Here is a 56,112-nt window from a genome sequence, read left to right as displayed (position 1 = left end):
AATTGCAGCGCGGCGAAGGATGGGAGGCGCACAAGCGCAGCCTGTTCCGCCGTCCCGACGCGGTGACGGTGCTGCCCTACGATGGCGAACGCAACAAGGTGTTGCTGATCCGGCAATTCCGGCTGGGCGCGCATATGAACGACCACTCGCTGAGCCTGCTGGAGGCCTGCGCCGGCACGCTCGATCCCGGCGAGGATCCCGAGGCCTGCATGCGCCGCGAGGCGATGGAGGAGATGGGGCTGGAAATCGGCGACGCCCGGCTGTTGTTCGAGGCCTTCGTCAGCCCGGCGGCCACCACGGAAAAGCTGCATTTCTTCGTCGCGCCCTACGCCCCGGCGCAGCGGGTCGCAGCCGGCGGCGGGCTGGAGGAGGAAGGCGAGGACATCGAGGTGATCGAAGCGGATTTTTCCGAAACGCTGGCGCAAGCCGGCAAGGGCGAGATCCGCGACGCCAAGACGCTCACGCTGCTTTACTGGCTGCATGCGTCCGGGCTGATGGCGCGCTGAAGCGCGCCGCAGGCGCCTCGCCTCAGGCGGCGATCAGCTCGCGCTCCAGCGCCTCCAGATCGACCATCACGCCGCCTTCGTCGTCCTGGCTGTCCGGGCGCAGCGTCAGCGTGGCCGGCAGGCCGAAGGTCACGGTCGACGAATCCGCCTCGGGCTTGGCCTGGATGCGGGCGACGTCGCGCCGGCCCTTGTCGCGGGCGGCGTCAAGCTCGAAGCGGCGCAACAGCGAGATCACATTGTTCAGCCCGGCCGCCTCGCCGCGCGCCATGGCTTTGGCGCAATCGGCCAGCACGGCCTGGATCAGCGGCAGGCGCAGCGCGCCCTCCTCGGCGTCGTCGTCGGCGCGGATTCGCGCCCCCGCCGCCAGCGCGGAGCGGAAGGCGACCAGCAGGCCGGCGGGGAAGCCGGCCTTCAGATAGACGGCGGCGAAGGCGTCCGACCAGGGTTCGCGCGCCAGACCGGCGACGCGGCGGGCGCTCAGCCCGGACAATTCCGCCAGCGTCGCCTCGAACAGCCCGCTCTGGCCGCACATCAGGCCGCGCAGCGTCACGGCGGGGGTGAGCTGCCCGGCGGCGCGCAGATAGGCGGCGAGCGCGGCGGTTTCCTCGGAATAGCCGGCGCAGCCGGCGGCGATGATCATGGTGGCGCGGTCGCGGCCCTCCTGCGCCATCCGTTCGCCGCGCGCGGAGCTGACCCATTGCCGCGACACCACGAAGGCGGTCAGCGCCCGCGCGGCGGCGTCGGCCAGCGCGGCGCGGGCGGCGGCGGGCAGCCAGGCCCGCCCGATCAGCGCTTCGCGCACCTCGCCGTCGTCGCCGAACCGTTCGACCATGCGGCGCAGGGCGAAATCGGGAACATGCGCGGTTTCATTCACCGCCAGCGCGATCGCCGCCTCGCGCCCGGCGATTTCCGCCAGCGAGCCGCAGACGGCCGGCGCCAGCTCCGGGCGCAGCGCGATGGCCGCCTGGGCGGCGCTGTCGCCGACCGCGGCGCAATCGATCAGATCGGCGTCGGACAGCAGGGGCGAGCGCGCCAGCACCCGGGTCGAAATATCGGAATTGTCGCGGGCGAGTCCCTGGATCACCGCCGCCGGCGCGTCGGGCGATCCGGCGAAGGCCTCGGCCAGCGCGCGGCGCGGCAGCGGCGACGCGTCGTCGAGCAGGGCGTAAAACGCGCTTTCGGCCTCCCGACGGTCGGTCGGGGTCATTTCGCTGTAAAGATAGGCGCGGGCCAGCGCCGCGGCGCCGTCGGCGCGCGCGGCCGCCGAGGCCCCTAGCGACCACTGGATGAATTTGCGGACGATCATGCGCGAACCTGACTAACTCGACCGGCGGGGCGCCGTTTGGTTAAGTAATCATCTGAAATCAAGGTAAACACTGGCTTAACGAAGCAAACCCGCTTAAAAAAAAGGCTTTGCCGGATTTGGGCGAAAGGCCCCCAAGCATAAACACAGCCGGGACCTCGTCGGAGCCGGCGCCCGCAGGGAGGTGAGGATGCGATCGATTTTTCTCGTTCCAGCCGGAGACGGCGCCCGGTTCGAGGCGGCGCTCGCCAGCGTGGCCGAGGCCGTCGCCATCGACGTCAGCGAGGGCGGGGCCTCCGAGGCGGCTTCGATGCTGAAAACGCTGCGCGATGGCGGCCGGCGCGCGCTGGCGCGCATCCACGCGCTGACGTCGGGCCTCGCCGATTCCGATCTCGACACGGTGATGGCGCAGGCGCCTTACGGCATCATTCTGCCCCAGGCCTGCGGCGGGCGCGACGTGCAGCATCTCGGCGCCAAGCTGGCGGTGCGCGAGGCGGAGAATGGCCTGGAGGACGGCTCGACCCGCATTCTCGCCGCGGCCGCCGATCTGCCGGAGGCGATTTTCGCCTTGGGCGCGATGGCGCGCCCTTCGCGGCGGCTGGTCGGCCTGATCTGGGACCCCGCCGCGCTGGCGGGCGCGCTGGGCGTGGACGAAGACTCCGACGTTCTCTCTTACGCCCGGGCGCAACTGATATTCGCCGCCGCCGCCGGGGGAACCCCGGCGCTGCTCGACGCCAGCGCCGTGCTGGAGACGCTTTCGGAGGCGCGGCGCGGCGGCTTCGCCGGCGCCCTGGTCGCGAATGCGGCGGCGGCGGAAGCGGCCCAACGCGCCTTTCGCTGACCGCCGCCAGCGGGCGGGGCGGCGGCCCAATCTTTCGGAGGCGCGGGTTCAGTCCAGCGCTGCGCGGATTTTCGCGGCGTGGCTTTCCAGCAGGGCCGGTTCGGCCATGGCGCCGCCGTGGGGGCGCAGCGCGACGCCTTCCCAGCGCGGAATCACATGAAAGTGCATGTGGAACACGCTCTGGCCGCCGGCCGGTTCGTTGAACTGGTGCAGCGTGACGCCGTCCGCCCCCATGCCCTTGACCACCGCCCGCGCCGCTTTCTGTACGCGCAGGATCAGGTCCGACAGCGCCTCCGCCGGCAGGTCGAAAATGTTTCGTCCGGGGGTTTTTGAAATCACCAGCACGTGTCCGTCGGCGCGGGGCATCACGTCCATGAAGGCGAGGGCCTTCTCGTCCTCGAACACTTTGACGCAAGGAATGTCGCCACGCAGGATCTTGGCGAAAATATTGTCGGGATCGTAAGCGACGGCCATGGAAAAGTCCTTTCACCTCCGTTGCGATGCGGAGACAGCGTCAGGAGACTGACCAAAAAGCTCCGGCGGGGTCAATCGCAAAAGCGCCGCAGACCTCGGCTCACTCTTTTCGGAACGGGGTATGGCCGGCATATTCGGCGATGACCTCGTCCACCGCCTCGGCCTCGCGCGCGAAAAAATCCACCGCCGCGGCGGCGAGGCGGGGGTCGCTGAATTCGTGGGCGGAAAAGGTCGCCACCGGCTCATAGCCGCGCGCCAGCTTGTGCTCGCCCTGCGCGCCGGCCTCCACCCGCTTCAGCCCCCGCGCCAGGGCGAAATCCACCGCCTGATAGTAGCACAGCTCAAAATGCAGGCAGGGGTGGTCCTCAAGGCAGCCCCAGTTGCGGCCGTAGAGCGCATCGTCGCCGATCAGGTTGAGCGCCCCGGCGATCAGCCGCCCCTCGCGCCGGGCCATCACCAGCAGGACGCGGTCGGCGAGCTTTTCGCTCAGCGCCGAGAAAAAGGCGCGGGTGAGATAGGGCCGGCCCCATTTGCGGTCGCCGGTGTCCATGTAGAAGGCGAAAAACGCGTCCCAATGCGCCTCGGTCAGATCGGCGCCGGTGACCCATTCCACCGAAATTCCCGCCGACAAAGCCTGCTCGCGCTCTTTGCGGATCGCCTTGCGCTTGCGCGAGGCCAGCGCGTTCAAAAAATCGTCGAACGAGGCGTAGCCGCGATTGAAGAAATGGAACTGCTGGCCTTTTCGCGCGATCAACCCGGACTCGCGCAGAAAATCCATGTCGGGGGCGTCGGCGAAATTGACATGCAGCGAGGAGGCGCCGAGCTTGTCGGCGAGTTGGCGCAGGCCGCCGAGCAGGACCGCGCGCGCGCCCTCCGGCGCGTCGGCGGCGACCAGCAGCCGGCGCCCGTTCACCGGCGTGAACGGCGCGGCGCACAGAAGTTTGGGGTAATAGCGCCCGCCCGCCCGGGCATAGGCGTCGGCGAGGCCGTGGTCGAACACATATTCGCCCTGCGAATGGCTTTTCAGATAGGCCGGCGCGCAGGCGGCCAGACGGCCTTCGCTCTCGACCAGCACATGGACGGGGCTCCAGCCGGTGCGCCCGCCGACGCTGCCGCTCGTCTCCAGAGCGTGGAGAAATGCGTGGCTGATGAAGGGGTTGAACCGCTCATCGCCTTGAAGGCCGGGGGGATTGGCGCAGGCGTCCCAGGCGTCCGGGGCGACTTCGGCGAGGTTTTGCGCGATGCGCAGGCGAAATTCGGTCATGGCGCCAAGATGGGAGCAAGAGCCGCGCCATTCCAGTGCGGCGCGCGGCCGAGTCACACATCCTTTAGCCAGCCTTCGGCGACGGCGTAGCCCACCAGCTGGACGCGGCTGTGAAAACCCAGCTTGTCCATGCCGCGCGCCTTGTAGGTTTCGACGCTTTTCACGCTGAGAGTCAGCCGGGTCGCCAGTTCCTTGTTGCTGTAGCCCAGGGCGGCCAGCCGCAGCACTTCGATCTCGCGTTCGCTCAAGTCGACGCCGGGATCGGCGGCCTCCCCGGGCCGGTTCACGAGTCCGTCGATGGCTTTGCCGGCGATCGCCGGATCGAGATAGATGCCGCCTTCGGCGACCGAATGAATGGCGCGGCGCAGATCGTCCGACACCGAACGCTTGAGCACATAGCCGACCGCCCCCACCTCAATCAGCTTGCGGAAATAGGACCGGTCCTCATGCACGGTCAGGATGATGACCTTGCAGGCCGGGCATTCGCACCGCAGCCGCCGGGTGACGTCCACCCCGTTCATGCCGGGCATTGAAAGGTCCAGCACGATCACGTCGGGCTTGAGTTCGATCGTCATGCGCAGCGCGGCGCGTCCGTCGCGCGCCTCGCCGACGATTTCCAGGCCGGGGTCGTCCTTCAGCAGCGACCTGATGCCGTCGAGCACCAGGGGATGGTCGTCGGCCAGAAAAACGCGCAGTTTTGGTTCGGGAACTTCGGTCATAGCGGCGCCTTCACGAACAGCGTGCAGCCGCGCCCCGGCGCGGATTCGATCTCCAGCGACCCCGAGATCAGCGACAGGCGCTCGCGCATGCCGAGCAGGCCGAGCCGCGCCGCCGGCGTGCCCGCCCGCACGGGATCGTCAGGGGCGAAGCCCCGGCCGTTGTCCTCGATGATCATGCGGACCTCGTCGTCGCGCGCCTCCAGCAGCACGCCGACCCGCGTCGCGCCGGCGTGCCGCGCGATATTGGTGATCGCCTCCTGCAGCACGCGGTAAAGCGCGGTCTCCACCGCCGGGGCGAGCCGCCGGTCATTGAGCGCAAGACGCAGATCGAACTGCAGGTTCAGCCGCTCGCTCCAGGTTTCGACGAAATGCTGGATCGCGGTCTGCAAGCCGAGATCGTCGAGCGCCGTGGGCCGGATCTCCCAGGCCAGCCGGTTGACCTCGGAGCCGACGCCCTGGGCCAACTGCCGCAGCGCCGTCAGGCGGTTCTTTTCGCCCGCGGGCAGGGCGGGGCCGAGTTCGTCGAGGCCGAGTTGCAGCAGCGTCAGGGTCTGGCCGAGGCTGTCGTGCAGCTCCCGCGCGATCCGCAGCCGCTCGGCTTCCTGATCCTCCACCGTCGAGCGCAGAACCAGCGACAGCTCGGTCTCGGCCACGGCGCGGCGCTGGCTTTCCTGTTTCAATTCCTCCAGCCGGCGGTCCAGCTCGATCGCCAGCGCCTCCTGCCGCGCCCGCGCCTCCTCCCGCTCGCGCGCGACCTGATCGATGCGCTTGAGTATCACTTCCAGCAGGGACACGCGCAGCGTCTGGGCCGCCTCGACGTCCACATTGCGCCAAGGCGGCGAGTGATGCCGCACCGACTCGCGCCATTCGTCGAAACTTTTCCTGGGCGTGAGGCGGGCGCCGTTCGGCCCGTGCTCCACCGGCTTGGCCGGGTTGCCGGCCCAGGTGACCGTCCGGACCGCCTCCGGGCGGAACCACAGCACGTAATCGCGCGGAAATTTCGACACCGAAAGGGCGACGATGCCGCTGGCGACGTCGGAGAATTGCGCGGCGGGCGGATAAACCTGCGGCAGCCGGTCGGTGAAATAGACGCCCTCCGCCACATTCTTGTTGAGCCATGCGACCAGTTCTGCGACTTGCCGGGCGTTCGGCGTCTGGCCGAGCTGGGTGTAGCGGCCGTCGAACCACAGGCCCACGCCCTCGGCCGGGATGTAGTCGAGCAGGTTGGGGCGGCAGCGGATCAGCCCCTCGGCCAGATCGCCCTCCTGGCTCATCCGCGTCACCAGTTCCTCATGCACGCGCTTGCTGCGCAGCTGCGCTTCGAAATCCTCGGCGGCGACCCTTGTCTCCAGTTGCGAGGAGGCCATTTGCGCGAACAGCTCGCAGGCCATGCGCAGCCGGTGCGTCAGGAAGCGCGGCGTGCGATGATGGCAGGCGATCAATCCCCAGAGACGCCCGCCCAGGATGATCGACAGCGACATTGAGGCGGTCACGCCCATATTGTGCAGATATTCGAGGTGAATGGGCGAGACGCTGCGGATCAGGCTGTAGCTGAGGTCCAGCGGCTGGCCGTCGCGCGGATTGACGGTCGGCAAAATGGGCGCGGCGGTGTAGCGGGCGTTGGGGATCAGCCGGATCCAGCTCTTGAGGTAAAGCGCGCGCGCCTGCCGGGGAATGTCCGACGCGGGATAATGCAGGCCAAGGAACGAGTCCACGGCGGGATCGCGCGCCTCGGCCTCGACCACGCCGCTGCCATCGGGCAGGAAGCGATAAACCATCGCGCGGTCGAAGCCGGAGACGCGGCGCACCTCCTCCGCCATGCTCTGGCAAAAGGCCTGCGGCGTCGTCGTCTGCTGGACGCGTTGCAGCATGGTCTGCATCAGGCCGAGCGCGTCTTCGGGGCTTTTCTCCTGAACCGGCTCCAGCTCCAGCACCACCAGTCCGCTGCTTTCGTGCGCCAGCGCGTCGATCATCCGCCCGTCGCGCGACTCCAGCGTCAGCGCGTGCAGCGGCCGCACGATCGGGCCTTCGGTCGCAAGCAGCAGGCGCACGCGCTGCGTCAGATTCTGTGGCAAAACGTCGGACAGTTTCTGGCCGAGCAAGCTCCCGGGCGGGCCTCCCAAAATGCCCTGCGTGTCGCCGCCGGCCTGAACGATTTGAAAAGTCTCGGGGTCGAGCGCCAGCAGCGCGCCGTGCGGCTGCACGGAAGCGGGAATGTGGATCGGCTCCCGATCGCAGCTGGTGAGGTCCAGGGCGTTTGGCGTGGCGCCTCCGTTCGCGGGCGGGGGACGCTCCGTCTCATGGGGCTGTTCGCCGCTCATGGCGCGCACGCTTGAGGTTTCGAAAGCATCGACCCGCCTCCTCCCTCAAGGACCGACGACGTCAGCCGTTCGTCGTCGGATCGAATTGTCCGCAAGCTCGGGGCGGGTCTCCGCAATTGAGACGCGCGACGCCGGCAAAGCCTTGACCTCCACATTAGGATGAAAGTTCCCGGAGGGAAAGCGTGGAACCGCCCGACGCGCCTCAGGTAAAACCCTGACATCCGCCCTCGGGCGATTCCGTGTCGTTTTGTCGGTGAAACATAGAAGTTTGAATTGCCGCAGCGTGAATGTCGCTTCAGGTCGAAAAATCGGCCACGCGATCCCTGGGGAACTTCCCCCAGCGAAAAGCCAAAACGCCCCAGGCCGCAGTGGCGAATTCTCTGACAGCGCCGGAGTGTCACCCTAAATTGACATATTGAGGCGTAAATATATCATGACACTTGCGTTAACGATTTCAGGTATCACACTGATACTTAAGGCGTTTCGCCGCTCGGTCGCTGGAGCGTCGACCTGCGTGCAGGTTTAGCACGATAAGAAACAGCGGCGCATGTTGAGAGGTGGTACAATGGCTGAAGTTCTGACTTCGGAGCAGGCGGAAGAGCTCCACAAGCACGTCATCGATGGCACGCGGGTTTTCCTCGTGATCGCCGCGATCGCGCATTTCCTCGCCTTCACGCTCACCCCCTGGCTGCACTAAGGAGTCTCCGTTATGAACCAAGGCAAGATCTGGACCGTCGTCCCCCCGGCTTTCGGCCTCCCCCTGATGCTCGGCGCCGTCGCCATCACCGCTCTGCTGGTGCATGCGGCCGTCCTGACCCACACCACCTGGTATGCCGCGTTCCTGCAGGGCGGCGTCAAGAAGGCCGCCGCGATCGAGCACATGCAGGCTCCGGTCGCCTCGCTGCCGAGCAACGTCTCCATCAACTGAGATGGTCGATGTGATCCGGCGTCGCCCGATCATGTGAAGCCACGACGTCATTGGCAGGCGTCTGACGACGCCTGCCGCGCCCTGGTATGACGAGGCGATTCGACGGGCAGGCTCCCAGGACATGCGGCGCGTCCACCGCCGCTCCGGGAGGCCGGTCGAACGCATGGGCGCCGTGGTCTTGCGACGTCTTTTCAATGGATGCGGCCGTTGTCGGCAGGCTCGGCCGAATTCTTGAAATTGGGATGCGCCGGTCGGCGTCCGCGCGACGCCGGCCGTTGTCGCGTTTTTGGGCGCCGGGTTCAGCCATGCGCGAGGGTCAGCGTCTGGCCGAATGGCGGCTGGGCCAGGGCGTGCGATTCCGGCACCGCCCAGATCAACGGCCATGCCGGCTCGAACCGCGCCGGTCCCTCCAGATCGGTCAGCACCACGCCGATGTCGGGCCGATAGAGGTCGGCCTGTTCGAGCAACGGGGTGAAATCGGTGCCGCCGCCCCCGGCGAACGCCGGATTGGCCAGATCGAAATCGCTCAGGCCGAACCGTCCCGGCCGGAAAACCTCGACATGGCGGACGCGATCGTCGCCGATCACCAGAACCAGCCCGGCCTCCTGCCGTCGGCTGATCGCCGCGATCTCCGTGGCGAAGCGTTGCAACAGCGCGTCATCGACCGAGCCGGACACATCGACGATCACGGCCAGGCGCGGCTCGGTCCGGTTGGCGCAGGTTCCCGGCTCGAACGGCATGCGCCGGGCGCCGGAGCGGCCCTGGTTGGCGATATAGGAGCGCGTCGGCCGCGACCACGACAGCGCCTGTTTGCGCGACAGCCCCTTGGCCAGCCGCGTGCGCAGCACCTCCCGCCACGGCGTGCGGGTTTTCGGCAGATCGGCGATCAGCTCGCGCATCATGGAAAATTCGCCGTCGCCGGCATGGCCGCGCATCAGGCGTTCGCTCCATTCGCGCGCCTGTTCGGCTTCCAGCTCCGGCGCGGTCTCGTCCGGGCCGGGCGCGAGATCCGGCTCGGTTTGCGCGCCGAGCGCCCGCACCCGCGCCGCGCGCGGCCCGTCTTCTCGCGGGATCGGCCGATCCGGGTCGTCGCCCGCCCGCGGCGAGGAACCGCCCGCCTTCGAGCGGGACTGGCTGGTCCGAGAGCCCGATTCGGACTTGCGTCGCCCGCTCTCGTCCGCGCGGTCGTCAATGCTGCGGTAGAGCCGTTCGACGTCCCATTCCAGCAGGGCCGTCTCCGCGTCGCGCTTCAAGCCCAGCGCCTGCGCCAGAATCTGTTCGAGATAGACCGAGCCGCGCGGCAGTTTCAGCCAGCCAAGATGCGACAGCGTGCTGTTGACGATGGCGTCGGCGCAGATGTTGAACAGCCGCATGTCCATATCGCCGAGCAGCCGCCGCAATTCCAGCGCGCGCTGCGGGTGGCGCAACGCGATATGCAGAACCTCATGCGCGACGAGGCCGGTCTGTTCCGGCAGGCCCAGCCGTGCGAAGGCGGGGCCGTAGTACAGCGTCTCGCCGTCGGTCAGCACCGTCGGCGCGTCGGCGTCGTTGCGGTCGCGGTGGCGGACCCACAGCGCGAGGCCGCCGCTGGAGGGGGCGAACTCCACCATGCGCTGCACCGCGCGCACGCCCCGATGCGCCGAATCGTCCATGAGATCGTCAGGCATCGACGCCATCGCGGCGCCGCGCCTCGGCGTAACGGCGGTAGGACGGGCTGTCGAGAATCGCCGCTTCGAGGCCGCTGGCGAGCGCGCGCTGCATCAGCAGCTCCATCGCCAGTGTCTGGGCCTCGCGCGCCGGCAGCGCGACGCCGCCCCTTATGTCTGGCAATTGCTCCAAAATCTCGGCGGCGCGCGCGACGGCGCGGTCGTCGGTGCTCGCGGCCAGCAGCCCGTAGACCATGCCATAGAGGCCGTCGAGCGTCCGGGGCAGCAGGGCGGCGGTCTCCGCGCCGGGACGCGCCGCCATCAGGCGCAGCACATCGGCGCCGGCCTGGATCTCGCGCAGCACGCCGAAAAACTCGGCGGCGTTGGCGGCGCCGATGCGGCCCTGCACGAACACCCGCTTGGCCGCCTCCGACAGGCCGGACTTCAGCACATTGGAAATATCCTCCCAGCCGCGCGGGCTGGCGCCGATCAAATGGTCCGCGGCGATCTGCGCCTGGGTGTCGTCGAGCTTGTCTGGCCGCACCTTGAGATAGGCCATCACCTCCGGCGCGAAATTGTTGGCGCCGGCGTGATCGAGAAAGGCGTCGATCGCCGTCTGCACGTTGAAATGGAACATGCGGTCGGCCAGCGCCGTGCCCATGTCGTGGCTGATCGCGCCGTGGAAACTGGCGTTGCCGGCGGCGATCACCTGCCAGCCGTCCGGCAGGATGTAATTGCCGACGCGGCGGTCGAGGATCAGCGAATAGGCGGAAATTTGCAGCCGCTGGTCGGCGGCGGTGAGTTCGTCGAGAAACAGCAGGCCTTCCGGGCTGTCCGGCGTGGGCAGGAATTCCGGGGGAAACCACACGGTCTTGGCCAGCGCGTCGTCGGCGTAGATGGCGCCGCGAATGTCGACCGGCTCGATGGTGGTCAGGCGCAGGTCGATGAGGGGAACGCCGAAATGCGCGCCGACCTGCCGGACGATGGAGGATTTGCCGACGCCGCGCGTTCCCCACAGCATGGTGGCGCGGCGCCGCAGCGTCGGATCGCGATATTGCTCGATCAGCGCGGCCTTGGCCGTGGCGATGGAGACAGGCGGGATGTTCATGGGATTGCCGCGCATCAGGCCTCACCTAACGCGGCGTCGTCGGGGGCCTCGCCGCCGGCCCGGGAAGGGAACCATGAAGGCTTGCGCGAGGCGCGCGGCGGCGGCGGAAACTCCAGCCGCGGGATCTCGCGCATCGTGAACAGCAGGCCCAGCAACACCGTGGGCAGGTTGAAAATCAGCATCGCCAGCATCGAATCCTGGGGAATGTCGACGAAGGCGGTGGCGATCGCGCCGGCCATCAGGACCACGACCACCAGAATCGGGATCATGCGCCGGAACACCACCATCCAGCGCGCCCGGACGAGCCTTTCATGAAAGCGATGCGGCGGCTCGGCCAGCGTCCGGTTCAGATGCGCCACCGCCGTCTCCAGCGCGGCCTCGACCCGGCGGCTGCGTTCGGGCTCGCGGCCCGGCGCGCGAACGGAGCCGACCCAGCCGTTTCCGCGCCGCCGCAGCGGTTTCCAATCCCAGCCCAGAGTGGCCAAAATGTCGTCCGGCAGGTCGGGCGGCGGCTCCGCCCCGGCTTGATCGGTCAGCGGCGTCAGCTCGATCTCGGCCGGATAGCCTTGCACGGTGGACGGCGTCACCCGCAGAACCAGCCCGCGCAGACGCGCCACGGCCAATGTCAGCGTCAACGGCGGCGGCCCCGGGCTGGAGGGGGCGGGCGGCAGCCGATAGCTTCGGGCGATGGGGCGGTCGCCGATCCATTGAAAATGATCGCGCGGCGGAACCCTGTCGATGCGGTCGAGCAATTCGGCCGCGTCGGGGCCTTCCGTCGTCAGATCCGCCGCCTCGCCGGTCGCCAGCGTCACAGTTCGGCGCAGCCGATAGAGGTTGGGCCGCGGATTTTCCAGCGACAGGATTTCGCGGGCGCCGTCGAATTCGGGCGCGCCGCCTTCATGCACGATCGGCTGGAACGTCAGGCGACGCGCCATGCGGTCGCTGGCGGCAAGATCGACATGGCGGCCGCGCCGGGCGAACGGCTCGATCAGCCGCAGGATTTCGTGGTGGGTGAAGGGGCGTTCCGTCACGCCGTCCAACCCATGCGGAATTGCAAGTTCGAAGTTCTCAACGAGCAGACCTCCCGTCTTGCGGGCGTCACACACTTCCCGAAGTTTGCAAACCCATGCGTCGCCGTCTGGTTCCACGGCGCGCGGCGGGGGGCGCTTCTACACGATCCGCGTCGTCACCTCTCCCACGCCCTCGATTTCGCCATGGAGGACGTCGCCCGTCAAGGCGGGACCGACGCCGGCGGGCGTGCCGGTGAAGATCAGGTCGCCCGGCGCCAGTTTCACATAGGTCGAGAGGATGGCGATGATTTCGGGAACCGACCAGATCATGTCGGCGAGATCGCCGCTCTGGCGCGGCGCCCCGTTCACGGTCAGGCTGATGCGGCCTTGGCCGACGCGCCCGGTCTGGCCGATCGGGCGGATGAGGCCGAGCGGCGCGGAAACGTCGAACCCCTTGGCCATGTCCCAGGGACGGCCGGCCTTTTTCGCCTCGGCCTGCAGGTCGCGGCGGGTGAGGTCGATTCCGGCGGCATAGCCGAAAATGAGCGCCTCGGCGGCCTCGGCCGCGATGTCTCGCCCGCCGCCCGCCAGCGCGACCACCAGTTCGATCTCGTGATGCAGATTGTGGGTGAGGCTGGGGTAGGGCGCGTCCGCGCCGTTCACCGCCAGGGCGTCGGCGGGCTTGGTGAAGAAAAACGGCGGATTGCGCTGGGGATCGCCGCCCATTTCGCGGGCGTGGTCGGCGTAATTCTGGCCGACGCAGAAAATGCGCCGCACCGGAAACAGGCCCCCGCCGGCGACGGGCGCGCAGGCCTGGGGCGGCGGGTCGATCACATAGTTGGTCATGTTCGCCTCATCGCGCCGGCTGGGGCGCCGGCTCCTCCACTTCGCGCTCGACCACGGGCAGGTTGAGCAGCGCCGAAATCACCCCCAGCGCGATCGACAGCAGCCAGACCGACAGGTAGGAGCCGGTGGCGGCCCGCGCCCAGCCGCCGAGCAGCACGCCGAGGAAACCGCCCAACTGGTGCAGGAAAAAGGCGAAGCCGTAAAGCATGGACAGGTTGCCGGCGCCGAACATGCGCCCGATGGCGCCGGAGGTCGGCGGAACCGTGGACAACCACAACAGGCCGGTGACGGCGGCGAAGATCAGCGTCGATTCCCAGGTCGCCGGCAGGGCGATGAAGACGGCGGTGGCCAGCGCGCGGGCGAAATAGATGAAGGCGAGGATATAGGGGCGGTGCAGGAAGCCGCCGAGCCAGCCGGCGAGCAGCGAGCCGAAAATGTTAAAAACGCCGACCAGCGCGAAGGCCCAGGCGCCGAGTTCCGGCGACAGGCCGGCTTCGACGACATAACGCTGGAAATGCACGGTGATGAAGGCGAGCTGGAAGCCGCAGGTGAAGAAGCCGGCTGACAGCAAGACATAGGATTTATGCCTCAGCGCCCGGCGGAACACCGCGCCCTGGCCGCCCTTGGCCGAAAAATCGCCGCGCGGCGTTTTTAACGCGAAGGCCAGCGGCGCGATCAGCACGGTGACGCCGGCGAAAATCAGGCAGGTCGTCTCCCAGCCGTGGGTCGCGACGAGGCCCCCGGCCAGCGGCGAGAACAAAAATTGCCCGAACGAGCCGGCCGCCGTCGCCGCGCCGAAAGCGTAGGAGAGCCGCTTGGGCGGCAGCAGCTTGGCGAAGGCGCCGAGCACGAGATTGAACGAGGCGCCGGACAGGCCGAGGCCGATCAGCAGCCCGGCCGACAGGTCGAAGGCGAGGCCCGACGGCGCGACGCTCATCAGCGCGAGGCCCAGCGCATAGAACAGGCCGCCGAAGATCAGCACGGGGCGGGCGCCATATCGGTCGGCCAGCGCCCCGGCGAACGGCTGGCCCAGCCCCCACAGCAGGTTCTGCAGGGCCAGAGCAATGGCGAAATGGCCGGCGCCCCAGTCGCGGCTGGCGAAAATCGGCAGTTGGAACACGCCCATCACCGAGCGCGGCCCGAACGAGATCAGCGCGATCAGGCAGCCGGCGACGGCGACCAGGGCGGGGGACAGGCGAGGAGAGTCCGATTGGCTCATCCTTGCGAAATAACACAGTTGACGCGGTGTGTCCTTGCGCGCCTGCGAAACGCCTTCGCCGATTTCGCAAAAGCTTCGTCTGGCCTTCTGATAGTCTGATTTCGGTTTATCGGAGGCGATTCATGCGCATGCTTTCCCTGGTCTTCGCCCCGCGCCACTGGCCGCTGCTGTTCAGCGCCGGCGGTTTCGCGTGGTGTCTGGCCTTCATGGCGTTGCATCCGGGCGAACACGACTGGCTGGCGATTCCGCTGGTTCTCTGCGGGCTTCTCACCACGATCGGCCTCGGCGACCTGATCCAGAAGCCGCATGCGGTGCTGCGCAATTATCCGATCCTCGCGCATCTGCGCTTCCTCATCGAGGAAATCCGGCCGGAAATCCGGCAATATCTGTTCGAGAGCGAGACCGACGGCGCGCCGTTTTCGCGCGACCGCCGCGCCCTGGTGTATCAGCGCGCAAAAATGCAGCTCGACAAACGGCCGTTCGGCACGCAGCTCGCGCCCTATGCCGATGGCTATGAATGGCTGCTGCATTCCTTCGCGCCGCGCCCGCCGGCCGATCCGGATTTTCGCGTGACGGTTGGCGGGCCCGGTTGCGCGCAGCCTTATTCGGCCTCGGTGTTCAACATTTCCGCCATGAGTTTCGGCGCGCTCAGCGCCAATGCCATCCGGGCGCTGAACGGCGGCGCCAAGCGCGGCGGCTTCGCGCACGACACCGGCGAGGGGTCCTTGTCGCCCCATCATGAGGCGCAGGGCGGCGACGTGATCTGGGAGATCGGCTCCGGCTATTTCGGCTGCCGCACGCTCGACGGCAAGTTTTCGCCGGAAAAATTCGCGGAGATCGCCCGCAAAGACCAGATCAAGATGATCGAAATCAAGCTGAGCCAGGGGGCGAAGCCCGGCCACGGCGGCGTTCTGCCGGCGGCCAAGGTCACGCCGGAGATCGCCGCCATTCGCGGCGTGCCGCTTGGCGAGGATTGCGTGTCGCCGGCCGCGCATAGCGCGTTCTCAACGCCGCTGGAGCTGCTCGCCTTCGCGAAAAACCTGCGCGATCTTTCCGGAGGCAAGCCGGTCGGCGTCAAATTCTGTCTTGGGCGGCCCGGCGAATTCCTGGCCCTGGTCAAGGCCATGGCGCAGACAGGCGTCACGCTGGACTTCATTGTGGTGGACGGAAAAGAGGGCGGCACCGGCGCGGCGCCCGGGGAATTCATGGACCATTTGGGCACGCCGATGCGCGAGGGGCTGAATTTCGTCCATAACGCGCTGGTCGGCGCCGGCTTGCGCGATAAAATCCGGCTGGGCTGTTCGGGCAAGATCACCACGGCCTTCGACATCGCCCGCGCCATGGCGCTCGGGGCGGACTGGTGCAACGCCGCGCGCGGGTTCATGTTTTCGGTCGGCTGCATCCAGTCGCTGGCCTGCCACACCGACGCCTGCCCGACCGGCGTCGCCACCCAGGACCCGTGGCGCGGCCGCGCCCTGGTGGTGACCGACAAGATCACCCGCGTCGCCAATTATCACCGCGCGACGCTGCATTGCCTGGCCGAACTGTTGGCGGCGTCGGGCCTCGACCATCCCGGCGAGTTTTCGCTCGATCAGTTCCGGCGGAGGGTGTCGGAGACCAATGTGGCGAGTTTCGCCGATCTCTATCCGGCGTTGGAGCCGGGCGAATTGTTGCGCGGCGCGCGCGACCCCAATTTGCGCCTGCTGTGGGAGCGCGCCGACCCGCAAAGTTTTGCGGCGTCGCGGGGCTGACGGGGAGAGGTTCCCAACGTGCGCGCGATCAAGCCGCGCGCAAGTTTCCCCAGTGATGTGCGCGCGATCAAGCCGCGCGCACATTCGCCAAAAATGAATCCACCTCTTTGCGCAGCCGGCCGGACTGTTTCAGCAGGGTCTGCGCCGAGGCCAGCATTTGCGTCGAGGCGGCGGAGGAGCTTTGCGCCGCGTTCAGCACCCCGCCGATGTTCTCGGCCACCGCGCGCGCGCCCTTGGAGGCCTGTTGCACGTTGCGGGCGATTTCCGCGGTCGCCTCGCCCTGTTGCGACACGGCGGCGGCGATGGTCTGGGCGACGCGGTTGGTCTCCTCGGTCGTGCGCACGATGCCCGAAATGTTCTGCGCCGCGCGCTGCGCCGTCGCCTGGATTTCGTCGATCTGCCCGGCGATCTCGGCGGCGCCGCGGCTGGTCTGCTCGGCCAGCGATTTCACCTCCTGCGCGACGACCGCGAACCCGCGTCCCGCCTCGCCGGCGCGCGCGGCTTCGATGGTGGCGTTGAGCGCCAGCATGTTGGTCTGCCCGGCGATGTCCAAGATCAGGCTGACGATGCCGCCGATCTTTTCGGCGGCGGCGGCGAGGTCGCGCATCTGGGCGTCGGTTTTTTCCGCCTGCGCGGCGGATTCGCCGGCGATCTGCCGCGACTGGTCGACCTGGCCGTTGATCTCCTGCACCGAATAGGTGAGCTGTTCGGTGGCCGAGGCCACCGAGCTGATATTGGTGGATGAGCTTTCCGAAGCTTGCGCCACCGTGCGCGCCTGGCTGGCGGTCTCCACGGCGGATTCGCTCATCATGCGCGCCGTGCCCTGGAATTCCGCGGCGGCGTTGGCGACCTCGGCGACGATGGCGTTGACGCTGCGATCGAACGCCTCGGCCATTTCTTGCGCATGGGCGCGGCGTTCGTCGCAGGCGCGGGCCGCGCTGGCGGCGGCCTCGGCTTCGAGCTTGCGGGTCTGGAGCATGTGGGCCTTGAACACGGCGAGCGCGCGGGTCAGGGCGCCGACCTCGTCCTTGCGGCCGTCGTCCTGGATTTCGACGTCCAGATCGCCCTTGGACAGCCGCGTCACCGCCCCGGCCGCGCGGCCGAGCGGGCGCGAGACGCCGCCGATCAGGCTGACCGAAGCGAGAACGCCAAGGACGGCGCCGAGCAAAAGCGCGAGGGTCAGGCTCCATTGCGCCGAACGGAACGAGGCCTCCGCGGCCGAGACGGTTTTCGCCGCCTCGCCATTGGTGAATTCGGACGCCCTGTCGATCGCCTCGCGAATCTTCGAGCGCAACGGCGCCAGATATCCGCGATAGACCTGCGTGGCGGCGGCGACGTCGCCGGCGACGGCCAGATCGCGCAATTCGCTTTCATGCGCGCGCATCTCGCGCCAGGCCTCGAAAAAGCGCTTCATCTGCGCCTCTTCGTCGGTGGCTGGCTTAATGAGCGGCTTGTAGGCGTCATAGGCTTGCTCGACCGCCTGCACGGCGGCTTCCAGCGCGGCCTTGGCCTCCGCTTCGCCGCTGCGCGTCGCCGCCGCCACCAGCAGGTCGGCCTGCGCGTTCATCAGACGGGCGATGCCGACGCGCACCTGCCCGAGTTTGCCCAGCGACGGCATGATATCGTCGCGAAGCGCTCCCGCATCCGCATCCATGGCGCGCATCTGCACGGCGGCGACGCCGCCAATAAGGGCGGCGATCAGAAACATGGCGGCGAGCGCCGAATTGATTTTGTGGCCAATTTTCAGGTCGCGCCAGAAATGCATCAGCGGGCTTCCCTCTGCAAAAGGTTTTCGCATTGTCAATGCTGAAATACAACTTCTACGGGAAATCTTAGCTGATGTTTAATGACGACGGTCAAATAAATTGCGGCGACTACGTAGCCTTGCGTCGCCCTGTCGGCGCCGGCCCGGTCGCGCGCGGCGTCACTTTTTGAGCAGATTGGCGATGCGCGCCGGCAGTTCAGGCTCGATCAGGGCGGCGCGCTGGGCTTCGAGTTTGCGCCGCGACCGGCCATAGACGAAATTGATCGTGGCGCGGCGGCGCAAACTGTGCAGGAGGATGGCGAGGATCAAAGCCGGCACGGCGGCGCCGCCCGCCAGCACCGCCACCAGGAAATCATGGGCGCGCCCCTGCATTTGCGACAACAGGCCGAATTTGGGGCCGAGCGCGTACAGGGCGACGCAACTTCCGGCCAAGCCGCATAATCCGTTGAGCACAAAGCCAAAACCGGCGTCGCGAAAGCCAAGATGCGCGAAATAGCCGAAAACCAGCCCGAATACGATGAGCATCAAGGCCAGCAGGTCGCGCTGGTCGCCATGCAGACCGTCATAGCCGAGCAGGTTGACCAGATGGTCGAAGCCGGGAATCGCGGACCTGCCGTCATAGGCTTGCGCCAGCGCGGGCAGGGCGCCCGCCGCGATCAGGACAGGCGCGACGAGCAGGGGCGGCAGGAAGGTGCGCAGGCGGGCCATGGGCGAAATCCTCGGGATTTTCACCACTCTAGGCCCGCGCGCTTGACAGTTGGTAAAACCCGGCGCCCCAGCGTCATCTTTTACATGTTGGGATAGTTCGGGCCGCCGCCGCCCTCCGGCGTCGTCCAGGTGATGTTTTGGGCGGGGTCTTTGATGTCGCAGGTTTTGCAATGCACGCAATTCTGGGCGTTGATGACGAAGCGCGGGTCGGATTTCGTCGCTTCGTCGCCGTAAACCACTTCATAGACGCCCGCCGGGCAATAAAGCCGGGCCGGTTCGCCATAAAGCGGCAGGTTCTTCTCCACGGGAATCGACGGATCGGCCAGTTTCAGATGCACCGGCTGATCTTCCTCGTGATTGGTGTTGGAGAGGAACACCGACGACAGCTTGTCGAACGACACCACGCCGTCCGGCTTGGGATAGACGATCGGCTCGACCTCGCTCAGCGGCTTCAGCGTGGCGTGGTCCGGCTTGCCATGGCCGAGCGTGCCGAACAGGCTGAATCCCAGCGTATTGGTCCACATGTCCACGCCGCCGAGCGTCACGCCGAGCAGGGTGCCGTATTTCGACCACAGCGGCTTGACGTTGCGCACCTTCTTCAAATCCTGGCCGATCGGGCCGTCGCGCCAGCCGTTCTCGTAGGCCGACAATTCATCATGGCCGCGGCCGGCCGCCAGGGCCTCCGCCGCCGCTTCCGCCGCCTCAATGCCGGACAGCACGGCGTTGTGCGACCCCTTGATGCGGGGGACGTTGATGAAGCCGGCGGCGCAGCCGACCAGGGCGCCGCCGGGGAAGGTCAGCTTGGGCGCGGATTGCCAGCCGCCCTCGTTGATGACGCGGGCGCCATAGGAAATGCGCTTGCCGCCGACGAATGTGTCGCGGAACAGCGGATGCTGCTTCAACCGCTGGAATTCGTCGAACGGCGACAGCGTCGGATTCTTGTAGTTGAGGTGGAGGACGAAGCCGACGACGACCTGATTGTCCTCGAAATGATACAGGAAGGAGCCGCCGCCGGTGTGATTGTCGAGCGGCCAGCCAAACGTGTGCTGCACCAGGCCCGGCTTGTGCTTGGCGGGGTCGATCTGCCACAGCTCCTTCATGCCAATGCCGAATTTCTGCGGTTCGCGGCCCTCGGCCAGCCCGTAGCGGGCGATGATCTGTTTCGACAGCGAGCCGCGCGCGCCCTCGGCGAACAAAGTGTACTTGCCCCGCAACTCCATGCCGCGCGTAAAAGAGTCCTTGGGCTTGCCGTCGCGGCCGACGCCCATGTCGCCGGTGGCGACGCCGAGCACTTCGCCCTGGTCGCCGTACAGCACTTCGGCGGCGGCGAAGCCGGGATAGATTTCGACGCCCAGCTCCTCGGCCTTGGCGGCCATGTAGCGGCAGAGATTGCCGAGCGAGCCGACGAAATTGCCGTGATTGTTCAGCATCGGCGGCATCATCACATTCGGCAGCTTCACGCTCTTGGCTTCGCCGATCACATAGAAATGGTCATCGCTGACCTCAGTCTTGAGCGGACGCGCCGGATCTTCGCGCCAGTCCGGCAGCAGCTTGTCGATGCCGATCGGGTCGATCACGGCGCCGGAGAGGATGTGCGCGCCGATTTCCGAACCCTTTTCCACCACCACCACGGTGAAATCCGGGTTGATCTGCTTCAGCCTGATCGCGGCGGCCAGCCCCGACGGGCCGCCGCCGACGACCACGACGTCATAATCCATGGATTCGCGAGGTTCGAGTTCGCTCATTCTTCTTCTCCCTGCCTTTGGTAATGTCTTAGCGGTTCGCGCGCTTCTGTCCACTGGGCCAAAAGTCGTCGCGCGTTTTTTCTCGCAGCCGCGAAATGGACGCCGGCCCGCCCAGGGTTTAGGAAACGGTCATGATCGACTTGACGGCGCTCGACCGGGACGGCGCGGCGGCCTTGCTGCGTTTCTATCGCGACATTGGCGTGGACACGCTGGTGGCGGAAACCCCGTTCGATCGGTTCGCACAGTCCGAGGCCGAGAGGGTTTCGCCGCGCGAGGCGCTGGCGTTTGACGAAGTTTTTGCGCCGCCCGCGCCTCCGCCCGCCGCCCGTCAGCCGGCGCCGCGCCCGCCCACGGAAAGAAAGCCGGCGTTGAACAAGGCGTCCGCGCCGGTCGCGCCTGCGCCCGCCGCCAGGCCCGCGGCGGCGATGAGCCACGACGCCGCGACGGCCAGCGCCCGCGAGCAGGCCGCCGGCGCGCGGACGCTCGACGAATTGCGCGAGCGCCTCGCCGCCTTCGACGGCTGCGCCTTAAAAGTGTCGGCGACCCAGCTGGTGTTCGCCGATGGCGCGCCGGATGCGCGGATCATGATCATTGGCGAAGGCCCCGGCGCCGACGAGGACCGCATCGGCCGGCCCTTCGTCGGGCGCGCCGGGCAATTGCTCGATAAAATGCTCGCCGCCATCGGCCTCGACCGCACCAAAGTCTATATCGCCAATGTCGCGCCGTGGCGTCCGCCGGGCAATCGCACGCCCACGCCGCAGGAGCTGGCCCTGTGCCTGCCCTTCGTCCAGCGACAGATCGAACTGGTCTCGCCCGACTTTCTCGTGCTGCTCGGCGCCTCCGCCGCGCAGACCTTGCTCGGCGAGAAGGAGGGCATCATGCGGATGCGCGGCCATTGGCGCGACTATCTGTGCGAAAACCGGACGATTCGCGCCTTGCCCATGCTGCACCCCGCCTATCTGCTGCGCGCGCCGCTGGCCAAGGCGCAGGCCTGGCGCGATTTGCGCGCGTTAAAGAAAGCCATCGACCATGCCGGCGTCGTTTGACATCGAGCGCGAGCTGATCGCGCAGGGGCTGTGGCCGATCGCCGGCGTGGACGAGGTGGGACGCGGGCCGTTGGCGGGGCCGGTGTGCGTCGCGGCGGTGATTCTCGACCGCGACAACCTGCCGCAAGGTCTGGACGATTCGAAAAAGCTGACGGCGCGGCGCCGCGCGGCGCTCGCCGAGGAGATCTACGCCTCGGCGCTGGCGATTTCCGTGGTCATGGCGCCGGCGGCGGAGGTGGATGCGCTGAACATCCGGGGCGCGACGCTGGCGGCCATGGCGCGCGCCGCCGCCGCGCTGAATCTGCGTCCCGCCTTCGCGCTGATCGACGGCCGCGATGCGCCGCCGCTGGTCTGTCCGGCGCGGGCCGTGATCAATGGCGACGCTTTGTCGATGTCGATCGCCGCCGCCTCCATCGTCGCCAAAGTGGCGCGCGATCGGCTGATGACGCGATTGGACCGGCTTTACCCCGTTTATGGCTTCGCCGGCCACGCCGGTTACGGAACGCCCGCGCATCTGGCCGCCTTGCGCCAGCATGGGCCGTGTCCCGAGCATCGCCGCTCTTTTGCGCCGGTGCGCGCGCTGGTCGCCGGCTGAAGCCGTTGCGCGCCAATTCCGCGCCGCACGCTCCTTCCCATACGTAACCATAAGACCCTGTTAAGGTTTCCGTGCGGAAACGGGACAGGTCAGCCGCCTGTTTTTAAACTCTGTCTTTACCCTGGCGGCGCTAGGTTGGCTTTGTCAGTCAGTCGCGTTCAGGTTCGAGTTCATGAGTATCCAACGCGCCGGGGCGGCCGGCTTAAGAGTCCAGAAACTGGTTTCGCGTACTGGACTCAAGCCGGTTCGCCGCCCGGGCGCGTTGGGAGCGCCCGCACCGCTCGATCAGATCCTGATCGGCGATTGTATCGATAGCCTCAATAGCTTGCCCGAAGCCAGCGTCGATCTGGTGTTCGCCGATCCGCCGTATAATCTTCAGCTCGAAGGCGGCCTGACCCGGCCCGACCAGAGCGAAGTCGATGCGGTGGACGACGATTGGGACAAGTTCGCCTCCTTCGCCGATTACGACCGCTTCACCCGCGACTGGCTCGCCGCCGCGCGCCGGGCGATGAAGCCGGACGCCACTTTATTCGTGATCGGCTCTTATCACAACATCTTCCGCGTCGGCGCGATCCTGCAGGATCTCGGCTTCTGGATCCTCAACGACATCGTCTGGCGCAAAGCCAATCCGATGCCGAATTTCCGCGGGCGACGCTTCACCAACGCCCACGAGACGCTGATCTGGGCGAGCCGGAGCGCCAAGGCCAAGGGCTACACTTTCAATTACGAGGCGCTGAAGGCCGGCAACGAGGATTGCCAGCCGCGCTCCGACTGGTTCTTCCCGCTCTGCACCGGCGCGGAACGGCTCAAGGATGAAAACGGCCGCAAGGTCCATCCGACGCAGAAGCCGGAAGCCCTGCTGGCGCGCGTGATCATGTCCGCGTCCAAGCCGGGCGATGTGGTGCTCGATCCCTTCTTCGGCACCGGCACGACCGGCGCGGTGGCCAAGAAACTGGGCCGCCATTTCATCGGTTGCGAGCGCGATCCCGCTTATATCGAAGCCGCGCAAAAACGAATCGCCGCCGTCGAACCGCTGCCGGAAGGCGCCTGTCTCACGCCGGTCGCCAAACGCCAGGAAAAACGCGTCGCCTTCGCCAGCCTGATCGAGGCCGGGATGATCGCGGCCGGCGCCGAACTGTTCGACGACAAAAAGCGCTGGCGGGTGGTGGTGCGGGCCGATGGCGCGCTGGCGCTCGGCGACATCGTCGGGTCGATCCACAAGCTCGGCGCGCTGGTCCAGGGTCTGCCCGCTTGCAATGGCTGGACGTTCTGGCGCTGCATGGACAAGGGCGGCGAAATCTCCATCGACGAGCTGCGCGCCCGCTACCGCGCGACGGCGTCTGAGGAAGAGTGACGGCGAAACTCGTCGCACAGCAGGCCCATGCCAAGCAGGTTGACGGCGACGCCATCGACTTTCAGCGCCCCGCGCGACAAGCCTTCAACCTGAAAGCCAAATTTCTCATAAAGCCTGCGCGCGGCGAGATTGTCGTCACGCACCTGAAGGTCGATGCGTTCAAGGCCCTCGGCGAAAGCGAGAGTGAGCGCCTCTGTCATCAGCGCGGCGCCAAGCCCCCGCCTGCGCCACGCCTTGGCGACGGCCATCGCGAGGCCGCCGGAGTGTTTCCGCGATTCCGCTGTGAACCGCTGGATTTCGCAACACCCCACCATCTCCGCGCCGACATGGGCGCCGACGAAAACGCCGCCTGTTCCGATCGATCGGCTTATGGAGTCGCGAAAACGATCGATTGGCGGCGGCGTGAGGGTCGCAAGAAAAACGCGTTCGGCCACAACCTCAGACAGCAAGCTGTGAAACCCGTCGATCTGATCGGCGCGAAGCCGTTCGATGCGCCAATTCATGATGGAAATTCCGCCTTAAGAAAGTCTTAACCATATCGTTCCCAATTAGGATGCAAACGTCAATCTCCTGAGCTCATGACCTATCTGCACCCGCCGCCCGGCGACGTCCCGGTGATCGTCACCAAGGATGTCGGCGGTTACGTCAACGAATATGCTGAAATGACCCGGCTTTACGCCGAGACGGGGCGGGAGGTGCGGCTGCACGAATGCCGCTCCGCCTGCACGCTCGCGCTGAGCCTGCCCAACGTCTGCGTCTATCCGGACAGCCTGCTGAAATTCCACAAGGCGTATAACCCGCTGACCAAGGTCGCCAATGACGAGGTCTCCGACCAGTTGATGGCCTCCTATCCCGCGGCGGTGCGCGAACGCCTGGGCGACCTGACCCGCGACTACAAGGTGCTGACCGGCTCCGAACTGATTCGCCTGGGGATTCGCGATTGCACCCGCCCGTCCGGCCCGGCTTACGCGGTGGCGCGGGCCAAGCCGAAACCCGCGGCGCCCGAACCGGGTTTCTTGGGCCAGCTCGCGGAAACGTTTTCCCCCGCCGAGGCGGCGACGGCCACCCAGGTTCAGCCGCAGCGCGTGCAGGTCGCCGCTGTGCGCCTCAACCCGCCAAAGCCGCCGGAGACCGCGCCTGCCGCGCCATCTTCCGTCGCGCCGCCGCCCGCGCCGCCGCCCGCGCCGTCCGCGCCTGCTGCGCCGACCCCGACTCTTGCGCCCGATGCGCCGCTGCCGCCGCCGCGTCCCGCCGATCTCACGCAAGAGCCGCCGCCGATTCCGACGCCGGTTCCCCGGCCGGACGCTGTCGCGCCGCCGGCCGCGCCGGCGAAGGTCAGCGCCTGGGGCCAGCGCATGGCCGGCTCCGCGCCGATTTTGCCGACAGCGCGATTCTCGCCCCTGCCGTACCGGCTGGTTCGCAAGGGTTAACGGCGCAATCCGGCGCTCTCACCGGCGCCGGAAAAAGCCGGTTAACTGCGGCGGCCCGTCCGTCTCCACCAATTCTCGCATGTGCAAATCTTCGAGATGGGCGAGGGTGGACAAAGCGGCGGCGCCTTTGAGCCGGGAGTCGAGCTTTTCGTAAACTTTTTCGACAATGTCGGGGATCGAGCGCGGCCCCGCTTCGAGCGCGGCCAGAATGGAAACCTCGCGCGCGCGCCGGTGATGCAGCACCGCCCGGACGAATCGCTGCGGCTGGCTCACCGGCCCGCCATGCCCCGGCCAGTAAATCGCATGGTCGGCGTCGCGCAGCCGCGCCAGCGATTCGAGATAGGGCCGCATGGCCCCGTCGGGCGGGGCGACGATGGAGGTGGACCAGCCCATGATGTGGTCGCCGGTGAACAGGGCGTTTTCCTCGACCAGTTCGAAACAGACATGATTCATGGTGTGGCCGGGCGTCGCCCAGGCCTTGATCGTGTAGCCCGGCCCGGCGATGATTTCGCCGTCCGCCAGCGCGCGGTCGGGCGCGTAATCCGTGTCGTTGGAGGCGTCGAGCTTGTTGGCCTCGCCCAGCGCCAGATCCCGCGCGGGAAAATGCGGCGGACAGCCGAGAATTTCCGCGCCGGTGGCCCGTTGCAACACGCGCGCGGCGGGCGAATGGTCGCGATGGGTGTGGGTGACCAGGATTTTGGCGATGCGCTCGCCGGCCAGTCCGTTCAGCAGCGCGTCGAGATGCGCCGGCGCATCCGGGCCGGGGTCGATGACGCAGACCTCGCCCGCGCCGACGACATAGACGCAGGTGCCGGTAAAAGTGAACGGGCCGGGATTGGGCGCCACCAGCCGGCGCACCAGCGGCGAAACGCGCTGCATCTCGCCAGCCGGAGCTTCAAAACTCAGGTCGAAGCGCGGGTCTTCGCCATTTCGCTGATCGGTCATGCCGGTACTTTGCGACGCGGCCCCAGCAAAACCAAGCGTTAATTCACGCGGGTCGCGGTCCAGCGTCCGCCGCAATAATCGGCGCTGGCCGACCAGGCGCCGGAGGCGCTGGCGCCCTTCACCGAACCATTGGCGCGCAAGGCGCGCTCGCCCTGCGAAAAACGCCCCACCACCATATTGCCGGCGTCGATATAGCCCCAGGTCTCGACGCCTCCGGCGCTGACGCCGACGATTTTTGCGTCCTTCACCGTCACGACCACATCGGCCGCAGGCGCGCAATTGCCCACCGTGGTCTGAACGGCGACGCGCCACTGCCCGTCATAGGCTTTGGAGGCGAGGCCGCCATCCTGCGCCATGGCGGCGAGGGGAACAAGGAAAAGCAAGGGAAGTCCGCGGACAGCGCGCATGGAGAACCTCCAATGTCGGTATTGTCCGCATCGCTGCCATGTTTTCGCCCGATTGCAAAGGGCGAAAGCGCAAGCGGCGCCGTTTTTCGCGGCGCCGCAGCAAAATGGTCACGAGGGTCAGGCGACCTCGAGCGCCGCCGTCAGCTGCGCCAGCACATCGCTGCCGACGAACACGAAATCCGCGACGCCCGCTTCGCGCAGAGCCGCCTCCAGTTCGCCCGGACGTCCCGCGAAATAGACGATGGCCCCGGCCGCCTTCAGCGCCTTGACCGCCGCGACGCCGTGCTCGGCGTAGAGCGCGTCCGAGGAGCACAGCACCGCGAGTTTCGCGCCGGACGCCTTGAACCCCGCCGCCAGGGCGGCCGGATCGGCGAAGCCGTCGTTGGACGGGGCCTGGACGCCGCCGGCCTCGAAGAAATTCTTCGCGAAAGTGGCGCGGGCGGTGAAGGCGGCGATCGGCCCGAGATTCGCCAGGAAGACTTTTGGTCGCGCGGCGAAAGTTTCGGCCTTGTCGCGCAGGGCCTCGAACGGCGCGGCCACGCGCTGCGGCGCGAGGCCCTTGGCGGGGGCGGCGGCCGGGGCGGGCGTCAGCACGGTCACGGGCTTTTCGTTGATGTCGGGGAATTCGCTGGCGCCGGTGAGCGGCTCCTTGCGCCGCGCCGCCGCCTTGGCGCGCTCGGCCGCGACTTTGGCGATCTCGCCGCCGATCAGGCCGCTGGCCAGGGCCTTGGCGAGGCCGCCGGCCTTTTCAATGTCCTGGAACAGGGCGTAGCCGCGCTCGACCAGCGAGTCGGTGAGGGCTTCGACGCCGCCGGAGCCGGCCGCCGGATCCGCCACCTTGCCGAGATTGGATTCCTCCAGCAGCACCAGCTGCGTATTGCGGGCGATGCGGCGGGCGAAGGCGTCGGGCAGGCCGAGCGCCTGGGTGAAGGGCAGCACGGAAATGCTGTCGGCGCCGCCAAGCCCGGCGGAAAACACCGCCACGGTGGCGCGCAACAGGTTCACCCAGGGGTCGCGGCGGGTCATCATGCGCCACGCCGTTTCGCCATGCACGCGGATCGGGCGCGGCGTTAGGCCGCAGGCCTGTTCGACATGCGCCCACAACCGGCGCAGGGCGCGGAACTTGGCCAGCGTCAGGAATTCGTCGGCGTCGGCGGCGAGGCGGAAGTCGATCTTCTCGCGCGCCTGCTCCAGCGGGATGCCGCCGGCCTCCAGCGCGCGCAAATAAGCCACGCCCGCCGCGAGGGCGAAGGCCAGCTCCTGCGCCGGCGAGGCGCCGGCCGCATGGGCGATGCGGCCGTCGGCCGCGACGATTCCGGCAAAACCCTTGTCGGACAGGGCCTTGGCCTTGGCGGCCAGCGCCGCGCCCGCCTTCGCCCAGTCCAGCGTCGCGCCGGACAGCGCCGCCGCGCCGAGCGGATCGAGGCCGAGCGAAAGGTCGAGTTTCTTCACATCATAGCTGGCGACGGCGGCTTCGACCGCCGCGACGCAGGCGTCGGCATCGCCGGGAAGGTCGAACACCAGCCGCAGGCCGGCGTCGAGCTGCACGTTCTGCAGGGCCGGGGCCAGCGCGGCGGCGTCCTTGAGGCCGAAGCCATGGGCGCTCGCCGAGCCGGCGAACACGACATGCAGGCCGTTGGCGCCGTTTTCGAGATCGGTCAACGCCAGCTTGTTGGCCTCGGCGCCTTCGGGGTGATCGACGCGGGCGGTCACCGCCCAGTCGCCGGCGCTGCGAAACGCGCGCGGCTTGCCGCTGGCGCGGGCGTAGAGTGGCTGAATGTCGAAGCCGTCATAGGTCTTGGAAATCAATCTTGCGAACGGCGCGCCTTTCAGCGCGGTTTCGACCTTCTGACGCCATTTCTCCTCAGTGGCGGTGGCGAACACATCGGCGAAGGGCGTGGCGGTTTCGGTCGCTGCCATTGGAAGTCTCCTCGAATTTGTTGCCCTTTTGCCACGTCGCGATGAAACGCGCCAGCTTGTCCTTTGGCCAAGATCATCCTGGGTTGACCTTGGGGTTGACCGTTGCCGCAGATCATTTGTCGCCCATGGTCAGAAGCTCAGTACTATTACGCTGGCGCGCAGGTCGCGCTGCCGCCGTTGCGGGTGACGGGAAACCCTGTCCCATGAACGTCGTGGTCAATTTCGAGGCGCTGCATTCGCTGGGGCGGGCCGGGTTCGCCTATTATGTCAATCCCAACGCCGACGAGATGATTTATCGCGCCTCATTCCAGTTCAACTTCGGTTCTTGAGCGCGAACGCGCGTCAAACCCACGGCGCGGTTAACGAATATTAAGCTTTTTCGCGCTGTAACCTGGGGGAACATTTCGGCGGGAGCGTCCCATTCTCGCCGTCTTTGTCCCCCACACCGGACGCGATTGAGCTTCGTTCGAAAAGACCTGCCGATGATTGCGCGCAAAACCCTCGCCAGCCTGTCCGTTCTCGGACTCGCGCTGGCCCCCGTCCTGTCGGGCTGCTCCACCGTGGGCATGGCCGAGGCCGGCTCCAATCTCGGCTCGAACATGCGCTCGGGCGTTTCGGGCGGCGTCTCCAATTTTGGCGGCCTGTTTTCCGGCGGCGCGGATGCGCCGGCCTATTCGACCCGGATTTTCATCGCCTCGACGCGCAAGGGCGGCAATCATTCCACCGAGCTGACGCCCGGCGCGGCCGCGCATTATTCGCAGGACATCATCACCGTGCCGGCCGGCCACGAGGCGGGCGACGTCGAGCGCCCCAACTGGGGCGCGGCCGACCCCAGCCGCCATATCGCGGTCGCCCGCCATTCGGCGTTGGAAGACGGCGAGTTCCGCAGCCAGCTCGCGGCGCAGATTTCCGGCCGCGTCGGCGTCGCCCGCGACGTGCTGGTCTATGTCCACGGTTTCAACACCTCGCTCGACGACGCGCGCTTCCGGCTGGCGCAGCTGGTGGTGGACGGCAATTTCACCGGCGTCCCCGTGCTGTTCACCTGGCCGTCCAAATCGGCGCTGCTCGCCTATGGCGCCGACAAGGAAAGCGCCACCGCCTCGCGCGACGCCTATCTCAAGCTGCTCAACGACATCGCGGCGACGCCGGGCCTCGGCCGCGTGCATATTCTCGCTCACAGCATGGGCACCTGGCTGACCATGGAGACCTTGCGCGAAGCGGCGCTGTCCGGCTCGCCCGATCTCAACGGCAAGCTCGGTCAGGTGTTGCTGGCGGCGCCGGACATCGACCTGTCCGTGTTCCAGCGCCAGATCGCCCGGCTCGACGCCTCGCGCGTCTCGGTGTTCGTCTCCAAGGGCGACCGCGCGCTGCAATTGTCTGCGGGCCTGCAAGGCGACCGCCGGCTCGGCGCGCTCGATCCCGGCTCGGAGAAAGATCGCGACCTGATCGAGCGCCTCGGCGTGCATGTCTATGACATTTCGGAATTTTCAAGCGGCCTGATCGGCCATGACAATTACGCCAACGCCCCGCAGGTGGTCAGTCAGATCGGCGCGACCCTGGCCAAGCCGGGCGCCGCCGACGAAGGACAGGCGGTGATCGACGCGGGCGCTGACCGCACCGTGCGGCCCCCGGCCAACGCCATCACCACGACGGATCTGCCGCCGCTGGCCGCGGCGACGCCTGTGGCGGCGGCTCCTGCGGCGCCGGAACCCGCGAAATAAGCCGGTCCGGCGGAGGCGCCGGGATCAAGCGTCCCGGTTCAACAACGCCTTGAGTTTTTCGCTTTCCTCATCGGACAGCGGCGCAGCCGGCGCGGCCTCCGTCTTCCGATTGCGGCTGTTGCGCCAGATGAAAAAGCCGCCCACGGCGAACAGGGCGAAGGGCGACAGCCACAAAGCCGCCGTGTCCCACTCGAACGGGGGCTTCAGCAGCACGAAATTGCCGTAGCGGTCGACCAGGAAACTCTTGATGTCCTGGTCGCTCTTGCCGGCCTTCAACTGCTCGCGCACCAGCGTGCGCAAGTCGCGGGCGAGCGACGCGTCGGAATCGTCGATCGACTGGTTCTGGCACACCAGGCAGCGCAATTCGGCGGAAATGTTGCGCGCGCGGGATTCCAGCTTGGGGTCCGGCAGGATTTCGTCGGGCTGCAGGGCGTGGGCGGGCAGGGCGAGGGCGGCTAGGGCCGCGACAGCCAACAGGGTCTTGCGCATAAATCACTCCGCCGCTTGCAGGTTGGCCGGAAGCTTGGCCCGCCGCGCCACGCCGACGCGCAGGCGGCGGTCGGCCAGCGACAGCGTTCCGCCCAAGGCCATCGCCAGCGCGCCCAGCCAGATCAGCGAAACCAGCGGCTTCCAGTACATGCGGGCGTCGAACGAGCCGTCCGGATTCTGTTCGGCCACGGCGACATAGATCTGCCCGAGGTTGAGCGTGACAATGCCGGCCTGCGATGTGGCCATCTGCCGCGTCCGGAAGAAGCGTTTGGACGGGTCGAAGGTCGCCACCGTCTTGCCGTCGCGCGCAATCGTCATATGCACGATCGCTTCGCGGTAGTTCGGGCCTTCGGCTGAATCCACCGAGGTCGCCTGCAGCGCGTAGGGGCCGACCTGATAGAGTTCGTTGGGCTGGATCCGGGTGATCTTTTCCACGCCCCAGCCGGTGGCGGCGAGGCCGAGCAGCGTGACGCCGAGGCCGGCGTGGGCCAGCGCCGCGCCCCAGGCCGACAGCGGCAGGCCGGCGAGGCGGGCCAGCGCGTTGGCGCTGCGCCGGACGCCTTGCGGGAACACGCGGCCCCAGATTTCGGCGAAGGCGGCGGTCATCAGATAGATGGCGACGCCTGCGCAGACCACGGAGACGACCGGACCGCCCTGCAGGGCGTAGAAGCCGAGCATGGCGACGAGGCCGAGCGCCGCAACGAGGAACAGCCGCTGCGCCGCGCCCAAAAGGTCGGCGCGTTTCCACGCCAGCAATTGCCCGAGCGGGGCCAGGATCAGGATGGGCGCGAACAGCGGGCCGAAGGTGAGATTGAAGAACGGCGCGCCCACGGTGATTTTCGAGCCGTTCCAAGCCTCCAGCGCCAGCGGATAGAGCGTGCCGATGAAAACGGCGGCGCAGGCGGCGGTCAGCAGCAGGTTGTTGACGACCAGAAAGCCCTCGCGGGAGATCGGCGCGAACAGGCCGCCGCCGGTCAGCGTCGGCGCGCGCAGCATGAACAGGAACAACGCCCCGCCAATGAACAGCACGAGAATGCCGAGGATGAACATGCCGCGCGTCGGGTCGCTGGCGAAGGAGTGCACGGAGGTCAGCACGCCCGAGCGCACCAGGAACGTGCCGAGCAGCGACAGCGAGAACGCGAGGATGGCGAGGAAAATCGTCCAGATTTTCAGCGCCTCGCGCTTTTCCATCACGCTGGCGGAGTGGAGCAGGGCGGTGCCCGCCAGCCAGGGCAGCAGCGAGGCGTTCTCAACCGGGTCCCAGAACCAGAACCCGCCCCAGCCCAGCGTGTAATAGGCCCAGTAGGAGCCCATGGCGATGCCGAGGGTGAGGAAAACCCAGGCGACGAGCGTCCACGGACGGATGAAGCGGGCGAAAGCCGCGTCGATGCGTCCGCCGATCAGCGCGCCGGCCGCCAGCGAGAACACGATGGAGAAGCCGACATAGCCGAGATAGAGCAGCGGTGGATGGATCGCGAGTCCGGGATCCTGCAGGATCGGGTTGAGGTCGTTGCCCTCGATCGGCGGCGTGGCGATGCGCGCGAACGGTTCGGAGGTCAGCAGGATGAACAGCAGGAAGGCGGCGCTGAGGCAGCCCTGCACAGAAATGGAATCGGCCAGCAGGCGCGGCGGGATCGCCCGCGAGAACGCCGCCATGGCCGCGCCGCACAGGGTGAGGATCAGGGCCCACAGCATCATGGAGCCTTCGTGATTGCCCCAGACGCCGGAGATTTTGTAGATCATCGGCTTGGTCGAATGGGAGTTTTCGACCACATTGACCAGCGAGAAATCGGAAACGACATGGGCGTAGGTGAGCGCGGCATAGGCCAGCGCCACCAGGGCGAATTGCGTCAGCGCCAGCGGGCGCGCCGTCGCCATCAGGCGGCCGTCATGGGCGCGGGCGCCCCAGAACGGCAGGATGATCTGCATCAGCGCCAGGGCCAGCGCCAGGGCGAGAGCGAAATGGCCGGTTTCGACAATCATTTGGACGCTCCGGCGGCGGTGGTCGCGGCGGTCGGCGTCGTTCCTTGCGCCGCGGGGCCGCCTTCCTGCCACACGCCCTGTTTCTTCAGCGCGTCGGCGACTTCGCGCGGCATGTAGCGCTCGTCATGCTTGGCGAGAATGGAATCGGCCTTGAACACGCCGGCCGTATCCAGCGCGCCCTCGGCCACCACGCCCTGGCCCTCCTTGAACAGGTCGGGCAGCAGGCCGGTATAGGTCACGGACACGTCGCCCTTGCCGTCGGTGACCTCGAACTTCACGCTCTTGCCTTCGAGATGGACCAGCGTGCCGGTCTTGACCAGACCGCCGATGCGCAGCCGCGTTCCCGGCCCGACATGCTTTTCCGCCAGCTCGCCCGGCCCATAGAAGAACACCACATTGTCGCGCAAGGCGAACAGGATGACGCCGACCGCGAGCGCCAGCACGCCGAGGGCCGAACCGATCAAAGTGAGTCGCTTCTGCTTGCGCGTCATTTGCCGTCCACTCCCAACTCGCGCGCCTGCGCGTCGATTTTCGCCAGCCCCCCCGCGTCCTGCGCCAGGGCTTTGCGGGCGTCGTCGAGCGCGGCTTTGGCTTTATCGTTTTCGTTTAATACTTTATAGGCGCGAATGAGGCGCGCCCATTCCTCGGCGGATCCGCCTTTTTCCGACAGGCGCTTGGCGAGGCCCTCGACCATGGCGTTGATCGTCTTCTGCTGCGCGTCCGACGGTTGCGCGACCTTCTGGGCGACCGGGCCTTTGGCGTCGAGTTCGGCGATCTGTTGGTCGACCGCGACGCGCGGCGGCGATCCCTCCGGCAGGTCGGCGGCCAGCGCCGACCAGATTTCGCGGGCGCGCTCGAATTCGCCCTTCTGCGCAGCGGCGGCGCCGACGAAATAGCGCACTTCCGGCGATTTCGGGGCCATCTGCAGGGCGCGGGCGATATGCGCCTCCGCCTGCGGCGTAAAGTCGCCATTGTTAGCGTTGGCCATGGCCTCGGCCAGCCGGATGTGACGCTCGGGCGTTTCCCCGAGCAGGCGCAGCGCCTCCTCGCGGGCGTGAACGGCCTTTGCGGCGTCGCCGAGCCGCTGCCATACCGGGGCCATCAGCTCCAGCGCCTTGCCGTCCTCGGGATGGGCGGCGATATGCGCCTCCATCTTGGCGACCGCGACCATGAAGTCGCCCTGGGCCGGCGCCGACTTGAGCCGCGCTTCCAGCGGCATGTCCGGCAGGTCGGGGTGGCCGACCTGCGTATAGAGGCCGACAGCGACCAGCGGCACGAAAACCAGCGCCAGCGCCGCCGCGATCTTGCGGTTGACCGGCGCGCCGGCGGCCGGCGTCTCCTGCGGGGCGGCGGCGATCAGGCGGCGCGCGGCCAGCGCTTTGGCGGCCTCCGCCTGATCGGGGTCGATGGCGCCGCGTTCGCGCTCGGCGTCGATCTCGTCGATCTGGGCGCGGTAGAAGGCGACGTCGGCGGCGTCCTCCGCGACTTTCGGGGCGGGTCGGGACAAGGGCCACAGGGCGCTGAACACGGCGACGCCCGTCAGCAGGGCGAAAACAATCCAGATCATGGCTTGGTTCTTATCCGTTTGCTCGGCCCAAAGGAAGGGGCAGCCGCCGCCCTCGCGCGCTTCAGCGTGCGCGGACGCAAAATGCGCGGCGATCTTTTCGGGCGAATCCGACCCGGCCGCCCCTTCGTCGCCCAGGCGCCTTGCCTTCCGGCCGCCGGCGGATCATCTTCGGAAAAACGCCGCAAGAGTCGCCTCATGTCCGTCGATCCGCAGAATGTCCCCGGCAAGGTCCTTGTCGGCAAGGCCGAGGATTTCATCTACCTGCTGCTGAAATATGGCAACCGCCACGGGCTGATCGCGGGCGCGACCGGCGGCGGCAAGACGGTGACGCTGCAGACCCTCGCCGAGGGCTTCGCCAATGCCGGAACCTGCGTCTTCGCCGCCGATGTGAAGGGCGATCTGTCGGGCGTCGCCATGCCGGGCGAGGAAAAACCCTTCATCGCCAAACGCGCGCGCGAGCTTGGCCTCGCCTGGGAGGAGAATCAGTTCCGCGCGGTGTTCTGGGACGTGTTCGGCGAAAAAGGCCATCCGGTGCGCGCCACCGTCTCCGAAATGGGGCCGCTGTTGCTGTCGCGCATTCTGGAGCTGAACGACGTGCAGGAGGGCGTGCTCAACATCGCCTTCCGCGTCGCCGACGAGCAGGGGCTGGCGCTGCTCGACCTCAAGGATCTCCGGGCCATTCTCGCCTATGTCTCGGATCAGGCGGCGGAGCTGCAGCCGCGCTACGGCAATGTGTCCGCCGCCAGCGTCGGCGCCATCCAGCGGCAATTGCTGGTGCTGGAGAATCAGGGGGCGGAAAAATTCTTCGGCGAGCCGGCGCTGGACATCACCGATCTGATCCAGCCCGACATCGACGGGCGCGGCTTCATTCATATTCTGAAAGCCGAAAAGCTGATCCTCAGCCCCAATCTCTACGCCACCTTCCTGTTCTGGCTGCTGTCGGAGCTGTTCGCCCGGCTGCCGGAGGTCGGCGATCTCGACAAGCCGAAACTGGTCTTCTTCTTCGACGAGGCGCATTTCCTGTTCGACGAGGCGCCCAAGCCGCTTTTGCGCGCCATCGAACAGCTTGTGCGGCTGATCCGCTCCAAGGGCGTGGGCGTCTATTTCGTCACGCAAAACCCGATCGACGTGCCCGATGTCGTGCTGGGACAGCTCGGCAACCGCGTCCAGCACGCATTGCGCGCCTTCACCCCGCGCGACCAGAAGGCGGTCAAGGTCGCCGCCGAAACCTTTCGGCGCAACCCGGCGCTCGACACGGAGGCGGCCATCACCAGCCTCAAGGTTGGCGAGGCGCTCGTCTCCATGCTCGACGAATCGGGGTCGCCGACCATGGTCGAGCAGGTCAGAATCGCGCCGCCGGCCACGCGCGTCGGCCCGATCACCGACGCCGAGCTGACGCAGGTGCAGGAGTCGAGCCCGCTCAAGGGCAAGTATGACACGGCCATCGACCGCGAATCCGCCTTTGAGATTCTGCAGGCGCGGGCGCAGGGCCGCGCCAGCGGCGCGCCGGTGGGAGCGCAGCAGGACGGCGGCCTTTTGTCGCACATCGGCTCGGGCCTGGGAGAGCTGTTCAAGCCGCAGGGGCGGCGCATGTCGCTCGGGCAGGCGGCGCTGCGTTCGGCGGCCACTTCGGCGGCGCGCGCCGTGGGCTCGGCCATCGCCAAGGAGATCGTACGCGGCATTACCGGCGTGATGAAGTAGTTCACGCGAAAATTACCAAAAATTCATGCTCCCGCCACAGCGAGGCAAGGAGCGACGCCCCATATTACAGAACGAAACGGCTTGGCCCATCTCCGCCAGTTCTGTCATGGAGCCCGAAACAATGTCGCTGCCTACCGATCAGAATTCCGCACTGACGCACGCCAAGCGGGCGAAGTCGCTGCGCGGAGTGCTGCTCGGCGCCGCCGCCGCAGCCTCGCTGGCCGTCTCGGCCGGCATGGTCCTGCCGCTCGCGGCCCGCGCCGAAGCGCCGGTCACGCAAGGAATGGCCGCCGTCGGCCCGGCGTCTTTCGCCGACATGGTCGATCGCGTGAAGGGCGCCGTGGTTTCGGTCAAGGTGACCACGATCGACAAGGCCGAGGCCGACATGGGCGAAGGCCCCAGCCTGCCTCCGGGCATGCCGCCGCTGTCGCCCGACGATCCGCTCTATCGCTTCTTCAAGCGCTTCGGCGGCCCGCATGGCGAGGCCCGCCCCCACAAGGGTCAGGCGCAAGGCTCCGGCTTCATCATTTCTTCCGACGGCTATGTCGTCACCAACAATCATGTCGTTGAGAACGCCACCGACGTTTCGGTGACGCTCGATGGCGGCAAGACGGTCTCAGCCAAGGTGATCGGCACCGACAAGAAGACCGATCTGGCCCTCTTGAAGATCAACGAGGCCGGAACCTACCCGTATGTGCAGTTTTCCGGCGAGACGCCCCGCGTCGGCGACTGGGTGATCGCGGTCGGCAATCCGTTCGGCCTCGGCGGCACCGTCACCGCTGGCATCGTCTCCGCCCGCGGCCGCGACATTGGCTCTGGCCCCTATGACGATTACCTGCAGATCGACGCGCCGGTGAACCGCGGCAATTCCGGCGGCCCGACCTTCAACACCAGAGGCGACGTGGTCGGCGTGAACACCGCGATCTTCTCGCCGTCGGGCGGCAGCGTCGGCATCGGTTTCGCCATCCCTTCGGAAGTCGCCAAGGACGTGGTGGCGGCGCTCAAGGACAAGGGCGCGGTGACGCGCGGCTATATCGGCGTGCAGATCCAGCCGGTCACCCAGGATATCGCCGACAGCCTCGGCCTGAAATCGACCAAGGGCGCGCTGGTGGCGCAGACCCAGCCGAACACGCCGGCGGGCAAGGCCGGCATCGCCTCGGGCGACGTCATCACCGCCGTCAATGGTGAGAAGGTCGACGGCCCGCGCGAACTGTCGCGCAAGATCGCCGCCCTTGGCCCGGACGCCACGGCGCAGCTGACCTATATCCATAACGGTTCGGAAAAGATCGCGGCCGTGAAGCTCGGCCAGTTGCCGGCCGAGAAGGAAGCGCGCCTCGATGCGCCCAAGGCGCGCGGCGGCCGCACCGAACTGGCCAAATTCGGCATGAGCCTCGCGCCCGCCGCCGATGTTCCCAACGCCGGCCGTGAGGGCGCGGCGGTGGCCGATCTCGATCCGGACGGCGTCGCGGCGCAAAAAGGCCTGCGCACCGGCGACGTGATCCTCGACGCCGGCGGCAAGCCGGTGACCGGCCCGGAAGACATCGTCGCCGCCCTCGACACCGCCCGCAAGGATGGCCGCAGCGCCGTGCTGCTGCGCGTCAAGACCGGCGACAACACGCATTTTCTCGCCCTGCCGACCAATCCGTCGTGAAGGGCTAGCAAGTCTCAGGACGCAATCAGCCGCGTCCACCTTCGGCAGGCCGGTATCCCCTCTCAACCGGCCTGCCGTTTTTTTTTGCCTCTGCTATAGTCGCGTCATGCGAATCCTAATTATTGAAGACGACGCACAGGCGGCGGCCTATCTGGTCAAGGCGTTTCGAGAAGCGGGGCACATGGCGGAATCGGCGGGCGACGGCGTGTCCGGCTACGCCCGCGCCGAAGCTGGCGGTTTCGACGTGCTGATCGTCGATCGGATGCTCCCCAAAATGGACGGCCTGACCGTGATCGGCGGCCTGCGCGAGCAGAAGATCGACACGCCCGTATTGATTCTGTCGGCGCTCGGCCAGGTGGACGACCGCGTCAAGGGGCTGCGCGCCGGCGGCGACGACTATCTCCCCAAACCCTATTCCTTCGCCGAACTGCTGGCCCGCGTCGAAATTCTGGCGCGGCGGCGTCCTGGCGGCGCGACGGAAGACGCGCTCTACCGCGTCGCCGATCTGGAAATGGACCGGCTCAAGCACAAGGTTTTTCGCGCCGGCAAGGAGATCGTGCTGCAGCCGCGCGAATTCCGCCTGCTGGAATATCTGATGCGCCACGCCGGACAGGTGGTGACGCGCACCATGCTGCTGGAAAATGTCTGGGACTATCATTTCGATCCGCAGACCAATGTGATCGACGTCCACATTTCCCGCCTGCGCGGCAAGATCGACAAGGGGTTCGAGCCGCCGCTGCTGCAGACGGTGCGCGGCGCCGGCTATTCCTTGCGCGAGGGGAATTTTTAGGGAAACGCGCGCTCCTCCACCACCCCGATCGCAAAACCGTCCCAGCCCTTGGCGCCGACGGTTTGCAGGGCGGTGGCCGTCCAGCGTTTTTCCTCGGCGGCGTAATCGAAGAAGCGCCGCGTTCCCTCGACGTCGGGACGCAGGTTCGTGGCGTCGAGAATCGCGCCCTTGCGCACGACATTGTCCACGATCACCGTCGCGCCGACCCGCGCCAGCTTCAGCGCCCAGTCGAGATAAGCGGCGTTGTTCTCCTTGTCGGCGTCGATGAAGACGAAATCGAAGCTGCGGCCTTCCGCCGCCAGCGCGGGCAGCAGGTCGAGCGCGGCGCCGACGCGCAGATCGACCTTGCCGGCCAAGCCCGCCGCCGCGAGATTGCTCCGGGCCACGTCCGCGTGGGCCGGCGCATATTCCAGCGTCACGACCTGACCGTCCTCGGGCAGGGCGCGGGCCAGCCAGATGGTGGAATAGCCGCCGAGGGTTCCGATCTCCAAAATGGTCTTGGCCCCGGTCGCGCGCGCCAGCACATGCAGGAACTTGCCCTGCGGCGGCGACACGTCGATCGAGGGCAGGCCGGCGGCCCGGTTGGCCGCCAGCGCGGCGTCGAGCGCCGGGTCGGGCGCGAGCAGGCGTTCGCCGATATACGCGTCCACCGCACCCCAGTCCGCTTCCGTCATGCGATCATCCTTTGAGGTCGCCTAGCGCCCGTCCTGTCCCGGTTCGGAGCGGATCTGGCGCGGGCGCGCCGGCTCCAGCAGCGGCCGCGCCGCCAGCAGCCAGGGCGCCCACATCATTTGCGCCGCCTGCGCCCAGAGCTTGACGGGATTGGCCGTCGCCAAGGCGTCGCCGAACGCCTGGAACGAGGGCGACGCGCGCAAGGTGATCGAAACTTCTTCCCAATCGCCCCGGGGCGATTGCTGATGGGTGACGTCGATGTCGAGTCCGTTCAGGCGTGCGCGCGCGATGGTGACATCGGCGCCGGGTTCCCGATAGGTCCGTTCAGGCATTGGCTTGGCCTCCAACCGTCGATCGGCGTGGCCAGTATGCCGCATCGCGGCGCAAAGGAAAGCGAAAGCTTGCGCCGCCCCGCGTCAATATTCGCGAATGCTTTCGTCGAGTCCGCGCAGCAGCGGATAGAGGAAGTAAGACATCACGCTGCGGTCGCCGACCTTCATCTCGGCGGTGACGGCCATGCCCGGCAGCAGTTGCGCGCGCTCGCCGCTCGCGCGCAGCCGAACCTCGGTGAGATCGACCACGACGCGGTAATAGGGCGTCGTCTTGTCATGGAGGGCTTCGGTCTTGGCGTCGGGCGCGAAAGCGTCCTGGCTGATCACGCGCACGACGCCGGAGGCGGCGCCATATTTCTGGAACGGGAACGCGTCGAATTTGACGCGAACCGGCTGTCCCACCGCGACCTGTCCGATGTCGCGCCCCTCGACGTTGACTTCGGCCTGCAGCGGCGAGTTGCGCGGCGCCAGCACGAACAAAGGCTCCGCCTCGCGCGCCACCGAACCGACGCTGCGGCCGGCGATTTCCAGCACCACGGCGTCGGCGGGCGCCTGCAGCACGATGAGGTTGCGGCGCAGTTCGGCCTTTTTCAACTCCTCGGCGGCGCTGGCGCTCTTGGCCAGCGTCTCCACCAAATCCTGATAGGCCGCGCGGCGAAAATCCTCGACGAACACGGCGCGGTCGGCGTCGGCCTTGTCGACGCGATGCGATTGCTCCTCGATGGCGCCGCGCACGCGCGCCAGATTGCTCTCGACCTCCAGCCGCGCCTCGCGCGACAGGAACATGTTGAGCTTCGAGCCGATCTCCCGCGCCGCCAGCGTGTCGCGCATGGTCTCGATCGAGCGCATCGTCTCCAGGCGCTGGACCAGAACCGTCTCCTCGGCGCGGGCGGTTTTCAGATTGGCCTTGGCCGAGGCGATCTGCGTGTCGAAATCGTGGATCTGGGCGTCGTAATGCGCCTTGCGCTGCCGGTAAACGTCGGCTTGCAGCAGTTCGTCGGCGCTGGCGGGCGCGCTCGGGCTGAACGGCTCGCCGCGCAGCTCGGCCTGCAGCCGGGTTATGGCCGCGTCGAAGGCCGAGCGCCGGCTGCGCAGCGCGTCGAAATCGGCCTGCGAGAAGGTCGGGTCGAGCGTCGCCAGCGCCTCGCCGCGCTCGACGCGGTCGCCCGCCTTCACATGCATCGCCCGGATCACCGAAGTCTCCAGCGGCTGCACCACAATGTTGGGGCTGGTGGTGACCAGCTTGCCTTGCGCGGCGACGATGGTGTCGACATGCGAGACGCTGGCCCAGACCACAGCGGAGGCGATCAGCGCGACCACGGCGTAAAGGGTGGCGCGCGCCAGGCGCGGCGGCGGCCGATGTTCGATTTCGGCCGCGTCGGACTGGAATTCGATCAGCAGGGCGGAGCGCCGCCCCGGCGCGCCCGGCGCGGTCAGGGCGCGCGCCGCCGTCGCGCGCGCCAGCGCCAGCGCGGAGCGGGCCTCGTCGGTCGCGCTCATCCGGCTTGCCTCGTCTGCTGGCTCCACAGCCTGCGGTAAAGGCCGCATTTCGACAGCAGCCGGTCGTGGGGGGCGAGATCGACGACGCGGCCGCGTTCGAGCACGAGAATCTGGTGGGCGTCGGCGAGCATGGACAGGCGGTGCGACACGATGATCACCGTGCGGCCCTCGGCGATGCGGCGCAGGTTGGCGCGCACGATGGTCTCGCTTTCGGAATCGAGCGCGCTGGTGGCTTCGTCCAGGATCAGGATGCGCGGGTCCGCCACCAGCGCGCGGGCGATGGCCAGGCGTTGCTTCTGCCCGCCCGACAGATTGCACGCGTTCTCCTCCAGCAGCGTGTCGAAGCCGCGCGGCAGCCGCTCGATGAATTCGTCGGCGCCGGCGAGTTGCGCGGCGCGCATCACCTCGGCGAAGCTGGCGTCGCGCTTGGCCCGCGCGATATTTTCGCGCACCGTGCCGCGAAACAGGAAATTGTCCTGCAGCACCACGCCGATATTGCGGCGCAGATGCGCGAGATCGAGTTCGCGGGAGTCGAAACCATCGAGGCGCAGCACGCCGCTCGAGGCCGGGTGCATGCCGCAGATCAGCCGCGTCAGCGAGGTCTTGCCGGAGCCGCTGCGCCCGACGATTCCGAAAATCGCGCCCGGCGCAATGTCGAACGAAACGTCGTCGAGCGCGAGCGCGGCGTCCGGCGCATAGCGGAACGAGACGTTCTCGAACACGATGCCGCCGGAAAAGTCGGGGCGCAGGCCCTGGCGGGCGCTGTCGCGCTCGGGCGCCCGATTCATCACCTCGCCCAGCATCTTGACCGCCAGCGCCACCTCCTGAAATTCATGCGCCATGGTCACGAGCTGAACCAGCGGGCCGGACACCCGCCCGGCCAGCATGTTGAAGGCGACCAGCGCGCCCACCGTCATGGCGCCGCTGAACACGTCGAGCGCGCCCAGGGCGATGATGCCGATGGTGGACAATTTTTCCAGACAGCCGGTCAGCGCCTGGGCGCCCGCCGAGATTTTCTCGACGCCGAACCGCATGGTCGCCGCCTGCGCGCAGCGGTCGTTCCAGTCGCGGCTCTGCGAGGGTTCGAGCGAGAGGGCCTTGACGGTCGGCATGCCGTGCACCGTCTCGACCAGTTGGGCCTGCCGCGCGCCTTCGGCCAGATAGAGCGCCTCCAGGCGGCGGCGGAACGGCCCCATCAAGGCCGCGACCACCCCGCCGGTGATCGCGGCGAAGCCCAGCACCACCAGAGTGAGCTTCACGCTGTAAAGCAGCAGCACCGGAACGAAGACGGCGAGCGACAGCGCGTCCAGCGTGGTCAGGAACAGCCGCCCGGTCAGGAATTCGCGGATGCGCGCCGCCTGCTGCATGTGCTTGACCAGCACGCCGGCCGAAATGTGCTCGAAAAAGGCGATGGGCAGGCCGAGCAGATGGCCGAAGGTTTTAGTGGCGACGCGGACGTCGATCTTGTTGGTGGCGTAGAGCAGCAGGTAGCGCCGCAGGAAGGTGAACAGGGCGTCGAAGGCCAGCGCCCCCACCGCGCCGCCCGCGAGCACGTAGAGCGTGGAAAAACTCTCGTGCACCAACACTTTGTCGATCACCAGCTGGAAGAAGATCGGCAGCGCTAGCCCCAGCGCATAGAGCACGATGGCCGCCAGCGCGACATCGGCGAACAGCCGCCATTGCCGCCCGAGTTCGGGCAAGAACCAGCGCAGCCCGAACGCCGGCGCGTCGTCCGGGCGCCGGTCGCGCTTCGTCAGGATCGCGTCGCCCGACCATCGCGCGCAAAACGCCTCCTGGCGCACCACCAGCGGTTCGTTGCGGCGCTCGGCCAGCGGATCGATCAGGCGAACGGACTCCCCGGCGCCGTCCGCCCCTGGCGCGACGCCGACCACCACGATCCAGTTGCCGTTGTCGAGGCGCAGCATCGCCGGAAACGCCTCGCCGAGCTGAAGCAGATCGGACCAGTCGAGCCGCGTGGCGCGCGCGCGCAAGCCGGCCTCGGCCGCCATGCGCAGCACCAGCGCGGGATCGATCGGGCCGGCCCCGATCCCATAAGCGTGGCGCAGGCGGTCGGCCGGCAGATCCAAGCCATGGGCGTTGGCGACCAGGGCGAGGCATTCGAGCGCGGTGCGCGCCCCGTGCGGCGCCGGCGGCGCCTCGGCCTCGGCCTCAGGCGCGTCAGCGGAAATTGACTGAAGCATTCGGCGAACCTGAAGGCGCGGTTTCGACCAGGATGGGTTGCGTCGCGGGCCGCGACTCCGGCGCGTTGCGGCGGACGACCCCGGCCGCGACCAGGCTTTGCAGCGCCTGTTGCATGACTTCGACCGAATTGGCGAAGGCGTCCACCGAGAGAATCAGCCGCTGGCGGAAGGCGCGCTTGGGCGCATTGTTGTCGTCGCGCTCCGTCGGCGACAGGCTGACCAGATCGAGGCGGACGATCGAACCGCTCACGGTGATCTCGTCCACCCCGTCGGTATAGAGTTCGGCGTGCATGATCGGCTCCTGTCTTGCCGTGCGGCCTGAAGAAGAGGCCGATTCCGTCCATCTTGTCCGGGCGTCCGTTCCCTCGCCCCGTTCCTGGAGCTGGGACCTGTCAATTTTAGATTTAAATTAAATTATCCGTCAATTGAATTTTTGGCAAATAAATTTGATCGAGGCGCTCTCGCCGGGTTTTCGCGCAGACTCGGAAACTACGAATTACCGCTGTATGTCCGTTGTTTGATTCCGGTATGGTGAGGCGGGGAATGAGTCCGCGAGGGTATTTGCAGGCAATATATTTATTGGACAAATTGATTTTATGATTATTTAATTCTGTCGATGCCGAATATGGGCTGCTGTGGTCACGGGAGGGGATCCGATGGGCGCTCCGCAACAGCAAGACAAGTTTCGCAACAAGCTCAGGCCGGCGGAGATCGTCGCGCCGGGCGCGCCTGCTGGCGCGCCGCTCGCAGCCTTGGCGGGTCCGGTCTGGTCGGGGTCGGACGCCGACGACGCGGCGCAACTGACCGGCTTCGGCGACATCGCCCGCGGCGCCGCGCTGGCCGCTGGCTTCGTCGGCTGGCGCGCGCATGCGCCGACGTCATTTCCGGGCGGCGCGCCCGCCGCGCCGCTCGCCCCCGCGCCGCTCGCCCCCGCGACGGACGCCGCCGCAATCTGGCCGTCGGCGCACAAGCTGGAGGCGCCGGCGTCTCTTGACGCCGCAGCCGCGAGCGCGGCGGGCGAGCCCGCGCCGGTGCTGATCCTCAGTTCGACGCCCGTGTCGAGCGCCGGGAGTCCGGCTGCTGCGCAGGCGCTGACGCTTTCGCCGCCCGTGTTGTGCTGCGGCGTGTGCGGATATTATCAGTGCCCGACGCAACTGCTGCTCACCGACAAGGGGCTTGCCGGCACATTCTCGGGCGATGGCCCGAACGCCGTCGCCTCGCTGTCGCACAGCTTCGCCATCCCGATGTCGAATCAACTGGTCGGGGGAACGGCGGCCAGCAGCGGCTATCCGACCGGCAGCGGCCACACCACCAGCGACTATGGCGTTCTCTCGGGCGCCGTCACGACCACGACGGCGGCGCAGGCCGCGGCCTATCAGAGCGCGCTGGCGGCGTCGCTGGGTTCGACGTCGAACCTCAACCCGATCGTGCTGGAGAATCTCAAGCCGGGCAATCCCGTCAGCGAATGGGGCATAGACGGCGGCGGCTCCACCAATATCGAAGGCTTCGCCACCGACATCAGCGTCAATCACGGCAACGCCATCAGCTTCAAGATCAACACGGATTCCACCAATTACCGCATCGACATCTACCGGCTCGGCTATTACGGCGGCCTGGGCGCGCGCAAGGTCGACACGCTCTATCACACCGGCTTGCAGTCGCAGCCCGATCCGCTGGTGGACGCCGCGACCGGGCTGGTGGACGCGGGCAACTGGTCGGTGTCGGCCACCTGGAACGTGCCGGGCGACGCCGTGTCCGGCGTCTATATCGCCAAGCTGACGCGGCTCGACGGCGTGGCCGGCGAAAACCAGATTCCCTTCATCGTGCGCGACGATTCCAGCACGAGCGATGTCGTGTTCCAGACCTCCGACGAGACCTGGCAGGCTTATAACGGCTGGGGAATCGCCAATTTCTACGGCGGCGAGGGGCCCGCCACCGGGCAGGGCGCCGGGCGCGCCTATGCGGTCAGCTACAATCGTCCCATCGCCACGCGCGGCGGCGTGGGAACGGCGGCCGGCGCCCAGGACTATCTGTTCGGCGCGGAATATTCGGCCATCTCCTGGTTGGAGCAGAACGGCTACGACGTGTCCTATCTGTCGGGCGTCGATGTGGACCGCTACGGCTCGCTGCTGCTCAATCACAAGGTCTATCTCGACGCCGGCCATGACGAATACTGGACGGAACAGCAGCGGCTGAATGTCGAGGCGGCGCGCGACGCCGGCGTCAATCTCGAATTCTGGAGCGGCAACGAAGTCTATTGGGCGACGCGGCTCGGTTCGAGCATCAGCAGCGACCAAACCAGCAACCGCACGCTGATCTCCTACAAGGAAACCTGGGCCAATTCCGACATCGACCCGAGCAGCCAGTGGACCGGCACGTTCATGGACCCGCGCTTCAGCTCGCAGACCGGGGCGGGGACGCCGCAGAACAGCCTGACCGGACAATTGTTCCAGGTTGACGACACGCGCTTCAGCATCGGCCTCAAGTCGATCACGATTCCTTACAGCGACGCCAATCTCCGGTTCTGGCGCAACACCAGCGTCGCCAATCTGCAACCCGGCCAGACCGCGACCCTGACCCAGAATTATCTCGGCTACGAATGGGACGAGGCGGTGGACAACGGCTTCCAGCCCGCCGGCCTTGTCGCGCTGTCCTCGACAACGCTGGACGTCGACACGCTGCTGCTCGACTATGGCAACACCACCGGCGCCGGAACGGCGACGCACCAGTTGACGCTGTATCGGGCGCCGTCCGGCGCGCTCGTTTTCGGCGCCGGCACGGTCTATTGGGCCTGGGGCCTGAGCGACAGCCACGATCTCGAGCAAACGCCGACCGACATCCGCGTGCAGCAGGCCATGGTCAACCTGTTCGCCGACATGGGCGTGCAGCCGCAAACCCTGGCCTCGGGCCTGATCAAGGGGCAAGCGAGCACGGATCGCACCGCGCCCGTCTCCAGCATCGACGCCATCGGCGCCGTGACGGCGGGCGAGCTTTACACGCTCACCGGAACCGTCTCCGACGTCGGCGGCGTGGTGGCGGGCGTCGAGCTCTCGACCGATGGCGGCGCGAGCTGGCATCCGGCGACGGCGACGGGAGGCGCGGTGTGGACTTACACCTGGTCGCCGCAGGTCGCCGGGACCGTCACGATTTTGTCGCGCGCGGTGGACGACAGCATCAATCTGGAGACGCCGTCGGCCGGGCGCGCGGTCACCATCGCCCCCGCGCCCTATCTCACGCTGTTTTCCGGCGCCTCGACGCCCGCCGTGGTCAATACGACGGACGCCGGCGCGGTCGAACTCGGCCTGCGGTTCTCCTCGTCCGTGGCGGGAATCGTGACCGGCGTGCGCTTCTACAAGAGCAGCCAGGACACCGGCGTTCATACCGGCGAACTATGGTCGAGCGCCGGCGCGTTGCTGGCGACCGTCACCTTCTCCAATGAAACGGCGAGCGGCTGGCAATCCGCGACCTTCTCCAGTCCGGTGACGATCACGGCCAACCAGACCTATACGGTGTCCTATCACACCAATGTCGGGCACTATTCCAACACCCAGGGCTATTTTGCCTCGACGATCTCCAGCGGCCCGCTGAAGGCCGCCCCCGACGCCGGCGTGTTCGCCTATGGCGCCGCAAGCGCCTTCCCGACCAGCAGCTACGATTCCACCAATTTCTGGGTGGACGTCATGTTCGTCCCCAGCTCCGGCGTCGCCGATACGCCGCCGGTCGCCGTCGCCGACAGCGGTCTGGTCGACGTGGCGAACGCTCCGCTGGTCATCGCCGCCTCGCAATTGCTCGCCAATGATTCCGATCCCGACGGCGACACCCTTACGATTGCATCCGTGAGCGGGGCGACGCATGGAACTGTGGTTCTCAATCCGCAATCCAACCCGGCCAACACCACGGTGACCTTCACGCCGGAGGCCGGCTATACCGGCGCCGCGTCGTTTTCCTACACGGTGTCCGACGGTCGCGGCGGGACGTCCGCCGCGCTGGTGAGCCTGACGGTCGCGCCCGCCGGAAGCGCCAGCTACAGCCTGTTCACCGCCGCCAACATTCCGGCCAGTGTTAACGAGAACGACGGACAGCCGCTCGAACTCGGCGTGAAATTCACCGCCTCGGCGGCGGGGCAGGTGACGGCGCTGAAATTTTACCGCTCGGCGGGCGACACGGGAACGGACTTGCTCGATCTCTGGACCGCGACCGGAACGAAGCTGGCGACCGCAACTTTCGCCAACACGGGCGCCAGCGGCTGGCAGACGGTGACGCTGGCGAGTCCGGTCACGATCACGGCCGGCGCCACTTATGTCGCCTCCTACCATACCACCGGCGCCTATGTCGCGACGGCCAATTATTTCACCGCCGCCGTCGCCAGCGGCCCGCTCACCGCCGTGGCGAGCGGCAATGGCGTTTATAGCTATGGCGGCTCCGCGACCGAGGGGCTGTTCCCGTCGAATACATGGAACGCGACCAATTATTGGGTGGACGTGGTGTTCCAGCCGACCGGCGCGTCCGGCTCCGGCCCGACGGCTGTGGCGGATGCGGGCGACGCCACGGAAAAGGGCGGCGTCGCCAATGGCTCGGGCGGCGCGGCCGCGACGGGGAATGTGCTCGCCAACGACAGCGGCGCCGCCAAGACCGTGACGGCGGTCGCGTTTGGAGCGACGGCCGGCGCGCTCGGCGCGTCGTTGGCCGGCGCCCATGGCGGCCTCGTGCTCAACGCCGACGGCGGCTACACGTATACGATCAACGAAAACGACGCGGCCGTGCAGGCTCTGCGGCAGCCGACCGACACGCTGACGGATGTGTTCAGCTACACCCTGGCCGATTCCTCCGGCGCCACCGCCTCCACCACGCTGACCATCACCCTTCACGGCGCCGACGACGCCCCGACGCTGGCGGCCCAGACGCCGGCGCAGACCGCCGTCGCCGGCCAGGCTTTCAGCTACGCCCTGCCGGCCGGAACCTTCACCGACGTCGACAGCGGCGATGCGTTGACCTATGCGGCGACCGACGCCAGCGGCGCCGCCTTGCCGAACTGGCTGACGTTCAATGCGGCGACACGTACGTTTTCCGGCGCGCCCGCCAGCGCCGACATCGGTTCGCGCGTCATCAAGGTTTCCGCGACCGACGCCGCCGGCCTGTCCGCCAGCGAGACGTTCAATCTGACGGTTTCGACCAGCCCGGCGACCACCGTCAGCCTGTTCGGCGCCACGACGCCGTCGACGGCGCCGGCATCCTATAACGATGGCGCGCCGATCGAGCTGGGCGTGAAATTCACCGCCGCCACGGCGGGACAGGTGACGGCGCTGAAATTCTACCGCGCAGCAAGCGATACGGGGACCGACGTGCTGGACCTCTGGAGCGCGACGGGAACGAAACTGGCGAGCGTCACCTTCTCCAACACCAGCGCCAGCGGCTGGCAGACGGTCGGGCTGGCGAGCCCGGTCACGCTCACGGCCGGCGCGACTTATGTCGCCTCGTATCACACCACCGGCGCCTATGTGGCGACGGGCGGCTTTTTCGCCGGCCCGGTCGCGAGCGGCGCTTTGACGGCGCCCGCCAACGCCGGCGTCTACGCCTATGGCGGCTCCGCGACCGAGGGGCTTTTCCCGACCAACAGCTATAATTCCACCAATTACTGGGCGGATCTCGCCTTCCAGCCAACCGCGTGAAGGAGGCGGCGATGGACCAACGGCTGCCCGTGACGGTTCTCACGGGTTTTCTCGGCGCCGGCAAGACTGCGCTGCTCAATCATGTTCTGAGCAATCGCGAGGGCCTGCGCGTCGCGGTCATCGTCAACGACATGAGCGAGGTCAACATCGACGCCGAACTGGTGCGCAATGGCGAGGCCGGGCTGTCGCGCGCCAGCGAGCGGCTGGTGGAAATGACCAACGGCTGCATCTGCTGCACGCTGCGCGACGACCTGCTGGCGGAGGTGCGGCGGCTGGCGGCGGAGCAGCGGTTCGACTACCTGCTGATCGAGAGCACCGGCATTGGCGAGCCGCTGCCCATCGCGGCGAGTTTCGCCTATCGCGACGCCGAGGGAATTTCCTTGTCCGACGTGGCGCGGCTCGACGCGCTGATCACCGTGGTCGACGCCGCCACGCTGGCGGGCTGGTTCGCGCGCCACGATCCGCTGAGCGAGCCGTGCGAACCGGGCGAGCGGAGCGGCGCCACTGAGGTCCGCACTCTGGTCGATCTGCTGGTCGAGCAGATCGAATGCGCCGATCTGCTCATCCTCAACAAGGTGTCGGACGCGCGCGAAGCGGATCTCGTCAAGGCGCGCGCGCTTCTCGCCGCGCTCAACGCCGACGCCGAGATCATCGAGACCGATCACGGCCGCGCGCCGCTGCGGGCGATTCTGAACCGCCGTTTGCACGATCCGGCCCGCGCGGCGCAGCATCCGCTGTGGAGCCGCGAGTTAAACGACCCGATGGCGCATCCGCCGGAGACGGACGAGTTCGGCATTTCCTCGTTCGCCTATCGCGCGCGCCGGCCGTTCCATCCCGCCAGGCTCCACGCCTTCCTGAGCCGCCCCTGGCCGGGGGTGCTCCGCGCCAAAGGCTGTTTCTGGCTTGCGACCCGGCCGGACTGGGCCGGATTGCTGTCGGTGGCGGGCATTCAGCGGCGGTGCGAGCCGCTCGGGCGCTGGTGGGCTGCGGTTCCGCGCGCGGATTGGCCGGCCGATCCGGCGCTCGCGGCCCTGATCGACAGCCGGTGGGATCCTGTTTGCGGCGACCGCCGGCAGGAGCTGGTGTTCATCGGGCGCGGCCACGATCCCGCGCAATTGCAGGCCATGCTCGACGCCTGTCTGGTCGATGCGCCGCCGGAGGGCGCCGCCGACCTCGCCGATCCCTTCCCGGAATGGCGTTTCGCCAAGCCGACGCCGGAGCTGGCGTAGATTTCGCGCGGGCCTTACGTCCGCCCGCGTGTGCTAAAACCAAAGCCGAGCCAGCGCGGCGTCGCCGCCGCATAGGCGGTCCAATCGGCCCCGAATTTGGCGGCCAGATGGGCCTCCTCGCGCCGGATGGCGAGACGCTCGACCAGCACGGCGGCGACGCCGGCGAGCGGAATGAACCACAGCGCGCCCAGGCCGAGGCCGATCCCGAGCGTGACCAGCGTATTGCCGAGATAGATCGGATTGCGCGACAGCGAGAACGGGCCGGAGGTCACCAGCCGCCGCGCCGAGCGATTGGGCATGATGTTGGTGCGCGCCGCGGTCATGGCCGCCATGGCCCAGAGATCGAGGGCGATGCCGGTGGCGGCGATGAGGCGGCCGATGGTCAGCGCCCAGGCGGGCAGAGACTCCTCGCCGAGCGGCGCGATGCTCTCCAGGGCGAAGCCGAGAATCCAGGCCGCCGCGAAAATCACCGGGGGCCAGGGCAGCACATTGGGACGGGCGCGAAAATCCTCGGGCAAGGGAGACCGCCTTTCTCCTCCGGGCCTGTCGCTACGGCATCGGAGGCGAAAAACACAATCGCGCCAAAGGCGCCCGAAAATCAAGCAGGGCAGCCGGGGCGTTTGCGCGCAGCGGCGAAACGTCGCGCCCCGGCTTCGCTAAAGCTCACATGCCCAGCTTGATCAGCGTCAGCACGGTCCCGCTGATGAAGGCCGAGGCGAACAGGCCGAGCGCCAGCGGCCGCAGCCCCGCCGAGAACACATGGCGCAGGTTGGTGTGCAGCCCCATCGCGGCCATGGCCATCGAAAGCAGGAAGGTCGCGGCGGCCCGCAGCGGCGCGCTGACTTCGGACGGAATGGCGACGAGGCTGTTGAGGGCCGCCATGGCCAGGAACCCCAACAGGAACCACGGGAACGGCGGCTTGCGGCGCTCGGCGCCGCCGGCGAGGCCGAGGCGGAAGTAGATTTCGCCGAGCAGGATGATGACCGGCGCCATCATGGCGACGCGGGTGAGCTTGGCGATGGTGCCGACCTGCAGCGCTTCCGGCCCGCCCTGGCCCGCCGCGAACACGGCTTGCGCCACCTCGTGCACCGAGGCGCCGGCCCACAGGCCGAACTGGCTCGCCGACAGATGCAGCGGGGCGGCCAGCGCCGGATAGAGGAACATGGCGATGGTGCCGAACAGGGTGACTCCGGCGACCGCATAGGCCGCGTCGTCCTCCTCGCCGCCCGTCGCCGCCTTGGCCGCGACAATGGCCGAGGCGCCGCAGATCGACGTGCCCACGCCGATCAGCAGGGCGACGCCGCGCGGCACGCCGAGCAGGCGTCCCATCCACAGCGTGGCGGCCAGGGTGGCGAGCAGGCCGAAGGCGATCAGCCCGATTCCGCCGACCCCGACTTCCGCCGCCTGCTGCCCGGTGATCTGCAGCCCGATCAGGACGATCGACAGACGCAGGATGCGCCGCAGCGAGAAATTCACGCCCTCGCCGGTTCCGCCGATCGCGCCGACGGTATTATGGATCAAGGCGCCGATCAGAACCGACAGGATCATCGGGCTGAGCGCGGCGACGCCGGGGATGAGGCGCAGCGCATAGGCGCAGAGCGCGACGCCGGCGGTCAGCGCGAGGCCGGGCGCCAGGGTGAAAAACGGGTTCTGGCGCCCGATGGCGCTGGCGGCGGTGGGTGTCATGGCGGTCTCCGGCTGGAACATGGCGCGCTTATCGGCCTGCAGAAACATTCGATCCAACGCATATTGTGCGTTGGAACATTCGATTTTCTTGATGAGCGTTTTCCGGGGCGCGCGCCTCGGCTATGCTGCGCCCCCGCCCGCCGGGCCTGAACATGACCCTGAACACATGACCTTGGAGCAATTGCGCATCTTCATCGCCGTCGCCGACCGCGAGCATGTCACGCAGGCCGCCCAGGCGCTGCATCTCACGCAATCGGCGGTGTCGTCCGCGATCAGCGCGCTGGAGATGCGCCACGACGTCATCCTGTTTCAGCGGATCGGCCGGCGCGTCGCGCTGACCGAGGCGGGAAAACTGTTTCTGGCGGAAGCGCGGGCGCTGTTGAGCGCGAGCCAGCGGGCGGAGCGCTATCTGGCCGATCTCAGCGGCTTGACCATCGGCGCCGTCGTGGTCGCGGCGAGCCAGACGGTCGGCAATTACTGGCTGCCCGAGCGGCTCGCGCGGTTCAAGCGCGCCCATCCCGGCGTCGAGTTGCGGCTGACCATTGGCAACACAGAGGAAGTGGCCGCGCTGACCGCCACGGGCGACATCGATTTCGGCCTGGTCGAAGGCGAGGTCCGGCACGCCTTGCTCGATGTCGAAACCATCGACCGCGACGAACTGGTGGCGGTGGCCGCGCCGGATCTCGCCGCCCGCATCGAATCCGGCGAAGTCCCGCTGTCCGAAGCGCCGTGGATCTCGCGTGAAAAAGGCTCGGGGACGCGCGCGGCCTTCGAGTTGGCGTTGCGCCAGTTGGCGCCTGCGGCCTGCGGCCAGCCGCCCGCGCTGGAATTGCCGTCGAACGAGGCGGTGCTGTCTGCGGTGGCGGCGGGGGCGGGCGTCGCCGTGGTGTCGCTGCTGGTCGCCAGCCCCTATCTGCGCTGCGGCGCGCTGCGGCGCTTGTCCCCGGCGCCGCCGCCGCGATTGTTTCAGCTGCTGCGGCACAAGCAGATCCGTCCGTCGCGCGCGTCGCTGGCTTTGCTCGCCGCCTGCCGCTCCGGCGAGTCCTGACCCTTTGCGTCGGCCGGGCGACCCGCTTGGCGGATGCGCCGTTTTGATTTAAAATATTCGAATGTAAATGGAGACGCCGCCGTGACCCTCAACAACGCCGTCCGCGCCCTGGCTGGGACCATGGTCCTGATTTCGGCCGCGCTGGTTTATTTCGTTTCGCCGTGGTTTCTGCTGTTCACGGTTTTCATCGGGCTCAATCTGATTCAGTCGGCCTTCACCGGATTTTGTCCGCCGGAATTCCTGTTTCGCAAATTCGGGTTGAAATAGCCGGCGCGGGGAATGACGCGTTTAAAAATTTAACCTTGATCGATTATGCTGTTCGGCCTTTGATAAATTCCGTCCTTTCGCGGGGGCGAAATCATGCGCCGAATTGTTCAATGCGTGGGCGTTTTTTGCGTCGGTCTGGCGGTCGCGGCCGCCTGCGGCCCGGCTCCAGCCGCTGAGGCGGCGGGCGACGCGGCCAAAGCGTCGGCGCGCGCCGCCCTGTTGCAGACGACCTGCGCAGAGATCGCTGGCGCCGCGCGCGCCTTTGGCTTGCCCGAACATTTCCTGATCCGGCTGATCTGGCGCGAAAGCCGGTTCAATCCGCAAGCCGTGAGCTCCGCCGGCGCGCAGGGCATCGCGCAGTTCATGCCCGGCACGGCGCAATGGCGCGGGCTGGACGATCCGTTCGACGGCGCGCTGGCGATCCGGCATTCCGGGCGTTGGCTCGGCGAATTGCGGCGGCAGTTCGGCAATCTCGGCCTTGCGGCGGCGGCGTATAACGCCGGACCCGGCCGCGTGCAGGAGTGGCTGTCCGGCGCGCGCGCATTGCCCGAGGAGACCCGCGCCTATGTGCGCGGCGTCACCGGGCGCAGCGCCGAGGATTGGGTGGGGATGCGCGACGACGGCGGGGAATCGGCGCCGCAAGCCGAATGTCCGCCGCGCGGCGCGGTTGTCGCGCTGGGCGCCGCGCCGGGCGGGGCGAAGCCGGCGGCGGCGCGTTCGGGCCGGGGAAATCCTTGGGCGCTGCAATTGGTCGGCGATCGCTCGAAATCCGCCGCGCTTGAGCAATATGCCGACATGCGGCGGCGGTTCGCCGCAATCCTCGGGCCGCGGCCGCCCGAAGTCGCGCCGCGGCGCATCGGCGGACGCCTCCCGACATATTGGTATCAGGTTCGTGTCTCAGAGGCGTCGCGCCAGAGCGCGACGTCATTGTGCGAACGCCTGAAATCGGCGGGCGGGCAGTGCCTCGTCATCCGAAACTAGCGTCCGATCCGAAAACCAGGCTCTGGTTCTCGGATCGGCGGGCGCGTCAGGCGTCGCGGCCGGGGCCGCCGCGCGCTCCTCCGCCGAACGGGCCAGGGAACGGGCCATGGGGCGGCGGGCCACCCCACGGCGGCGCGCCGGGGGCGTGATGGTGATGATGGCTCCAGTGGTGGTCGCGTCCGGAGCCCCAACCATGCGGATGATGGCCGTGCGAGGCGCCCGATTGCGCGATCGCCTCCGACGTCAGCGTGGTCGAGAGCAGCAGGGTGATCGCCGGCGGGGTGACGACGGAAAATCGTCCCAGCGACGCCAGGAATTTTCGTCGGTCGGCCTCAGCGCCGTCCGCGCCTGGGCCGGTTTCGTTCTGACTATTCATTGTATCCTCCTTTCGGTTCAATCGCCAGCCGGACATGCGTCGCCCCCAGACGTAAGCCGGCCAGCCGTGCGCATTATTTAATTTGAGTTCTTGATTTAATATTTCAAGGGCGCTATTAAATTAAAAATAATTCAAAACGGAAGCGTGACAGATATAAATATCGCCGACTTCGCGTGTCCTCTGCGCGTCCAGGCGAAGGAGCGGGATCGGATGCGCCTGGAAACTATCGACGCTGTCGGGACCAAGGCGGCGCTCGCGGCGCGCCCGGCGCCGGGCGTCGTTTTCGCGCTGTTCGACGGCCAGCCGACCTTGTTCTGCGAGGGAGACCAGACGCTTTATGCGCTCAACGACATGGCGGCGCTGATCTGGTGTCGCCTGACCGGCGAGGGCGGCGCGCCCGAAGCGCGCGCGCGGCTGCTGGAGGTCGGGCTCGAACCGGCCGCCGCAGCGCGCTATGTCGACGACGCCCTGGGCGACTGGTTGCGGCGCGGCCTGCTGCGCCCGGACGATCGAGGGGAGGCCGCGCGGCTCGCCTTTGGCCTGGGGGGGCTCGCGTTCAGTTTCGAAGCGCCGCGCCCGGAGGATTTGCGCGCCATTGCGGCGCTGTTTCCGCGCGCCGCGGGCGGCCTCGGCGCCGGCTTTGCGGCGGAGCCCGCGCATTTCCAGGCCATCGAGCTTGATGGCGCGCTGCAAATCTTTCGCAATGGCCGGCGGGTCGGCGGCTGCGACGGCGACCAGCTGGCGCCGACGATCAAGACGCTGGTCACCGAGGACGTGCTGGCGCGCGAGCGGCCGGAGATCGTGGTCCACGCCGCCTGCATGGTCTGGCGCGACCGCGCCGCGCTGTTGAGCGGGCCGCCGGGCGCCGGCAAGACTACGCTCGCGCTGCAACTGGCGGCGAGGGGCTTCGGCTATGGCGGCGACGACATCGCTCTTATCGCGCCCGACGGCGCCGTTGCGGGCGTGCCTTTCGCGCCGACGGTTAAATCCGGCGCCTGGGACATGATCGACCCTTTGCGGCCGGAACTGCGCGGCGCGCCCGCGCATCGGCGGCCCGACGGACAGATCGTGAAATACGCCGCCCTGGACGCGGCGAACCCGGCGCCGCATCCGCTGCGCTGGCTCGTGTTCCTGCGCCGTCAAGCCGGCGCCGCTCCGCATGTCGTCGCGCTCGACACTGTCGAGGCGATGCGCCGGCTGATTGCGGGCGCCCATGCGCCGGACGGGCGATTGACCCTGACGGGCTTTCACACTTTGCGGCGCATGCTGGCCGGCGCCGCGACCCTTGAACTCGTTTACGAGCGTTCGGCCGAGGCCGCCGACGCGCTGTGTGAATTGTGCAATGGGATCGAACCGCGATTTTCATGATCTGTGCGTCTGCCTGCGCGGCGAGAGTCCCAAGGCGCCGGACTGGTTGGGCGTTGTCGCGCTCGCCAACAAGACGCTGACCACGCCGGCTCTGATCGACCTCGCGCGTCGCGGCGCCTTGCCTTCGGACGTCGCCGCGCTGGTCGAGGCGATGTTCGCGCGCAACCTTCGCCGCAACGCCCGGCTCGTCGCGCAACTGGGCGAGACGCTCGCCGCCCTGAACGGCTGCGGCGTGACGCCGGTCCTGCTCAAGGGCGCGGCGCTGCTCGCCACGACCGACTCCGACCGCGCCGCGCGCCGGCTGGCTTGCGACCTCGATCTGCTGATCGCGCCGCGCGAGAGGGCCTTGGCGCTCGACTGTCTGGCGCGTCACGGCTATTCCGTGTTCCGGCAGGCGGACGAGGGCGTCAATTGGTTCGCCGACCTCGGCCGTCCCGGCGACGTCGGCATGATCGACTTGCATATCGCGCCGCCCGGTCCCGCCCACCATTATCGCGCGCTCGGCGAGGTCGCCGCGCATTGCCGGCCTGTCGCCCTCGGGCCGGGCTGGGGCCTGCTGCCGTCGCCGGTGTGTCAGGCGCATATTCTGATCGTCCACGACCAGTTCCAGGACCACGATTATTGGGTCGGCGACCTCGACTTGCGGCACCTGCGCGATCTGCGCGAACTCGCGGCGCAAGACGATTTCGATTGGGGCCGGCTGGCGTCTTTCGCGGTCGGCGCGCTCGGGCGCAACGCGATGGAGACCGAACTCGCCGCGCTGCACGCCCTGCTCGGGGTGGACGTGCCGCGCGCGCTGCGCCGGCGGTTTGTGCCGCGCCTGCAGCACCAAAGGCGCATGCTGCAATTGCGCTTTCCGGCGCTGCGCCCGGCGCTGCTGGCCGCCGGACTCTTCGACCTCATCGCCTATCGCGCCGAAGTCGGCGCCAAGGCGACGCGATGGCTGCCGGAGCGGGCCACCTTGCGCTTCCTGCTGCAACTGGCGCGCGGCGGCCGCGACGCCAAAATCTAGCCGGGGGATTTTTCGCGC

50 protein-coding genes (1 of these 50 only partly in view) are annotated in these 56,112 nt (G+C 67.7%); 21 read left to right on the top strand and 29 right to left on the bottom strand.

All coding sequences use genetic code 11. The annotated features are described in order from the left end of the window. Positions 1-506: the 3' portion of an NUDIX domain-containing protein gene (locus CFB24_RS04875; RefSeq protein WP_088519388.1), read on the top strand. Its footprint begins 73 nt before the window's first position; 506 of the gene's 579 nt are visible here — the last part of the coding sequence; its start codon lies off the left edge, out of view; it ends in the stop codon at positions 504-506. 22 nt (positions 507-528) lie between these two features. On the opposite strand, the gene CFB24_RS04870 is transcribed toward CFB24_RS04875, so the two are convergent. Further along, on the bottom strand, positions 529-1,812 hold the full coding sequence (locus CFB24_RS04870) for a DUF2336 domain-containing protein (protein WP_088519387.1): 1,284 nt from the start codon (positions 1,810-1,812) through the stop codon (positions 529-531). A 187-nt stretch (positions 1,813-1,999) separates the two neighbouring features. Between CFB24_RS04870 and CFB24_RS04865 the strand changes: the two genes are divergently transcribed. Then, complete coding sequence (locus tag CFB24_RS04865; protein WP_088519386.1) at positions 2,000-2,650, top strand: aldolase/citrate lyase family protein; 651 nt, start codon at positions 2,000-2,002, stop codon at positions 2,648-2,650. A gap of 48 nt (positions 2,651-2,698) precedes the next feature. On the opposite strand, the gene CFB24_RS04860 is transcribed toward CFB24_RS04865, so the two are convergent. From CFB24_RS04860 to CFB24_RS04845, 4 genes are all read right to left on the bottom strand, one after another. Further along, positions 2,699-3,124 carry an HIT family protein gene (locus CFB24_RS04860; protein ID WP_088519385.1) on the bottom strand — a complete coding sequence of 142 codons (426 nt, stop codon included), beginning with the start codon at positions 3,122-3,124 and terminating at the stop codon, positions 2,699-2,701. Between the two features lie 100 nt (positions 3,125-3,224). After that, entirely contained in the window at positions 3,225-4,388 is a 1,164-nt protein-coding gene (locus CFB24_RS04855; protein WP_088519384.1) for a GNAT family N-acetyltransferase, read from the bottom strand. A gap of 53 nt (positions 4,389-4,441) precedes the next feature. After that, positions 4,442-5,107 (bottom strand): response regulator, encoded by a 666-nt coding sequence (locus CFB24_RS04850; RefSeq protein ID WP_088519383.1) that lies wholly within the window; start codon positions 5,105-5,107, stop codon positions 4,442-4,444. Then, positions 5,104-7,428 carry a GAF domain-containing protein gene (locus CFB24_RS04845; protein WP_088519382.1) on the bottom strand — a complete coding sequence of 775 codons (2,325 nt, stop codon included), beginning with the start codon at positions 7,426-7,428 and terminating at the stop codon, positions 5,104-5,106. The genes CFB24_RS04850 and CFB24_RS04845 overlap by 4 nt, the downstream gene beginning before the upstream one ends. A 565-nt stretch (positions 7,429-7,993) precedes the next feature. Here CFB24_RS04845 and pufB point away from each other — a divergent pair. Continuing rightward, the gene (gene pufB / locus CFB24_RS04840) at positions 7,994-8,125 is read left to right on the top strand and encodes a light-harvesting antenna LH1, beta subunit (protein WP_088519381.1); all 132 of its coding nucleotides are present in this window, start codon (positions 7,994-7,996) and stop codon (positions 8,123-8,125) included. A gap of 12 nt (positions 8,126-8,137) precedes the next feature. After that, positions 8,138-8,356, top strand: coding sequence for a light-harvesting protein (locus CFB24_RS04835; protein ID WP_088519380.1), 219 nt, complete (start codon positions 8,138-8,140; stop codon positions 8,354-8,356). Between the two features lie 299 nt (positions 8,357-8,655). Here CFB24_RS04835 and CFB24_RS04830 read toward each other — a convergent pair whose 3' ends face one another. The 5 genes from CFB24_RS04830 to CFB24_RS04810 form a co-directional block, all read right to left on the bottom strand. Beyond that, the gene (locus CFB24_RS04830; protein ID WP_244593177.1) at positions 8,656-10,023 is read right to left on the bottom strand and encodes a vWA domain-containing protein; all 1,368 of its coding nucleotides are present in this window, start codon (positions 10,021-10,023) and stop codon (positions 8,656-8,658) included. Further along, positions 10,016-11,125, bottom strand: coding sequence for a MoxR family ATPase (locus tag CFB24_RS04825; RefSeq protein ID WP_088519378.1), 1,110 nt, complete (start codon positions 11,123-11,125; stop codon positions 10,016-10,018). The genes CFB24_RS04830 and CFB24_RS04825 overlap by 8 nt, the downstream gene beginning before the upstream one ends. Continuing rightward, positions 11,125-12,141, bottom strand: coding sequence for a hypothetical protein (locus CFB24_RS04820; protein WP_141098351.1), 1,017 nt, complete (start codon positions 12,139-12,141; stop codon positions 11,125-11,127). The genes CFB24_RS04825 and CFB24_RS04820 overlap by 1 nt, the downstream gene beginning before the upstream one ends. Positions 12,142-12,279: 138 nt before the next feature. Continuing rightward, positions 12,280-12,966, bottom strand: a complete 687-nt coding sequence (locus tag CFB24_RS04815; protein WP_088519376.1) for a fumarylacetoacetate hydrolase family protein — start codon at positions 12,964-12,966, stop codon at positions 12,280-12,282. Positions 12,967-12,973: 7 nt separating this feature from the next. After that, positions 12,974-14,185, bottom strand: coding sequence for an MFS transporter (locus CFB24_RS04810; protein WP_088519375.1), 1,212 nt, complete (start codon positions 14,183-14,185; stop codon positions 12,974-12,976). Positions 14,186-14,307: 122 nt separating this feature from the next. On the opposite strand from CFB24_RS04810, the gene CFB24_RS04805 reads away from it, so the two are divergent. Beyond that, positions 14,308-15,936: an FMN-binding glutamate synthase family protein gene (locus CFB24_RS04805; protein WP_088519374.1), complete on the top strand. Its 1,629-nt coding sequence runs from the start codon at positions 14,308-14,310 to the stop codon at positions 15,934-15,936. Between the two features lie 67 nt (positions 15,937-16,003). Here CFB24_RS04805 and CFB24_RS04800 read toward each other — a convergent pair whose 3' ends face one another. The 3 genes from CFB24_RS04800 to CFB24_RS04790 form a co-directional block, all read right to left on the bottom strand. Beyond that, positions 16,004-17,701 carry a methyl-accepting chemotaxis protein gene (locus CFB24_RS04800; RefSeq protein ID WP_158255198.1) on the bottom strand — a complete coding sequence of 566 codons (1,698 nt, stop codon included), beginning with the start codon at positions 17,699-17,701 and terminating at the stop codon, positions 16,004-16,006. A gap of 159 nt (positions 17,702-17,860) precedes the next feature. Then, entirely contained in the window at positions 17,861-18,409 is a 549-nt protein-coding gene (locus CFB24_RS04795) for a hypothetical protein (protein WP_088519372.1), read from the bottom strand. A gap of 80 nt (positions 18,410-18,489) precedes the next feature. Next, the gene (locus CFB24_RS04790) at positions 18,490-20,154 is read right to left on the bottom strand and encodes an electron transfer flavoprotein-ubiquinone oxidoreductase (protein ID WP_244593176.1); all 1,665 of its coding nucleotides are present in this window, start codon (positions 20,152-20,154) and stop codon (positions 18,490-18,492) included. Positions 20,155-20,285: 131 nt separating this feature from the next. On the opposite strand from CFB24_RS04790, the gene CFB24_RS04785 reads away from it, so the two are divergent. The 3 genes from CFB24_RS04785 (at position 20,286) to CFB24_RS04775 (ending at position 23,149) form a co-directional block, all read left to right on the top strand. Then, the gene (locus CFB24_RS04785) at positions 20,286-21,200 is read left to right on the top strand and encodes a uracil-DNA glycosylase (RefSeq protein WP_088519371.1); all 915 of its coding nucleotides are present in this window, start codon (positions 20,286-20,288) and stop codon (positions 21,198-21,200) included. Beyond that, positions 21,184-21,795, top strand: coding sequence for a ribonuclease HII (locus CFB24_RS04780; protein ID WP_088519370.1), 612 nt, complete (start codon positions 21,184-21,186; stop codon positions 21,793-21,795). The genes CFB24_RS04785 and CFB24_RS04780 overlap by 17 nt, the downstream gene beginning before the upstream one ends. Positions 21,796-21,967: 172 nt before the next feature. Continuing rightward, complete coding sequence (locus tag CFB24_RS04775; RefSeq protein ID WP_088519369.1) at positions 21,968-23,149, top strand: site-specific DNA-methyltransferase; 1,182 nt, start codon at positions 21,968-21,970, stop codon at positions 23,147-23,149. Here the strand turns inward: CFB24_RS04775 and CFB24_RS24040 are convergent. Then, positions 23,119-23,652: a GNAT family N-acetyltransferase gene (locus tag CFB24_RS24040; protein WP_088519368.1), complete on the bottom strand. Its 534-nt coding sequence runs from the start codon at positions 23,650-23,652 to the stop codon at positions 23,119-23,121. The two genes, CFB24_RS04775 and CFB24_RS24040, sit on opposite strands and share 31 nt — an antisense overlap. Positions 23,653-23,727: 75 nt before the next feature. Between CFB24_RS24040 and CFB24_RS04765 the strand changes: the two genes are divergently transcribed. Further along, positions 23,728-24,579 (top strand): hypothetical protein, encoded by an 852-nt coding sequence (locus CFB24_RS04765; protein WP_088519367.1) that lies wholly within the window; start codon positions 23,728-23,730, stop codon positions 24,577-24,579. Between the two features lie 18 nt (positions 24,580-24,597). Here the strand turns inward: CFB24_RS04765 and CFB24_RS04760 are convergent, their stop codons facing one another. The 3 genes from CFB24_RS04760 to CFB24_RS04750 form a co-directional block, all read right to left on the bottom strand. After that, positions 24,598-25,524, bottom strand: a complete 927-nt coding sequence (locus CFB24_RS04760; RefSeq protein WP_088519366.1) for an MBL fold metallo-hydrolase — start codon at positions 25,522-25,524, stop codon at positions 24,598-24,600. Between the two features lie 38 nt (positions 25,525-25,562). Then, positions 25,563-25,931, bottom strand: a complete 369-nt coding sequence (locus CFB24_RS04755) for a hypothetical protein (RefSeq protein ID WP_088519365.1) — start codon at positions 25,929-25,931, stop codon at positions 25,563-25,565. A 117-nt stretch (positions 25,932-26,048) separates the two neighbouring features. Then, positions 26,049-27,851, bottom strand: coding sequence for a methylmalonyl-CoA mutase subunit beta (locus CFB24_RS04750; RefSeq protein WP_088519364.1), 1,803 nt, complete (start codon positions 27,849-27,851; stop codon positions 26,049-26,051). A 203-nt stretch (positions 27,852-28,054) separates the two neighbouring features. Here CFB24_RS04750 and CFB24_RS23905 point away from each other — a divergent pair, with 203 nt between their 5' ends. Then, positions 28,055-28,180: a hypothetical protein gene (locus tag CFB24_RS23905; protein WP_275936869.1), complete on the top strand. Its 126-nt coding sequence runs from the start codon at positions 28,055-28,057 to the stop codon at positions 28,178-28,180. Positions 28,181-28,333: 153 nt separating this feature from the next. Continuing rightward, positions 28,334-29,572 (top strand): alpha/beta hydrolase, encoded by a 1,239-nt coding sequence (locus CFB24_RS04745; protein WP_088519363.1) that lies wholly within the window; start codon positions 28,334-28,336, stop codon positions 29,570-29,572. Between the two features lie 24 nt (positions 29,573-29,596). Here CFB24_RS04745 and CFB24_RS04740 read toward each other — a convergent pair whose 3' ends face one another. The 4 genes from CFB24_RS04740 to ccmI are packed head-to-tail and all read right to left on the bottom strand — an operon-like array spanning position 29,597 to position 33,611. After that, the gene (locus tag CFB24_RS04740; RefSeq protein WP_088519362.1) at positions 29,597-30,061 is read right to left on the bottom strand and encodes a cytochrome c-type biogenesis protein; all 465 of its coding nucleotides are present in this window, start codon (positions 30,059-30,061) and stop codon (positions 29,597-29,599) included. A gap of 3 nt (positions 30,062-30,064) precedes the next feature. Further along, positions 30,065-32,044 carry a heme lyase CcmF/NrfE family subunit gene (locus CFB24_RS04735; RefSeq protein ID WP_088519361.1) on the bottom strand — a complete coding sequence of 660 codons (1,980 nt, stop codon included), beginning with the start codon at positions 32,042-32,044 and terminating at the stop codon, positions 30,065-30,067. Then, positions 32,041-32,535 (bottom strand): cytochrome c maturation protein CcmE, encoded by a 495-nt coding sequence (ccmE, locus tag CFB24_RS04730; RefSeq protein WP_088519360.1) that lies wholly within the window; start codon positions 32,533-32,535, stop codon positions 32,041-32,043. The genes CFB24_RS04735 and ccmE overlap by 4 nt, the downstream gene beginning before the upstream one ends. Next, a complete protein-coding gene (gene ccmI, locus CFB24_RS04725; RefSeq protein WP_088519359.1) occupies positions 32,532-33,611 on the bottom strand; it encodes a c-type cytochrome biogenesis protein CcmI in 1,080 nt (359 codons plus the stop codon). The genes ccmE and ccmI overlap by 4 nt, the downstream gene beginning before the upstream one ends. Before the next feature lie 195 nt (positions 33,612-33,806). On the opposite strand from ccmI, the gene CFB24_RS04720 reads away from it, so the two are divergent. The 3 genes from CFB24_RS04720 to CFB24_RS04710 all read left to right on the top strand — a co-directional run bounded on the left by CFB24_RS04720 (position 33,807) and on the right by CFB24_RS04710 (position 37,753). Next, complete coding sequence (locus CFB24_RS04720; protein ID WP_088519546.1) at positions 33,807-35,312, top strand: helicase HerA-like domain-containing protein; 1,506 nt, start codon at positions 33,807-33,809, stop codon at positions 35,310-35,312. Between the two features lie 121 nt (positions 35,313-35,433). Beyond that, positions 35,434-36,963, top strand: coding sequence for a Do family serine endopeptidase (locus tag CFB24_RS04715; protein WP_088519545.1), 1,530 nt, complete (start codon positions 35,434-35,436; stop codon positions 36,961-36,963). Between the two features lie 106 nt (positions 36,964-37,069). Continuing rightward, positions 37,070-37,753 (top strand): response regulator transcription factor, encoded by a 684-nt coding sequence (locus CFB24_RS04710; RefSeq protein ID WP_088519358.1) that lies wholly within the window; start codon positions 37,070-37,072, stop codon positions 37,751-37,753. Here CFB24_RS04710 and CFB24_RS04705 read toward each other — a convergent pair. The 5 genes from CFB24_RS04705 to CFB24_RS04685 form a co-directional block, all read right to left on the bottom strand. Beyond that, positions 37,750-38,427, bottom strand: coding sequence for an O-methyltransferase (locus tag CFB24_RS04705; protein WP_088519357.1), 678 nt, complete (start codon positions 38,425-38,427; stop codon positions 37,750-37,752). The two genes, CFB24_RS04710 and CFB24_RS04705, sit on opposite strands and share 4 nt — an antisense overlap. Before the next feature lie 21 nt (positions 38,428-38,448). Further along, positions 38,449-38,757, bottom strand: coding sequence for a glycoside hydrolase family protein (locus tag CFB24_RS04700; RefSeq protein WP_088519356.1), 309 nt, complete (start codon positions 38,755-38,757; stop codon positions 38,449-38,451). An 84-nt stretch (positions 38,758-38,841) separates the two neighbouring features. Then, positions 38,842-40,257: an HlyD family type I secretion periplasmic adaptor subunit gene (locus tag CFB24_RS04695; protein WP_244593174.1), complete on the bottom strand. Its 1,416-nt coding sequence runs from the start codon at positions 40,255-40,257 to the stop codon at positions 38,842-38,844. Next, positions 40,254-42,458: a peptidase domain-containing ABC transporter gene (locus CFB24_RS04690; protein WP_088519355.1), complete on the bottom strand. Its 2,205-nt coding sequence runs from the start codon at positions 42,456-42,458 to the stop codon at positions 40,254-40,256. The genes CFB24_RS04695 and CFB24_RS04690 overlap by 4 nt, the downstream gene beginning before the upstream one ends. After that, positions 42,436-42,750, bottom strand: a complete 315-nt coding sequence (locus tag CFB24_RS04685; RefSeq protein WP_088519354.1) for a hypothetical protein — start codon at positions 42,748-42,750, stop codon at positions 42,436-42,438. Before CFB24_RS04685 ends, CFB24_RS04690 begins: the two co-directional genes overlap by 23 nt. Positions 42,751-43,114: 364 nt before the next feature. Here CFB24_RS04685 and CFB24_RS04680 point away from each other — a divergent pair, with 364 nt between their 5' ends. Both CFB24_RS04680 and CFB24_RS04675 read left to right on the top strand, forming a co-directional pair. Next, a complete protein-coding gene (locus CFB24_RS04680) occupies positions 43,115-48,127 on the top strand; it encodes a DUF4082 domain-containing protein (protein ID WP_088519353.1) in 5,013 nt (1,670 codons plus the stop codon). A gap of 11 nt (positions 48,128-48,138) precedes the next feature. Beyond that, positions 48,139-49,356 (top strand): GTP-binding protein, encoded by a 1,218-nt coding sequence (locus tag CFB24_RS04675; protein ID WP_088519543.1) that lies wholly within the window; start codon positions 48,139-48,141, stop codon positions 49,354-49,356. Between the two features lie 14 nt (positions 49,357-49,370). Here the strand turns inward: CFB24_RS04675 and CFB24_RS04670 are convergent, their stop codons facing one another. Together CFB24_RS04670 and CFB24_RS04665 are read right to left on the bottom strand one after the other, a co-directional pair. Beyond that, entirely contained in the window at positions 49,371-49,874 is a 504-nt protein-coding gene (locus CFB24_RS04670; protein ID WP_088519352.1) for a methyltransferase family protein, read from the bottom strand. Between the two features lie 145 nt (positions 49,875-50,019). After that, positions 50,020-51,042, bottom strand: coding sequence for a YeiH family protein (locus tag CFB24_RS04665; protein ID WP_088519542.1), 1,023 nt, complete (start codon positions 51,040-51,042; stop codon positions 50,020-50,022). 91 nt (positions 51,043-51,133) lie between these two features. Here CFB24_RS04665 and CFB24_RS04660 point away from each other — a divergent pair, with 91 nt between their 5' ends. The 3 genes from CFB24_RS04660 (at position 51,134) to CFB24_RS04650 (ending at position 53,338) form a co-directional block, all read left to right on the top strand. After that, positions 51,134-52,090, top strand: a complete 957-nt coding sequence (locus CFB24_RS04660) for a LysR family transcriptional regulator (protein WP_338064176.1) — start codon at positions 51,134-51,136, stop codon at positions 52,088-52,090. Positions 52,091-52,171: 81 nt separating this feature from the next. Beyond that, positions 52,172-52,357, top strand: coding sequence for a YgaP family membrane protein (locus tag CFB24_RS04655; RefSeq protein WP_088519540.1), 186 nt, complete (start codon positions 52,172-52,174; stop codon positions 52,355-52,357). 93 nt (positions 52,358-52,450) lie between these two features. Then, entirely contained in the window at positions 52,451-53,338 is an 888-nt protein-coding gene (locus CFB24_RS04650; protein ID WP_088519351.1) for a lytic transglycosylase domain-containing protein, read from the top strand. A 46-nt stretch (positions 53,339-53,384) separates the two neighbouring features. On the opposite strand, the gene CFB24_RS04645 is transcribed toward CFB24_RS04650, so the two are convergent. Beyond that, positions 53,385-53,714 (bottom strand): hypothetical protein, encoded by a 330-nt coding sequence (locus CFB24_RS04645; RefSeq protein WP_088519350.1) that lies wholly within the window; start codon positions 53,712-53,714, stop codon positions 53,385-53,387. 210 nt (positions 53,715-53,924) lie between these two features. On the opposite strand from CFB24_RS04645, the gene CFB24_RS04640 reads away from it, so the two are divergent. Beyond that, positions 53,925-55,082 carry a hypothetical protein gene (locus tag CFB24_RS04640; protein ID WP_088519349.1) on the top strand — a complete coding sequence of 386 codons (1,158 nt, stop codon included), beginning with the start codon at positions 53,925-53,927 and terminating at the stop codon, positions 55,080-55,082. Next, positions 55,057-56,094 carry a nucleotidyltransferase family protein gene (locus CFB24_RS04635; protein ID WP_088519348.1) on the top strand — a complete coding sequence of 346 codons (1,038 nt, stop codon included), beginning with the start codon at positions 55,057-55,059 and terminating at the stop codon, positions 56,092-56,094. The genes CFB24_RS04640 and CFB24_RS04635 overlap by 26 nt, the downstream gene beginning before the upstream one ends. The last annotated feature ends 18 nt before the right edge of the window (positions 56,095-56,112 follow it).

This window comes from Rhodoblastus acidophilus, from assembly GCF_900187365.1.
In the GTDB taxonomy this organism is placed as follows: Bacteria; Pseudomonadota; Alphaproteobacteria; order Rhizobiales; family Beijerinckiaceae; genus Rhodoblastus; species Rhodoblastus acidophilus.
The sequence above is the reverse complement of the archived record's forward strand: the minus strand, read 5'-3'. Positions and strand labels throughout refer to the sequence as shown.

Bases quoted from the DNA above. Each gene is read 5' to 3' on its own strand.
- CFB24_RS04650 (WP_088519351.1), top strand. From the start codon at position 52,451: ATGCGCCGAATTGTTCAATGCGTGGGCGTTTTTTGCGTCGGTCTGGCG.
- CFB24_RS04855 (WP_088519384.1), bottom strand. From the start codon at position 4,388: ATGACCGAATTTCGCCTGCGCATCGCGCAAAACCTCGCCGAAGTCGCC.
- CFB24_RS04750 (WP_088519364.1), bottom strand. From the start codon at position 27,851: ATGGCAGCGACCGAAACCGCCACGCCCTTCGCCGATGTGTTCGCCACC.
- CFB24_RS04780 (WP_088519370.1), top strand. From the start codon at position 21,184: ATGCCGGCGTCGTTTGACATCGAGCGCGAGCTGATCGCGCAGGGGCTG.
- CFB24_RS04680 (WP_088519353.1), top strand. From the start codon at position 43,115: ATGGGCGCTCCGCAACAGCAAGACAAGTTTCGCAACAAGCTCAGGCCG.
- CFB24_RS04830 (WP_244593177.1), bottom strand. From the start codon at position 10,023: ATGCCTGACGATCTCATGGACGATTCGGCGCATCGGGGCGTGCGCGCG.
- CFB24_RS04700 (WP_088519356.1), bottom strand. From the start codon at position 38,757: ATGCCTGAACGGACCTATCGGGAACCCGGCGCCGATGTCACCATCGCG.
- CFB24_RS04860 (WP_088519385.1), bottom strand. From the start codon at position 3,124: ATGGCCGTCGCTTACGATCCCGACAATATTTTCGCCAAGATCCTGCGT.
- pufB (WP_088519381.1), top strand. From the start codon at position 7,994: ATGGCTGAAGTTCTGACTTCGGAGCAGGCGGAAGAGCTCCACAAGCAC.
- ccmI (WP_088519359.1), bottom strand. From the start codon at position 33,611: ATGATCTGGATTGTTTTCGCCCTGCTGACGGGCGTCGCCGTGTTCAGC.
- CFB24_RS04755 (WP_088519365.1), bottom strand. From the start codon at position 25,931: ATGCGCGCTGTCCGCGGACTTCCCTTGCTTTTCCTTGTTCCCCTCGCC.
- CFB24_RS04785 (WP_088519371.1), top strand. From the start codon at position 20,286: ATGATCGACTTGACGGCGCTCGACCGGGACGGCGCGGCGGCCTTGCTG.
- CFB24_RS04740 (WP_088519362.1), bottom strand. From the start codon at position 30,061: ATGCGCAAGACCCTGTTGGCTGTCGCGGCCCTAGCCGCCCTCGCCCTG.
- CFB24_RS04790 (WP_244593176.1), bottom strand. From the start codon at position 20,154: ATGAGCGAACTCGAACCTCGCGAATCCATGGATTATGACGTCGTGGTC.
- CFB24_RS24040 (WP_088519368.1), bottom strand. From the start codon at position 23,652: ATGAATTGGCGCATCGAACGGCTTCGCGCCGATCAGATCGACGGGTTT.
- CFB24_RS04675 (WP_088519543.1), top strand. From the start codon at position 48,139: ATGGACCAACGGCTGCCCGTGACGGTTCTCACGGGTTTTCTCGGCGCC.
- CFB24_RS04775 (WP_088519369.1), top strand. From the start codon at position 21,968: ATGAGTATCCAACGCGCCGGGGCGGCCGGCTTAAGAGTCCAGAAACTG.
- CFB24_RS04640 (WP_088519349.1), top strand. From the start codon at position 53,925: ATGCGCCTGGAAACTATCGACGCTGTCGGGACCAAGGCGGCGCTCGCG.
- CFB24_RS04810 (WP_088519375.1), bottom strand. From the start codon at position 14,185: ATGAGCCAATCGGACTCTCCTCGCCTGTCCCCCGCCCTGGTCGCCGTC.
- CFB24_RS04705 (WP_088519357.1), bottom strand. From the start codon at position 38,427: ATGACGGAAGCGGACTGGGGTGCGGTGGACGCGTATATCGGCGAACGC.
- CFB24_RS04850 (WP_088519383.1), bottom strand. From the start codon at position 5,107: ATGACCGAAGTTCCCGAACCAAAACTGCGCGTTTTTCTGGCCGACGAC.
- CFB24_RS04645 (WP_088519350.1), bottom strand. From the start codon at position 53,714: ATGAATAGTCAGAACGAAACCGGCCCAGGCGCGGACGGCGCTGAGGCC.
- CFB24_RS04825 (WP_088519378.1), bottom strand. From the start codon at position 11,125: ATGCGCGGCAATCCCATGAACATCCCGCCTGTCTCCATCGCCACGGCC.
- CFB24_RS04745 (WP_088519363.1), top strand. From the start codon at position 28,334: ATGATTGCGCGCAAAACCCTCGCCAGCCTGTCCGTTCTCGGACTCGCG.
- CFB24_RS04795 (WP_088519372.1), bottom strand. From the start codon at position 18,409: ATGGCCCGCCTGCGCACCTTCCTGCCGCCCCTGCTCGTCGCGCCTGTC.
- CFB24_RS04635 (WP_088519348.1), top strand. From the start codon at position 55,057: ATGGGATCGAACCGCGATTTTCATGATCTGTGCGTCTGCCTGCGCGGC.
- CFB24_RS04765 (WP_088519367.1), top strand. From the start codon at position 23,728: ATGACCTATCTGCACCCGCCGCCCGGCGACGTCCCGGTGATCGTCACC.
- CFB24_RS04685 (WP_088519354.1), bottom strand. From the start codon at position 42,750: ATGCACGCCGAACTCTATACCGACGGGGTGGACGAGATCACCGTGAGC.
- CFB24_RS04690 (WP_088519355.1), bottom strand. From the start codon at position 42,458: ATGCTTCAGTCAATTTCCGCTGACGCGCCTGAGGCCGAGGCCGAGGCG.
- CFB24_RS23905 (WP_275936869.1), top strand. From the start codon at position 28,055: ATGAACGTCGTGGTCAATTTCGAGGCGCTGCATTCGCTGGGGCGGGCC.
- CFB24_RS04805 (WP_088519374.1), top strand. From the start codon at position 14,308: ATGCGCATGCTTTCCCTGGTCTTCGCCCCGCGCCACTGGCCGCTGCTG.
- CFB24_RS04800 (WP_158255198.1), bottom strand. From the start codon at position 17,701: ATGCATTTCTGGCGCGACCTGAAAATTGGCCACAAAATCAATTCGGCG.
- CFB24_RS04660 (WP_338064176.1), top strand. From the start codon at position 51,134: ATGAGCGTTTTCCGGGGCGCGCGCCTCGGCTATGCTGCGCCCCCGCCC.
- CFB24_RS04865 (WP_088519386.1), top strand. From the start codon at position 2,000: ATGCGATCGATTTTTCTCGTTCCAGCCGGAGACGGCGCCCGGTTCGAG.
- CFB24_RS04720 (WP_088519546.1), top strand. From the start codon at position 33,807: ATGTCCGTCGATCCGCAGAATGTCCCCGGCAAGGTCCTTGTCGGCAAG.
- CFB24_RS04665 (WP_088519542.1), bottom strand. From the start codon at position 51,042: ATGACACCCACCGCCGCCAGCGCCATCGGGCGCCAGAACCCGTTTTTC.
- CFB24_RS04695 (WP_244593174.1), bottom strand. From the start codon at position 40,257: ATGAGCGCGACCGACGAGGCCCGCTCCGCGCTGGCGCTGGCGCGCGCG.
- CFB24_RS04870 (WP_088519387.1), bottom strand. From the start codon at position 1,812: ATGATCGTCCGCAAATTCATCCAGTGGTCGCTAGGGGCCTCGGCGGCC.
- CFB24_RS04835 (WP_088519380.1), top strand. From the start codon at position 8,138: ATGAACCAAGGCAAGATCTGGACCGTCGTCCCCCCGGCTTTCGGCCTC.
- ccmE (WP_088519360.1), bottom strand. From the start codon at position 32,535: ATGACGCGCAAGCAGAAGCGACTCACTTTGATCGGTTCGGCCCTCGGC.
- CFB24_RS04735 (WP_088519361.1), bottom strand. From the start codon at position 32,044: ATGATTGTCGAAACCGGCCATTTCGCTCTCGCCCTGGCGCTGGCCCTG.
- CFB24_RS04710 (WP_088519358.1), top strand. From the start codon at position 37,070: ATGCGAATCCTAATTATTGAAGACGACGCACAGGCGGCGGCCTATCTG.
- CFB24_RS04715 (WP_088519545.1), top strand. From the start codon at position 35,434: ATGTCGCTGCCTACCGATCAGAATTCCGCACTGACGCACGCCAAGCGG.
- CFB24_RS04760 (WP_088519366.1), bottom strand. From the start codon at position 25,524: ATGACCGATCAGCGAAATGGCGAAGACCCGCGCTTCGACCTGAGTTTT.
- CFB24_RS04845 (WP_088519382.1), bottom strand. From the start codon at position 7,428: ATGAGCGGCGAACAGCCCCATGAGACGGAGCGTCCCCCGCCCGCGAAC.
- CFB24_RS04815 (WP_088519376.1), bottom strand. From the start codon at position 12,966: ATGACCAACTATGTGATCGACCCGCCGCCCCAGGCCTGCGCGCCCGTC.